43 protein-coding genes, 14 pseudogenes and 2 riboswitches (2 of these 59 running past the window's edge) are annotated in these 56,543 nt (G+C 67.3%); of the genes and pseudogenes, 31 read left to right on the top strand and 26 right to left on the bottom strand.

The features are described from left to right. From ACZK2V_RS21050 to ACZK2V_RS21030, 5 genes and pseudogenes are all read left to right on the top strand, one after another. Positions 1-1,296: the 3' portion of a bifunctional alpha/beta hydrolase/class I SAM-dependent methyltransferase gene (locus ACZK2V_RS21050; RefSeq protein ID WP_132810885.1), read on the top strand. It extends 456 nt beyond the left edge of the window; only the last 1,296 of its 1,752 coding nucleotides appear in the window; its start codon lies off the left edge, out of view; the stop codon is at positions 1,294-1,296. Between the two features lie 23 nt (positions 1,297-1,319). Further along, positions 1,320-2,622: pseudogene (locus ACZK2V_RS21045) on the top strand (phosphatase PAP2/dual specificity phosphatase family protein). Continuing rightward, positions 2,619-3,056 (top strand): hypothetical protein, encoded by a 438-nt coding sequence (locus ACZK2V_RS21040; protein ID WP_032129553.1) that lies wholly within the window; start codon positions 2,619-2,621, stop codon positions 3,054-3,056. Before ACZK2V_RS21045 ends, ACZK2V_RS21040 begins: the two are co-directional and overlap by 4 nt. 13 nt (positions 3,057-3,069) lie before the next feature. Then, entirely contained in the window at positions 3,070-3,699 is a 630-nt protein-coding gene (locus ACZK2V_RS21035) for a lysophospholipid acyltransferase family protein (protein WP_189720129.1), read from the top strand. Beyond that, on the top strand, positions 3,696-4,691 hold the full coding sequence (locus tag ACZK2V_RS21030) for a phosphatidate cytidylyltransferase (RefSeq protein ID WP_071229362.1): 996 nt from the start codon (positions 3,696-3,698) through the stop codon (positions 4,689-4,691). Before ACZK2V_RS21035 ends, ACZK2V_RS21030 begins: the two co-directional genes overlap by 4 nt. A 183-nt stretch (positions 4,692-4,874) precedes the next feature. Here the strand turns inward: ACZK2V_RS21030 and fis are convergent, their stop codons facing one another. The 3 genes and pseudogenes from fis to prmA all read right to left on the bottom strand — a co-directional run bounded on the left by fis (position 4,875) and on the right by prmA (position 6,992). Then, the gene (gene fis, locus ACZK2V_RS21025; RefSeq protein ID WP_005419706.1) at positions 4,875-5,150 is read right to left on the bottom strand and encodes a DNA-binding transcriptional regulator Fis; all 276 of its coding nucleotides are present in this window, start codon (positions 5,148-5,150) and stop codon (positions 4,875-4,877) included. A gap of 112 nt (positions 5,151-5,262) precedes the next feature. Then, positions 5,263-6,029, bottom strand: a pseudogene (locus ACZK2V_RS21020) (DUF3426 domain-containing protein). A gap of 42 nt (positions 6,030-6,071) precedes the next feature. After that, entirely contained in the window at positions 6,072-6,992 is a 921-nt protein-coding gene (gene prmA / locus ACZK2V_RS21015) for a 50S ribosomal protein L11 methyltransferase (RefSeq protein WP_049463300.1), read from the bottom strand. Between the two features lie 163 nt (positions 6,993-7,155). On the opposite strand from prmA, the gene ACZK2V_RS21010 reads away from it, so the two are divergent. Together ACZK2V_RS21010 and ACZK2V_RS21005 are read left to right on the top strand one after the other, a co-directional pair. After that, complete coding sequence (locus ACZK2V_RS21010; protein ID WP_032129558.1) at positions 7,156-8,121, top strand: hypothetical protein; 966 nt, start codon at positions 7,156-7,158, stop codon at positions 8,119-8,121. Continuing rightward, the gene (locus tag ACZK2V_RS21005; protein ID WP_010481078.1) at positions 8,118-8,492 is read left to right on the top strand and encodes a hypothetical protein; all 375 of its coding nucleotides are present in this window, start codon (positions 8,118-8,120) and stop codon (positions 8,490-8,492) included. The genes ACZK2V_RS21010 and ACZK2V_RS21005 overlap by 4 nt, the downstream gene beginning before the upstream one ends. A 129-nt stretch (positions 8,493-8,621) precedes the next feature. Here the strand turns inward: ACZK2V_RS21005 and accC are convergent, their stop codons facing one another. The 4 genes from accC to ACZK2V_RS20985 form a co-directional block, all read right to left on the bottom strand. Continuing rightward, positions 8,622-9,989, bottom strand: a complete 1,368-nt coding sequence (accC, locus tag ACZK2V_RS21000; protein ID WP_010481079.1) for an acetyl-CoA carboxylase biotin carboxylase subunit — start codon at positions 9,987-9,989, stop codon at positions 8,622-8,624. A gap of 10 nt (positions 9,990-9,999) precedes the next feature. Continuing rightward, a complete protein-coding gene (gene accB, locus ACZK2V_RS20995) occupies positions 10,000-10,479 on the bottom strand; it encodes an acetyl-CoA carboxylase biotin carboxyl carrier protein (RefSeq protein ID WP_049443248.1) in 480 nt (159 codons plus the stop codon). A 59-nt stretch (positions 10,480-10,538) separates the two neighbouring features. Then, a complete protein-coding gene (gene aroQ, locus ACZK2V_RS20990) occupies positions 10,539-10,982 on the bottom strand; it encodes a type II 3-dehydroquinate dehydratase (RefSeq protein ID WP_110713928.1) in 444 nt (147 codons plus the stop codon). Between the two features lie 350 nt (positions 10,983-11,332). After that, positions 11,333-12,061, bottom strand: coding sequence for a DOPA 4,5-dioxygenase family protein (locus ACZK2V_RS20985; protein WP_049401742.1), 729 nt, complete (start codon positions 12,059-12,061; stop codon positions 11,333-11,335). A 165-nt stretch (positions 12,062-12,226) separates the two neighbouring features. On the opposite strand from ACZK2V_RS20985, the gene ACZK2V_RS20980 reads away from it, so the two are divergent. Next, positions 12,227-13,054 carry an isocitrate lyase/PEP mutase family protein gene (locus tag ACZK2V_RS20980; RefSeq protein WP_486322764.1) on the top strand — a complete coding sequence of 276 codons (828 nt, stop codon included), beginning with the start codon at positions 12,227-12,229 and terminating at the stop codon, positions 13,052-13,054. Positions 13,055-13,127: 73 nt separating this feature from the next. Here the strand turns inward: ACZK2V_RS20980 and ACZK2V_RS20975 are convergent, their stop codons facing one another. Further along, positions 13,128-13,661 carry a hypothetical protein gene (locus tag ACZK2V_RS20975; protein WP_201117481.1) on the bottom strand — a complete coding sequence of 178 codons (534 nt, stop codon included), beginning with the start codon at positions 13,659-13,661 and terminating at the stop codon, positions 13,128-13,130. Positions 13,662-13,787: 126 nt separating this feature from the next. Here ACZK2V_RS20975 and ACZK2V_RS20970 point away from each other — a divergent pair. Then, positions 13,788-14,382, top strand: a pseudogene (locus ACZK2V_RS20970) (NAD(P)H-dependent oxidoreductase). 16 nt (positions 14,383-14,398) lie between these two features. After that, positions 14,399-14,992 carry a TetR/AcrR family transcriptional regulator gene (locus ACZK2V_RS20965; RefSeq protein WP_032129566.1) on the top strand — a complete coding sequence of 198 codons (594 nt, stop codon included), beginning with the start codon at positions 14,399-14,401 and terminating at the stop codon, positions 14,990-14,992. 5 nt (positions 14,993-14,997) lie between these two features. Here the strand turns inward: ACZK2V_RS20965 and ACZK2V_RS20960 are convergent. After that, positions 14,998-15,790, bottom strand: a pseudogene (locus ACZK2V_RS20960) (D-alanyl-D-alanine carboxypeptidase family protein). Positions 15,791-15,911: 121 nt separating this feature from the next. On the opposite strand from ACZK2V_RS20960, the gene ACZK2V_RS20955 reads away from it, so the two are divergent. Then, on the top strand, positions 15,912-17,459 hold the full coding sequence (locus tag ACZK2V_RS20955; protein ID WP_486322763.1) for an alkaline phosphatase: 1,548 nt from the start codon (positions 15,912-15,914) through the stop codon (positions 17,457-17,459). On the opposite strand, the gene ACZK2V_RS20950 is transcribed toward ACZK2V_RS20955, so the two are convergent. Continuing rightward, a complete protein-coding gene (locus ACZK2V_RS20950) occupies positions 17,456-17,635 on the bottom strand; it encodes a hypothetical protein (RefSeq protein WP_132810876.1) in 180 nt (59 codons plus the stop codon). The two genes, ACZK2V_RS20955 and ACZK2V_RS20950, sit on opposite strands and share 4 nt — an antisense overlap. Positions 17,636-17,733: 98 nt before the next feature. Between ACZK2V_RS20950 and ACZK2V_RS20945 the strand changes: the two genes are divergently transcribed. Further along, entirely contained in the window at positions 17,734-18,633 is a 900-nt protein-coding gene (locus ACZK2V_RS20945) for a LysR substrate-binding domain-containing protein (RefSeq protein ID WP_486322762.1), read from the top strand. A gap of 77 nt (positions 18,634-18,710) precedes the next feature. On the opposite strand, the pseudogene ACZK2V_RS20940 reads toward ACZK2V_RS20945, so the two are convergent. The 3 genes and pseudogenes from ACZK2V_RS20940 to ACZK2V_RS20930 all read right to left on the bottom strand — a co-directional run bounded on the left by ACZK2V_RS20940 (position 18,711) and on the right by ACZK2V_RS20930 (position 21,460). Next, a pseudogene (locus ACZK2V_RS20940) lies at positions 18,711-19,426 on the bottom strand (ABC transporter substrate-binding protein). A 62-nt stretch (positions 19,427-19,488) separates the two neighbouring features. After that, the gene (locus tag ACZK2V_RS20935; RefSeq protein WP_486322761.1) at positions 19,489-21,012 is read right to left on the bottom strand and encodes a carotenoid oxygenase family protein; all 1,524 of its coding nucleotides are present in this window, start codon (positions 21,010-21,012) and stop codon (positions 19,489-19,491) included. Between the two features lie 25 nt (positions 21,013-21,037). Then, positions 21,038-21,460 carry a DUF2141 domain-containing protein gene (locus ACZK2V_RS20930; protein ID WP_486322760.1) on the bottom strand — a complete coding sequence of 141 codons (423 nt, stop codon included), beginning with the start codon at positions 21,458-21,460 and terminating at the stop codon, positions 21,038-21,040. A gap of 156 nt (positions 21,461-21,616) precedes the next feature. Here ACZK2V_RS20930 and ACZK2V_RS20925 point away from each other — a divergent pair, with 156 nt between their 5' ends. The 3 genes and pseudogenes from ACZK2V_RS20925 to ACZK2V_RS20915 all read left to right on the top strand — a co-directional run bounded on the left by ACZK2V_RS20925 (position 21,617) and on the right by ACZK2V_RS20915 (position 23,744). After that, the gene (locus ACZK2V_RS20925; protein ID WP_486323349.1) at positions 21,617-22,717 is read left to right on the top strand and encodes a sensor histidine kinase; all 1,101 of its coding nucleotides are present in this window, start codon (positions 21,617-21,619) and stop codon (positions 22,715-22,717) included. Further along, the gene (locus ACZK2V_RS20920) at positions 22,714-23,352 is read left to right on the top strand and encodes a response regulator transcription factor (RefSeq protein ID WP_486322759.1); all 639 of its coding nucleotides are present in this window, start codon (positions 22,714-22,716) and stop codon (positions 23,350-23,352) included. Before ACZK2V_RS20925 ends, ACZK2V_RS20920 begins: the two co-directional genes overlap by 4 nt. Before the next feature lie 22 nt (positions 23,353-23,374). Then, positions 23,375-23,744: pseudogene (locus ACZK2V_RS20915) on the top strand (VOC family protein). A gap of 91 nt (positions 23,745-23,835) precedes the next feature. On the opposite strand, the pseudogene ACZK2V_RS20910 reads toward ACZK2V_RS20915, so the two are convergent. Next, positions 23,836-24,673: pseudogene (locus ACZK2V_RS20910) on the bottom strand (arylamine N-acetyltransferase family protein). A 202-nt stretch (positions 24,674-24,875) separates the two neighbouring features. On the opposite strand from ACZK2V_RS20910, the pseudogene ACZK2V_RS20905 reads away from it, so the two are divergent. Further along, positions 24,876-27,423: pseudogene (locus ACZK2V_RS20905) on the top strand (methyl-accepting chemotaxis protein). A 64-nt stretch (positions 27,424-27,487) separates the two neighbouring features. On the opposite strand, the pseudogene ACZK2V_RS20900 reads toward ACZK2V_RS20905, so the two are convergent. The 5 genes and pseudogenes from ACZK2V_RS20900 to ACZK2V_RS20880 all read right to left on the bottom strand — a co-directional run bounded on the left by ACZK2V_RS20900 (position 27,488) and on the right by ACZK2V_RS20880 (position 35,795). After that, positions 27,488-30,006: pseudogene (locus ACZK2V_RS20900) on the bottom strand (PepSY domain-containing protein). 653 nt (positions 30,007-30,659) lie between these two features. Further along, entirely contained in the window at positions 30,660-31,223 is a 564-nt protein-coding gene (locus ACZK2V_RS20895; RefSeq protein ID WP_107433205.1) for a TlpA family protein disulfide reductase, read from the bottom strand. Further along, entirely contained in the window at positions 31,220-33,601 is a 2,382-nt protein-coding gene (locus ACZK2V_RS20890; protein ID WP_189720115.1) for a protein-disulfide reductase DsbD family protein, read from the bottom strand. The genes ACZK2V_RS20895 and ACZK2V_RS20890 overlap by 4 nt, the downstream gene beginning before the upstream one ends. Beyond that, on the bottom strand, positions 33,598-33,936 hold the full coding sequence (gene cutA, locus ACZK2V_RS20885) for a divalent-cation tolerance protein CutA (RefSeq protein WP_189720114.1): 339 nt from the start codon (positions 33,934-33,936) through the stop codon (positions 33,598-33,600). Before cutA ends, ACZK2V_RS20890 begins: the two co-directional genes overlap by 4 nt. 68 nt (positions 33,937-34,004) lie before the next feature. Further along, a complete protein-coding gene (locus ACZK2V_RS20880; protein ID WP_486322758.1) occupies positions 34,005-35,795 on the bottom strand; it encodes an endonuclease in 1,791 nt (596 codons plus the stop codon). 357 nt (positions 35,796-36,152) lie between these two features. On the opposite strand from ACZK2V_RS20880, the pseudogene ACZK2V_RS20875 reads away from it, so the two are divergent. Continuing rightward, positions 36,153-36,438 (top strand): annotated as a pseudogene (locus tag ACZK2V_RS20875) (co-chaperone GroES). An 81-nt stretch (positions 36,439-36,519) separates the two neighbouring features. Beyond that, on the top strand, positions 36,520-38,169 hold the full coding sequence (gene groL, locus ACZK2V_RS20870) for a chaperonin GroEL (RefSeq protein ID WP_071227881.1): 1,650 nt from the start codon (positions 36,520-36,522) through the stop codon (positions 38,167-38,169). A 118-nt stretch (positions 38,170-38,287) separates the two neighbouring features. On the opposite strand, the gene ACZK2V_RS20865 is transcribed toward groL, so the two are convergent. Both ACZK2V_RS20865 and ACZK2V_RS20860 read right to left on the bottom strand, forming a co-directional pair. After that, a complete protein-coding gene (locus ACZK2V_RS20865) occupies positions 38,288-38,554 on the bottom strand; it encodes a hypothetical protein (RefSeq protein ID WP_071227880.1) in 267 nt (88 codons plus the stop codon). Further along, positions 38,551-39,474 carry a LysR substrate-binding domain-containing protein gene (locus ACZK2V_RS20860; protein WP_071227879.1) on the bottom strand — a complete coding sequence of 308 codons (924 nt, stop codon included), beginning with the start codon at positions 39,472-39,474 and terminating at the stop codon, positions 38,551-38,553. Before ACZK2V_RS20860 ends, ACZK2V_RS20865 begins: the two co-directional genes overlap by 4 nt. A 245-nt stretch (positions 39,475-39,719) precedes the next feature. Here ACZK2V_RS20860 and ACZK2V_RS20855 point away from each other — a divergent pair, with 245 nt between their 5' ends. The 10 genes from ACZK2V_RS20855 to ACZK2V_RS20810 all read left to right on the top strand — a co-directional run bounded on the left by ACZK2V_RS20855 (position 39,720) and on the right by ACZK2V_RS20810 (position 46,313). Then, entirely contained in the window at positions 39,720-40,355 is a 636-nt protein-coding gene (locus tag ACZK2V_RS20855; RefSeq protein ID WP_189720113.1) for a glutathione S-transferase family protein, read from the top strand. A 13-nt stretch (positions 40,356-40,368) separates the two neighbouring features. After that, complete coding sequence (locus ACZK2V_RS20850) at positions 40,369-40,770, top strand: hypothetical protein (protein WP_486322757.1); 402 nt, start codon at positions 40,369-40,371, stop codon at positions 40,768-40,770. After that, a complete protein-coding gene (locus tag ACZK2V_RS20845; protein ID WP_486322756.1) occupies positions 40,668-41,108 on the top strand; it encodes an LLM class flavin-dependent oxidoreductase in 441 nt (146 codons plus the stop codon). The genes ACZK2V_RS20850 and ACZK2V_RS20845 overlap by 103 nt, the downstream gene beginning before the upstream one ends. Positions 41,109-41,134: 26 nt before the next feature. Next, complete coding sequence (locus ACZK2V_RS20840; RefSeq protein WP_486322755.1) at positions 41,135-41,395, top strand: hypothetical protein; 261 nt, start codon at positions 41,135-41,137, stop codon at positions 41,393-41,395. A gap of 55 nt (positions 41,396-41,450) precedes the next feature. Then, positions 41,451-41,951: a MarR family winged helix-turn-helix transcriptional regulator gene (locus ACZK2V_RS20835; RefSeq protein ID WP_486322754.1), complete on the top strand. Its 501-nt coding sequence runs from the start codon at positions 41,451-41,453 to the stop codon at positions 41,949-41,951. Beyond that, complete coding sequence (locus tag ACZK2V_RS20830) at positions 41,948-42,688, top strand: DNA alkylation repair protein (protein ID WP_486322753.1); 741 nt, start codon at positions 41,948-41,950, stop codon at positions 42,686-42,688. Before ACZK2V_RS20835 ends, ACZK2V_RS20830 begins: the two co-directional genes overlap by 4 nt. A 55-nt stretch (positions 42,689-42,743) precedes the next feature. Then, the gene (locus tag ACZK2V_RS20825; protein WP_107433210.1) at positions 42,744-43,082 is read left to right on the top strand and encodes a DUF6616 family protein; all 339 of its coding nucleotides are present in this window, start codon (positions 42,744-42,746) and stop codon (positions 43,080-43,082) included. 112 nt (positions 43,083-43,194) lie between these two features. Further along, positions 43,195-43,452 (top strand): hypothetical protein, encoded by a 258-nt coding sequence (locus ACZK2V_RS20820; protein ID WP_005414620.1) that lies wholly within the window; start codon positions 43,195-43,197, stop codon positions 43,450-43,452. Between the two features lie 295 nt (positions 43,453-43,747). Further along, entirely contained in the window at positions 43,748-44,821 is a 1,074-nt protein-coding gene (locus tag ACZK2V_RS20815; RefSeq protein ID WP_107433212.1) for a 3-deoxy-7-phosphoheptulonate synthase, read from the top strand. Between the two features lie 955 nt (positions 44,822-45,776). Beyond that, positions 45,777-46,313, top strand: coding sequence for a type II TA system antitoxin MqsA family protein (locus ACZK2V_RS20810; protein ID WP_107433214.1), 537 nt, complete (start codon positions 45,777-45,779; stop codon positions 46,311-46,313). A gap of 203 nt (positions 46,314-46,516) precedes the next feature. Here the strand turns inward: ACZK2V_RS20810 and ACZK2V_RS20805 are convergent. The 4 genes and pseudogenes from ACZK2V_RS20805 to ACZK2V_RS20790 form a co-directional block, all read right to left on the bottom strand. Beyond that, positions 46,517-49,505: pseudogene (locus ACZK2V_RS20805) on the bottom strand (efflux RND transporter permease subunit). Positions 49,506-49,580: 75 nt separating this feature from the next. Further along, a pseudogene (locus tag ACZK2V_RS20800) lies at positions 49,581-52,650 on the bottom strand (multidrug efflux RND transporter permease subunit); the annotation flags it as partial. Then, complete coding sequence (locus tag ACZK2V_RS20795; RefSeq protein WP_486322752.1) at positions 52,647-53,813, bottom strand: MdtA/MuxA family multidrug efflux RND transporter periplasmic adaptor subunit; 1,167 nt, start codon at positions 53,811-53,813, stop codon at positions 52,647-52,649. The gene ACZK2V_RS20795 and the pseudogene ACZK2V_RS20800, both read right to left, overlap by 4 nt. A 285-nt stretch (positions 53,814-54,098) precedes the next feature. Then, a pseudogene (locus ACZK2V_RS20790) lies at positions 54,099-54,714 on the bottom strand (trimeric intracellular cation channel family protein). Positions 54,715-54,798: 84 nt separating this feature from the next. Continuing rightward, positions 54,799-54,902, bottom strand: a riboswitch (glycine riboswitch). A gap of 13 nt (positions 54,903-54,915) precedes the next feature. Further along, a riboswitch (glycine riboswitch) is annotated at positions 54,916-55,005 on the bottom strand. Positions 55,006-55,045: 40 nt separating this feature from the next. Here ACZK2V_RS20790 and ACZK2V_RS20785 point away from each other — a divergent pair. The 3 genes and pseudogenes from ACZK2V_RS20785 to ACZK2V_RS20775 all read left to right on the top strand — a co-directional run bounded on the left by ACZK2V_RS20785 (position 55,046) and on the right by ACZK2V_RS20775 (position 56,278). Further along, positions 55,046-55,319: pseudogene (locus ACZK2V_RS20785) on the top strand (GIY-YIG nuclease family protein). A 71-nt stretch (positions 55,320-55,390) separates the two neighbouring features. After that, entirely contained in the window at positions 55,391-55,822 is a 432-nt protein-coding gene (locus ACZK2V_RS20780) for a nuclear transport factor 2 family protein (RefSeq protein ID WP_486322751.1), read from the top strand. A gap of 3 nt (positions 55,823-55,825) precedes the next feature. Further along, complete coding sequence (locus ACZK2V_RS20775) at positions 55,826-56,278, top strand: hypothetical protein (RefSeq protein WP_486322750.1); 453 nt, start codon at positions 55,826-55,828, stop codon at positions 56,276-56,278. A gap of 91 nt (positions 56,279-56,369) precedes the next feature. On the opposite strand, the gene ACZK2V_RS20770 is transcribed toward ACZK2V_RS20775, so the two are convergent. Beyond that, positions 56,370-56,543, bottom strand: partial view of an NAD(P)/FAD-dependent oxidoreductase gene (locus tag ACZK2V_RS20770; protein WP_071227868.1) — the final stretch only. 1,107 nt of this gene lie beyond the right edge of the window; 174 of the gene's 1,281 nt are visible here — the last part of the coding sequence; its start codon lies beyond the right edge, outside the window — the gene reads right to left on this strand; its stop codon occupies positions 56,370-56,372.

Below are 56,543 nucleotides of genomic sequence, written 5' to 3'. Positions count from 1 at the left end.
CTGGCCTTGATGCAGAAGCTGCGCGGCAATTTCTTCGTCAACAGCTACGTCAAGCCGCAGTGGCTGACCCACGATCCGGCGCGGGTGGAAAGCTACCGCACCGATCCGCTGATCACCCGGCCGATCTCGGTGCGCGTGTTGCTGGGCCTGTACGAAGCGGCCGACCGCATCGTCGCCGATGCGCAGGCGATCAGCGTGCCGGTGCAGCTGCTGGTGTCCGGCTCGGATTTCGTGGTGCACCGTGGCCCGCAGGACCGCTTCTACGAGCGCCTGTCCAGCCCGATCAAGGAGCGCGTGCATCTGCCGGGCTTCTTCCACGACACGCTGGGCGAGCGCGATCGGGCGCCGGCGCTGGCGCGTATCCGCAGTTTCATCCAGGCACGTTTCGCCGAGCCGCTGCGCGAACTGTCGCGGCGCGATGCGCACCGCCATGGGCCGACTTTCGAAGAATCGGAGATCCTGGCCTGGCCACCGGAACGCAACAGCCTGGCCGACCTGCGCTGGCGCGTGGTACGTGGCGGCCTGCGCTTCGGCGGAACGTTGTCCGAAGGCATCGCGCTGGGTCTGCAGACCGGATTCGATTCGGGCAGCACGCTCGACTACATCTATCGCGATGAGGCGCGCGGCAAGGGCCCGTTGGGGCGCATGGTCGATCGCAACTATCTGGATGCGATCGGCTGGCGCGGCATCCGCATTCGCGGCCAGCACCTGCAGGAACTGCTGCGCGACGCTGCCCAGCGCCTGCGCGGGCAGGGCACGCCGGTGCGCGTGCTGGACGTGGCCGCCGGCCATGGCCGCTACGTGCTGGAAGCTCTGGGCCAGGGCGAACAGCGCGCCGAGCGCATCGTGCTGCGCGACTTCAGTGATCTGAACGTCACCCAGGGTCAGGCCTTGATCGAGCGCCTGGGGGCGGCCGACATCGCGCGCTTCGAGCAGGGTGATGCGTTCGACCCGGCACAGCTGGCCAAGGTCGATCCAGCACCGACGCTGGCCGTGGTATCGGGCCTGTACGAACTGTTCCCCGACAACGATGCGGTGCTGCGATCGCTGCAGGGGATTGCTGCAACGGTGCCGGTCGGTGGCTACCTGGCCTACACCGGCCAGCCGTGGCACCCGCAGCTGGAGTTCATCGCACGCGCACTGACCAGCCACCGCGGCGGCGCCGCGTGGGTGATGCGCCGCCGTACCCAGCAGGAAATGGACGAGCTGGTGCGCCTGGCCGGGTTCGAGAAGGTGGCGCAGCGTATCGACGACTTCGGCATCTTCACGGTGTCGCTGGCGCGCCGGACCGCGTGATGGCGACGCTCGCCGCAGCCCCGCTGGCCGCAGAGGGGCGCCCCTGGCGGCGCGCCCTGTTGTGGCTGGCCCTGCTGGGCCCATTCTTCTTCGCCAGCTATGGCTTCGCCAACTGGATGGCCGGCCGCCATGCCGAACTGCCGGTGATGGCGTTCGGATGGGAAACGCAGATTCCGTTCGTACCGTGGACGATCGTGCCGTACTGGTCGATCGATCTGTTCTATGCGGTTTCCTTCTTCCTGTGCCGGCAACGGTTGGAGCTGGACCGGCATGCGTTGCGGTTGTTCAGTGCACAGTTGATCGCGGTGACCTGCTTCCTGCTGTGGCCACTGCGCTTCAGTTTCGAGCGGCCGGAGATCGGCGGTGTGTTCGGTTGGTTGTTCGATGTGCTGCTGGGCTTCGACAAGCCGTTCAACCAGGCGCCATCACTGCACATCGTGTTGCTGATCGTGCTGTGGGTGAAATTCGCGCAGTACCTGCATGGGGTGTGGCGTTGGGTACTGCATGTGTGGGCGCTGCTGATCGGCGTCTCGGTGCTGACCACATTCCAGCATCATTTCATCGATATCCCGACCGGCCTGCTGGCCGGTTGGCTGTGCGTCTGGCTGTGGCCGGAGCAGGGCACGCCACCCTTGCGTGCCTGGCGCACCGCGCGTGACGCCAGACGTTGGCGCCTGGCAGCGCTGTACCTGCTGGTGGCCGCTGCATTGCTGGTGCCGGTGGTGCTTCTGCGTGGCGCGGCGTTGTGGCTGCTGTGGCCGGTGGTATCGCTGCTGCTGGTGGCGTTGGCGTATGCGGGGCTCGGTACGGCGGTGTTCCAGAAGCGTGCCGATGGTCGCCTGACCATGGCGGCACGCTGGTTGCTGGCGCCGTACCTGGGTGCGGCCTGGATCAATTCGCGGCTGTGGACGCGCCGCGCCGCAGCCGGTGCCGGTGATGGACGGTGTATGGCTGGGGCGTGTTCCCTGCGCTGCATTGCCGGCACCCTTGGTCGGCGTGGTCGATGCCTGTGCCGAACTGTCCTGTCGTGCACCGGGCGCGGCGTATGCCAGCGTGCCGATGCTGGACCTGGTGGTGCCCACGCCGCACCAGTTGCGCGAGGCGGCCGAGGTCATCGAGCGGCTGCGTGCGCATGGACCGTTGCTGGTGTGCTGTGCACTGGGCTATTCGCGCAGTGCTGCCAGTGTGGCGGCCTGGCTGTTGCGCAGCGGTCGTGCCACCGATACCGATGCCGCGGTTGCGATCGTGCGCACGGCACGTCCGGGCGTCGTGCTGGGCGCGGCGCATCTGCATGCCATCACTGCTGCAGCGGGAGTACGCACGTGAGTACGGTTCCCGATCTGGCGACCATGCAGCTGCTGCTGCGGCAGGGCCGTTGGCCGGCCGGCCTGTCGCTGGGCCTGCTGCTGGTGGCGCTGCTGCTGCTCGGCACCGAACCGGGCCTGGCGATGATTGCCGCCGGCGTGTTGCTGCTCAGTGTTGCCGCGGGCATCGCACAGATCTACCACGCGTGGCGGGTGGCGCTGGATGCCAGCCTGCTGCAGCTGCTGCGCGATGAAGGCCTGGAGGGTGACGCCGCCGCGCGCCGCACCGACCAGCTGCTGCACGCCAGTGGCCTGCGCCGCATGCAGCCCGACGCGCCGCTGCGCGGCTGGGATGCGCGCTGGGCGGGCATGCGTCGCCTGCTGCTGCGCCAGTACCTGCTGACCGCAGTGCAGTTCGCACTGCTGGTGCTGGCCGTGTTGTGGCCGCAGACGTGAACGGGAGGGACCGATGTTCGCTGAATTGATTGCGCGCGCCTGCAGTGGCGCGATCCATGTAGTGACCGGCGCCCGCGCGCTGTGGATCGGCTGTGCGCCGTCCAGCGAACGGCGCGTGTATTACGGCAACCACGCCAGCCATGGCGACTTCGTGCTGATCTGGTCGTCGATGCCACCGGCACTGCGGCGCCAGGTGCGCCCGGTGGCCGCGGCCGAATACTGGCAGCGCGATGGCCTGCGTCGCTACCTGATCGATGCGGTGTTCAACGGCGTGCTGGTCGAGCGCGAGGCCGGCCATCGCCAGCAGGATCCACTGCAGGCCCTGCGTGACGCGGTGGACGAAGACTGCTCGCTGATTCTGTTTCCGGAAGGTACCCGCAACGTGGGCGAAGAGCCGCTGCTGCCGTTCAAGAGCGGCATCTATCACCTGGCACGGCAACGCCCGGAGCTGGAATTCGTACCGGTGTGGATCGACAACCTGAAGCGGGTGATGCCCAAGGGCCGGTTCCTGCCGCTGCCGCTGCTGTGCACGGCCACCTTCGGTACGCCGCTGCGGCTGCAGGCCGACGAGGACAAGGCCGCCTTCCTGGTCCGCAGCCGGCAGGCGCTGCTGGACCTGGCGCCGAACGGGGGCAGGGCATGAGCTTCCTGATCGATGTGTCCGGCGACCTGGCAGCGCAGAGCGTGGGCCAGCAGACCGGCCTGCTGTTTGCTGGCGTGGGTGCGGTGCTGGTGCTGGCCACGCTGGTGGCCGAGACATTGCGCTGGCGCCAGCGTGGGCAGCCCAGCGCGGTGATCGCCAACCTGGTCTCGCGCATCCGCGCGTGGTGGGTGATGGCGATCGTGGTCGGGCTGGCGCTGTTCTTCGGTCGTGCCGGGGTGATCGTGCTGTTCGCGATCATCTCGCTGTTCGCACTGCGCGAGTTCATCACCCTGGCGCCGACCCGCTCGGGCGACTACTACGCGCTGCTGGCCGCGTTCTACATCGTGCTGCCGTGGCAGTACTACCTGGTCTGGATCGACTGGTACGGCATGTACACGCTGTTGATTCCGGTCTATGCGTTCCTGTTCCTGCCGATCCTGTCGACCATTGGCGGTGATACCACGCACTACCTGGAGCGGACCGCGAAGGTGCAGTGGGGGTTGATGATCTGCGTGTTCTGCATCTCGCATGTGCCGCTGCTGCTGAACCTGCACGTGCCCGGCCATGACCCGTCGCGCAACGTGCTGCTGTTCGCCTTCCTGGTGATCGTGGTGCAGTCCTCGGACGTGCTGCAGTACATCTGGGGCAAGTTGTTGGGCAAGCACCTGATCGCGCCGAAACTTTCGCCTTCAAAGACGGTGGAGGGCTTCGTGGGCGGCGTGCTCTGTGCCAGCGCGCTGGGTGCGGCGCTGTGGTGGATCACCCCGTTCACGCCGCTGCAGGCGTTCGGCCTGTCGCTGCTGATCAACCTGATGGGGTTCTGGGGCGGCCTGGTGATGTCGGCGATCAAGCGTGATCGTGGCATCAAGGACTGGGGCCACATGATCGAGGGCCATGGCGGCATGCTCGACCGGCTGGACTCGGTGTGCTTCGCCGCGCCGGTGTTCTTCCACGTGGTGCGGTACTACTGGAAGGCGGGCGGCGGCGGTTGATTCTGCCGGCTTCCATCCACGCATGGCGTGGATCTACTGGCGGGCGGTGGCGGTTGATTCTGCCGGGCTTCCATCCACGCATGGCGTGGATCTACCGGTAGTGCCGGCCGCTGGCCGGCAACTGCAACATCCTGCCATCGTTCGTGGGGTTGCCGGCCAGCGGCCGGCACTACCTGCGCGCGTTTACGCGCTGATGCCGTATTCCTTCAGCTTCTTGCGCAGGGTGGCACGGTGGATGCCCAGCATCGCGGCGGCGCGGCTCTGGTTGCCTTCGCAGTGGTTGAGCACTTCCACGAACAGCGGAATCTCCATCTCGCGCAGCACGATCTCGTAGACATCGTCCGCATCGCAGCCATCAAGGTCACGCAGGTAGCGGCGCACGGACTGGGCGACGTGTTCACGCAGCGGTGGCCGGGGAGCGCCACGACTGTTGTCAGGACGAGAAAGGACAGCGTTCAAGGGGGTTCCCGATTCGGTTGGCCCGTGCGCGCGGAGCGCGGCCGGACGAGGTGGTGGCGGCCAGTCTAGCGCGAGCGTGCCCGGCCTGCCACGGCTGGTCGCCTCTCCCCGGTCAGAGGAAGTCGAAGGTGAATGCGACGGTGGACGCAGCGGGCTCCTGCAACCGGAAGGCGACGCGCGCTCTGGCCCGGTTCCAGCAGGGCTGCACCGGGGTTCTCGCCCAGGTACTGCGCGGGCGTGAACACGCCGCTGCCGATCACCCGGCCATCGGCATCGGACAATGACAACCGCAGGTCCGGCCACGCCTGTGCCCAGCGCGCATCATTGCGGATGCTGGCCTGCACCTGCAGCACACCGGCCTGGCCCGGCAGGGGGCGGATCTCGCGGCTGGTCATGGTGAACGCAGTGGGCTCGTGCCAGGCAGGCAGGCTGCAGCGCAGCACGCCGCACAGCGTGCCCAGCCATGCGCGGTTGCCGGCGTCGGCGGCCAGCCGCGCGCGGTCGGCCAGCACGCTCTGCAGTACCAGCAGCAATGCCAGCCCGGCGACCAGCAGCCAGTGCCAGCGGGGTGTTGGCAGCGTGCGCGTGCGCGCTGCCGAGGAAGCTGGGGGCATCACTGGCGACCGCCGTTGCCTGCACCGCGACCGGCGCCGGCTCGATGGCCGCTGCTTCATCAACGATGACAACGTCATCGTCGTGTCGCATCTCTGTCGCCGGTGGGCGTGCCAGGTCGATGGGCTCGGCCTGCATCTGCTCCACGGGCGTTGCGTGCCCGGCTTCGTCCTGCATGCGCGCATCGGTCGCAGGCGCAGGCTCACCCTCCGGCGTCGTGCGCAGGAAGGTGGCCAGGGGACGGCGCGGTGGGTTCGGCTCGGACATGCTCAGGGCGCGGGCTCGGATCCAGCGGTCATTCAACCACGATCAGGCGCGGCGCACGCCGGTGATGCGCATCCAGTCGCCATCCTGGGTGGCCTGCAGATCGTCGAACCATGCTGCGTAGCGCTGCAGCAGTTCGCCTTCCTGGCCATGCAGGATGCCGGACAGGGCGATGCGGCCACCGGCAGCAACGCGCGCAGCCAGCAGTTCGGCCAGCGCATCCAGCGCCGAGGCGAGGATGTTGGCGACCACGATCGGATAGGTCGCGACCGGTTCGTCCTGCGGCAGGTACACATGCATGCGGGCCTGTTCGCCGTTGCGCTCGGCATTGTCGGCGGTGGCGACCAGGGCCTGCGGATCGTTGTCCACGCCGATGGCTTCGGCGGCGCCCAGCTTCAGCGCGGCCAGTGCGAGGATGCCCGAGCCGCAACCGAAGTCGAGCACGCGCTGGCCCTGCAGCAGGCCATCGACCGCCAACTGGTCCAGCCAGCGCAGGCACAGTGCGGTGGTCGGGTGGGTGCCCGAACCGAACGCCAGGCCCGGGTCCAACCGCACCACGGCGGCATCGGCGGCCTGTGCGGCATCGGGCAGTTCATGGTTCCACGGCACGATCCAGGTACGGCTGCCGAAGTCCATCGGCTGGAACTGGTCGAGCCAGGCACGTTCCCAGTCTTCATCCTCGACCGCGCGGAAGCTGCCGCTGCTCCAGTCCAGCTCCGGATCGAAGGATTCCAGTGCGGCCAGCAGCAACAGCGCGTTGCTGTCGGCGGGGAAGAGTGCGCTCAGCACCAGCGTGTCCCACAGCGGGGTCTCGCCCACGCCCGGTTCGAGAATGGCCTGTTCGTTGCTGGTATCGGCCTCGGCATCGAGCAGGGTCACGGCCAGTGCACCAACGTCCTCCAGCGCATTTTCATAGCGGGGCTGGGTGGCTTCGGTGCAGCGCAGGGTCAGTTCCAGGAACGGCATGGTGGTGGGGGCAATCGCGGGAAAGGGGGCCATGCTAGACCATCGGGGCGTCTCCGTATTGCCTGAGATGCCGCTCCGAGATGAACGAAGCCCGTTCAGACAGGCCCGTCGGGCCTTGCTAAACTTCGTGCTTTCCTATGCGCCGCATCGCCTACCGCCGCCGATGGCCTTCGCTCCGACCCTGAAAACCTGGTTGCTCGTACTGCCGGCTGTGGCCGTGCTGGGCGTGGCCGGTTATCGGGCCAGCGGCCATGCTGCGACGTCTTCGGTAGCGTCGGCGGATCTGGCAGGTGCGGTCGCGGCCGCTGACAGTGCGGCGCCGCTGCCGGTGATGCCGGAGGCGCTCGCGCGCCGCCTGGCACCCTTCGAGCGTGGCAACGCATTGCCGTCCGGGCTGCCCCTGGATCTCCGCGCCGATATCGAAGACGCCACCGACCTGTATGCCTATGCTCAGCGGTTGCGTGCCCAGGCGGACGAAGGCAACCACGAGGCGCGCTGGATGCTCAGCCGTGTCTATGACTACTGCGCGCAGTACGCGGTCGATCCGGGTGGCTACCGCTTGGACAACAACGTGCTGGCCGGGCTGGGCCTGACCGCCGCACCGGCGATGGTGCAGGCGCGCGAACGCGTCGCGCAGCGTTGTGGTGGTTTCGTGCCGGGCGACAAGCTGGGCACGGCCTTGGTGCTGTCCGAACGTCGCAAGGCGGCCGCACAAGGCAATCTGGCTGCTGAGGCTGCGTTGTTCGCCGAGGGCGAACCGCTGCAGGACAGCCCCGAGTACCGCCGTGACCTGGTTGAACGGGTGCGCACCTCGCGCGACCCGGAGGCCTTCATGGCGATCGCACCGGGCATGGGCGTGCGCGCCTCGGGTGACCGCGCGCTCAACGGCCTGGTGGCGGGCGAGCAGCTCAGTGAACTCGCATGGCGGCTTGCGGCCTGCGAACTCGGTCTACCGTGTGGGGCAGACAGTGTGCTGGTCAACAGTTTTTGTGCGAACGGAGGGATCTGTTCGCAGGATGGTACGCAGGATTTCCGGGATTTCGTGTATGACGCTGCGGTATCGCGGCAGGGCGCTGGGAAGATGAAGGAATGGATCAAGCGATTGGTTGGAAAGAGGAACGAGCAATGAACTACCGCCGATTCCTGCACGGGGCCAAGTTCTGGTTCTGGGTGGCCCTGTTCGTGGCCTACTCGGCCGGCGCGGTTGGCCTGTTGATGATCGATACCTATGAAGATCGCTACCGGCATCTGTCGAAGGTGGAACTGACCACGGTGAAGGCGCAGGAAGACGTGCGCCGTGCCGGTGCCAGCCAGGTGGCCGCGGTCTATCGCGCGCAGAGCGGCATGCCGTTCGCGTCGCTGCCGGCGGGCAGCACCTTCCAGGTGGTGTGGCCGGATGGTTCGACCGAGACCATGGTGATCGTCGACCCGACGTCGCCCAATGGCGTGCGTCCGCTGGCGAACTCGCAGATTCCGGCCGAAGCTGCCGACAAGCGCTGATGCGCCTGCTGTAGCGCCGAGCCCACGCTCGGCTGAGCTTTCCGGCAAGCCGAGCATGGGCGCGGCGCTGCAGCAACAGAAAAGGGCGGGGATATCCCCGCCCTTTTCATGTCCAGCACGTGGCGCCGATCAGGTCAGCGCGATCGGCTTGTTCTTGCGTTCGGCCAGGCGCTTTTCCAGGTAGTGGATGTTCTGGCCACCGGCCTGGAAGCCCTTGTCGCGCATGATCCGCTGCTGCAGGGCGACGTTGGTCTTGATGCCATCGACCACCATTTCGCTCAGTGCCACGCGCATGCGGGCAATGGCGGTTTCGCGGTCCGGGCCGTGCACGATCAGCTTGCCGATCATCGAGTCGTAGTTCGACGGCACGCGGTAGCCACTGTAGATGTGGGTATCCACGCGCACGCCAGGGCCACCCGGCGGATGGAAGCCGGTGATGGTGCCCGGGCTCGGCACGAAGGTCTCCGCATCTTCGGCGTTGATGCGGCATTCGATGGCATGGCCGGTCAGCACCACGTCACTCTGCTTGATCGACAGCTTCTGGCCGGCGGCGATCTTCAGCTGCTCGGCCACCAGGTCGATGCCGGTGACCATTTCGGTGACCGGGTGCTCCACCTGGATACGGGTGTTCATTTCGATGAAGTAGAAGCGGCCGTCCTCGTAGAGGAACTCGAACGTGCCGGCGCCGCGGTAGCCGATGCGGATGCAGGCTTCCACGCACACCTTGCCGATCTGCTCGCGCTGTTCGGCGGTGATGCCCGGTGCCGGTGCTTCTTCCACCACCTTCTGGTGGCGGCGCTGCATCGAGCAGTCGCGCTCACCCAGATGGATGGCGTTGCCCTGGCCGTCGGCCAGTACCTGGATTTCCACGTGGCGCGGGTTCTCCAGGAACTTCTCCATGTAGACCTCGCCATTGCCGAACGCGGCCTTGGCCTCGCTCTTGGTGGTTTCGATCGAGGTCTTCAGCGAGGCTTCGGCGTGCACCACGCGCATGCCACGGCCACCGCCGCCACCGGCCGCCTTGATGATGACCGGGTAGCCGATCTCACGGGCGATCTTGGTGTTGGCGACGATGTCTTCGCCCAGCGGGCCGCCCGAACCGGGTACGCACGGCACGCCGGCGGACTTCATCGCGCGGATGGCTTCGACCTTGTCGCCCATCATGCGGATGGTGTCGGCCTTGGGGCCGATGAAGATGAAGCCGGATTCCTCCACGCGTTCGGCGAAGTCGGCGTTCTCCGACAGGAAGCCGTAGCCCGGGTGGATGGCCTGGGCGTCAGTGACTTCAGCGGCGGCGATCAGTGCCGGAATGTTGAGGTAGCTCTGCGGCGACGGTGCCGGGCCGATGCAGACCGACTCGTCGGCCATGGCCACGTGCTTGAGGTTGCGGTCGACCGTGGAGTGCACGGCCACCGTGCGGATGCCGAGGGTGTGGCACGCGCGCAGGATGCGCAGCGCGATCTCCCCTCGGTTGGCAATGACGACTTTGTCGAGCATGGCGTGCCCCTCAGCCGATCACGAACAGCGGCTGGTCGAACTCCACCGGCTGGCCGTTCTCACCGAGGATGGCGACGATGGTGCCGGACTTGTCGGCTTCGATCGGGTTGAACATCTTCATCGCTTCGATGATGGCCAGGGTCTCGCCTTCCTTGACCTGCTGGCCAACGGTGACGAAGGCCGGCTTGTCCGGGGCGGACGAGGCGTAGAAGGTGCCGACCATCGGCGAGCGCAGCACGTGGCCTTCCGGCAGTGCCGGGCCCGGCTTGGCGGTGCCGCCGGTGGAGGCCTCGGTCGGCGACTGCATCGGCATCGCCTGCGGCGCCGGGGCGGCCGGAGCGGCGTACACCGGGGCCGCAATCGGGGCGGCATAGCCGGCCACCGGGGCACGCGACAGGCGCACCGACTCTTCGCCTTCCTTGATTTCGATTTCAGCCAGGTTCGACTCTTCCAGCAGGTCGATCAGCTTCTTGATTTTGCGCAGATCCATGAGGGCCTCTTTGGTTTCTATCTAGGTGAGGAGAGCGCCGTGGGCGCCCGGGTCGACAATCAGGTGGCGGATACCCGCAGCAGCGCCGCGTCCATCGCGTAGCGGTAGCTGTCGGCACCGAAGCCGCACACCACGCCCACCGCCTTGTCACTGAAGTAGCTGTGCTGGCGGAACGGTTCGCGGGTATGCGGGTTGGACAGGTGGATCTCGATGAACGGCACCGCCACCGCTGCCAGTGCATCGCGCAGGGCAACCGAGGTGTGGGTGAAGGCGGCGGGGTTGATCAGGATGAAAGCGGTTCCGTCGTTGCGTGCGGCCTGCACGCGGTCCACCAGCACATGCTCGGCATTGGACTGCAGGCTCTCCACCGCGTGCCCGGCGGCCGATGCCTGGCTGGCCAGGGCCTGGTCGATGTCGGCCAGCGTGGTGTGGCCGTAGACCTCCGGCTCGCGGGTGCCGAGCAGGTTGAGGTTGGGGCCGTGCAGGACCAGCAGCTTCGCCATGGGATCCGGAAGACGGGAAAGGGCGGCAGTCTGGCGGAACCGGTGGATGCTGTCCAGTTCGGCGAAGTTTGCAGCGTTTCAATCGATCGTTTGAAATCTGCCGGAGCGCTTGTGGCCGTATGGCGGGCGCTGGATCACGGCGCGCTGAACGCCTTGCAGGCCGGGGATGCATGCACGTAGGCCGACGATGGCGGCAGGCCGGGCGATGACCGATGCCGCAACGGGCTGTGATGCGGTAGATCCACGCCATGCGTGGATGAAGGAAGTTCGGTGCGCAGCAGGCTACGCACCCACCGAGGGGCGGCCCAAGGTGCGCTGCACGCCACCCACCGCCCCCGCCACGCACCCGCTCACGTCTCCAGCGGCACCGTCGGCACCACGTTCGGGAACACTTCCTCCAAGGGCTCCCGTTCCCCCGGCTTCGGTGCTGGCCAGTTGTAGGCGTTCACCGGCTGCGCGCGGTTCACCCACAACGCGTAATACAGATGGTCGGCGCGGCCATCACCGGTATTGGGGTGGATCAGGATGGTCAGGCCCAGGCTGTTGAGCTGCAGCCATGGCACCAGCACCGGCAGCAGGTCGTTGGTGAAGCCGAAATAGAACGACGGGGTGACGTGCGGTCCGCGTGGTTCCAGGTTCCAGTTGCCCAGCTCCACCGGGAAGCGCTCGGCCGCCCAGCGCCGCAGCAGCGCAGCTTTCTCGAAGCTGTCCTCGTCGAAGTAGATATGCGCGTGATAGCTCTTGATGTCGGTGTAGGCACGTGGGGTCGCGGGCAGGGTGGCCTCCCCGGGACGCACGCTGGCTGGACGCGGGGTCGGTTCGCTGGCGGTGACCTGGCCCCAGGGGCTGCTGCCCTTCACCGGCGGCGGGACGATGGCACGGAAGCCGGGGCGCCCGGGTTCGGTGGTGTTCACCGTGCTTTCGCCGCGCGGGGCTGCGGCGGCGGTCGACGCACTGGCCAGGCCGCCGGCGGCCAGACCGGCCGATGCGATCAGGCGGCGGCGTGTGGGCGAAAGCAGGTCGGCCCAGTGGGCGTCATCGTCGCCGGCGTCGATCAAGGTCAGCGGGTCCGGGTGCATGAAGGGCTCCGTGGCGGCATCGTGTGGGCAGGCAAGCACGCTCGGGCACCTGCATCCACAGCGTCCAATAAGCAGGTGGCATCAGCTCATGCAGGTTTGCGCCGTCGTCGTTGAGCCCGGCTGCAGGGCGGGCTAGGGTGCAGTTCTGCCGCCCCGGAGCCCGCCATGACCTCGCCCGATGCCGATACCCAACGCAAGCGCGCGGCCTTCCGCCAGCTGCATGCAGCAGGGTGCTTCGTACTGCCCAATCCATGGGACGTGGGCGGTGCGCGCTACCTGCAGCGGCAGGGCTTCCAGGCACTGGCCACGACCAGTGCCGGCTGTGCCTGGAGCGAAGGGCGGCCGGACGGAGCGGTTTCGCTGCAGGCCACGCTGGACCATCTGCGCCTGATGGCGGCAGCGACGCCGCTGCCGTTGAACGCCGATTTCGGCGATGGTTTCGGTGATACGCCGCAGAAGGTGCAGGAGGCGGTGGCCGCGGCGATCGAGACCGGCATCGCGGCGTTGTCGATCGAGGATGCCAGCGGCGTCGCCGATGCACCGCTGCGTCCGATCGATCAGGCGGTGGAGCGCCTGCGAGCTGCCCGTGCAGCCATCGACCGCGCGGGCGGCGACGTGCTGCTGGTTGGCCGTGCCGAGAACTTCTTCGTCGGCGTGCTGGATCTGCCGGACACCCTGCAACGCCTGCGCGCCTATGCCGAGGCCGGTGCAGACGTGCTGTATGCACCAGGCATCAGCACGCGCGAGCAGATCAGCGCGGTGGTTGCCGCCGCAGGGTCGAAGCCGGTGAACCTGCTGGTCGGTGGGCCGACACCGCTGAGCCTGCAGGACATCGCTGCACTCGGCGTCCGCCGCGTCAGCCTGGGCGGCGCATTGGCCCGTGCTGCATGGGGCGGACTGATGCAGGCGACACAGCCGATCGTGCAGGCCGGACGCTTCGACGGCCTGCAGCAGGCGGCTTCCGGGGCCGCGTTGAACGCGCTGTTCCGTTGAGCGAAATCCCGGTGCAGTCCCAGACCAGCAGGGATAGTAGATCCACGCCATGCGTGGATGGATGCGCCTGCGATTACAGCGCTTCCATCCCACCCTTGGGCAGCGTCACCCCAGGCTCCAACGCTGGCAGCAGTTGCCGCAGCAGCGCGGGATTGTCCAGCAACGCAGCACCGTCAATGAAACTCCATTGGGCTGTGCCGACGCGGCGCACGGCGAGCATGAACGAGGTGCTGCGCATCGGCGCCTCGCGCACGCGCAGCAGCGACTGGCGTGGCACGAAGCAGACTTCCTCATCACCGGCTGCATAGGTGTGGCCCGGCACGCCGGCCTCGTCGCTGATGATGGTGACCCCGGTCCTGCGCAGCTCTTTCAGGGTGTCGCGAGTCATACGCGCATAGGCCTCATCGCCCCCGGCCAGGCGCTTCAGGCTGGGATGGGTTCGGGCGATGATCAACTCGGCATCGCCGCGGGCGAATGCGCCCATCATCGCCTGCACGTCCTGGCGCAATGCGGCTGAGTCTTCCGGACTGAGCTCACCGGCCAGCGCTGGCGCAACGGCCATTGCCATCGGCAGGGCCAGCAGAAGGGCGAGCAGGTATCGGTGCATCGTCGGGTATCTCAGCGGGAACCGCCGCACTATACGGCGGATGCGGAAACAGCGTCCCACGCATGGCGCTGGTGTCCCGGGCGCCATTACCTACTATTGGTAGGTAATGAATTCCGGACATCCCCCATGCACACCCTCATCGTTACCGCCCATCCTGAATCCGCCGCGTTGACCCATGCCATCGCCAGGCGCATCGGCGAAGCCATCACCGCAACGGATGCCGCCAATACCGTGACCCATGCCGATCTGATGGCCGAAGGCTTCGATCCGCGCTTCAACACGCACGACCAGGCGCTGTTCCGTGGCACCGGCGCACCTCCAGCCGACGTCGCCGCCGAGCAGGCGCGGCTGGATGCTGCCGACACGCTGGTACTGGTCTACCCGCTGTACTGGTGGTCGTTCCCCGCGCTGCTGAAGGGCTGGATCGATCGCGTGTTCACCCAGGGCTGGGCCTACCAGGACGGTGCAGACGGCAAGGTGCAGAAGAAGCTGCAGCGGTTGCGCGTGCACCTGGTCGGCATCGGCGGAGCCGGCGCGGACATGATCGAACGGCGCGGTTACGGCGCGGCGATGAAGACGCAGATCGACATGGGCATCTTCGACTACTGCGGCGCGCGTGCTGACGTCAGACCTGCTGCTGGATGCCGATACCGGTGCGGCCGAAACGCATCTGCAGACCGCGCTGGCGATCGGCCGTAAAATCGGAACTCCGATGCACTGATCGCCGTGTTCCGCCGATGCCTGCCAACGCCGCTCCCACGCGACGCCGATTGACCCGCGAGCAACGCGCCCGCCAGTTGCTGGACGTGGCCTGGGCGCTGGTTGGCGAAGAAGGCACCGACGCGTTGACCCTGGGTCGGCTGGCCGAGGCCGCGGGCGTGACCAAGCCGGTGGCCTACGATCACTTCGTGACCCGCAACGGCCTGCTGGCCGCGCTCTACGATGACTACGACGGCCGCCAGACGGTGGTCTTCAACGAGCGCATCGGCCGCGCACGGGCGCAGTTGGCCGATCGTGCGGCGGCCATCGCCTCCGGCTACATCGACTGCATCCTCAGCCAGGGCAGTGAAGTGCAGGGCATCCTCGCCGCGCTGGTGGGCGCGCCGGAACTGCACGAGGTACGGCGGCGTTACCAGCAGGATTTCATCGACAACTGCGACGCCTGGCTGGGCCCGTTTGCTGCCGACGGCACGGTGCCACTGGCCGGGCGCTGGGCGATTCTCGGTGCGGCCGAAGCCCTGTCCGAAGCCGTGGCAGCAGGCGCGCTGGACAAGGCCGCAGCCGAAGCCGAGCTGCAGCGGCTGATCGTGGCAACGGTCAAGCGGCGCTGAGCCGCTCAGGCGTCGGCGGTGCTGTCGGCCAGCGCCGCGAACCCGGCGGCCAGCCGCTCGCGCACAAGGGCATCGCGTGCGTCGCGGCTTTCAGAACCCAGCACCACGGTGATCAGGCGTACCGGCTGATCCCGCCCGGGCACTGCCCGGCAGGCGGTGGCGGCCAGGCAGAAGCCTGCGGCCTGGGTGTAGCCGGTCTTCAAGCCATCCACGCCGTCATCGCCAAGCAGGGCGTTCTGGTTGCTGCGGCTGAAGCTGCCGTGCGCGAACACGCGCTGCGCGGTGATCGCCAATATCTGCGGATGATCGTTCAACAGGCAGGCGGCCAGCACCGCCATGTCGCGCGCTGGACGCATGGTGCGGCGTGGTGATGCCGGAGACGCTGGCGAACCAGCTGCTGCGCAGGCCGAGCTGGCGTGCGTGCCGGTTCATGCGCTCCAGGAACGCAGGCTGCGATCCGTCCACGTGGCGCGCGATGGCCAGCGCCGCGTCATTGCCGGAGACGATCATCAACCCTTCCAGCAGGCGCGCGAGAGTGACCGTCTCGCCGGGCACCAGGCCCATGCGCGTTTCATCGTCGGCGACCGCATGCACGTCGTCGGCGGCGATGGTGACTTCGTCGCCCCACGAGCGCCCGCGCTCCTCGACACATTCGTAAGCCGCGTAGGCGGTCATCAGCTTGGTCAGCGAGGCCGGCTGCCTGGCGATATCCGTGTTGTGCTGGTGCATCACCGCGAAAGTTGCCGCATCGAGGGTGATGGACGACAGCGGTGCACGCGCAGGAGCAGGAGACGGCATGGAAGCGACGATGGCAGTGGGGGCCCAGGAGGATAGTGTGCGGCGGCTGCACGAAGCTGAAATATTGCAACGATATAACGTATCGTCATTGTGGGCCGCCGATGGCCCGACGGGACACCCGATGACTGCACGCATTCCACGCCGCTGGCTTCATTCTTCGTTGCTGCTCGCGCTGGCCGCACTTGGCGGCTGCCAGCCCAATCTGCGCGCCGAGGCTGTTGCTTCCGGCCCAGCGCGCCCGCACAACGTGATCGTGATGATCAACGACGGCGCCGGTTGGGGCACCTGGGACGCCGCCGCCTACTGGCAATACGGCGGCCGCGAAGGGGCCCCGTATGCGGATTTCCCGCAGCGCCTGGCGGTAACCACCTTCCCGTTGAATGCCAGCAGCCAGCCGACCCGCGACAACGCACAGACCCTGGGTTACGACGCGGGCAAGGCCTGGGATGACACACCGGTTCCTGCGCAGGACCTGCCGTTTGCGGGCTACCAGTACCTGGCTGCGGTGGCTACCGACAGTGCGGCGGCGGGTACCGCGTTGTCCTCGGGCATCAAGACCTACAACAACGCCATCAACTTCAACAACGATGGCAATCCGGTCGAGTTCAATACGCTGCGCGCCAAGCGGCTGGGCATGGCCACCGGCGTGGTGACTTCGGTACCGTTCGCGCATGCCACGCCGGCCGCGTTCGCGGCGCAGAACGAATCGCGCAACAACTATCACGCCATCGCGCACCAGATGCTGGCGCAGGGCCACATGGACCTGGTGATGGGCACCGGCGGTCCCGGCTACAGCGTTGATGGTCGCGCCTGTGACGAGAGTGCCGGCGCGGCCAAGGCCGAGGGCTGCGCGAACCCGTGGGAATGGGTGTCGCAGCAGGATTGGCAGCAGCTGGAAGCGGGCAGCACCATTGCCGGCAATCCGTCGGGGCCGTGGCGCCTGATCCGCAGCAAGGAGGCGTTCGCCGCGCTGGCGCAGGGACGGCTGCCGGCCGACCGGCCGCTGATCGGCGTGCCGCGCGTGGCCAACACGCTGCAGCAGGCGCGCCAGCTGCAGGTGCTGGGCAAGGATGCGGCCACGCCTTCCGGTGTGAGGAAGATCGACAGCGTGCCGGATCTTGCGACCATGACGCGTGGCGCGCTGCAGTTCCTGCAGCAGCGTTCGACCAAGGGCCTGTTCCTGATGGTGGAAGGCGGCGCCACCGACTGGGCGGCGCATACCAGTGCCTGCGGCACCGAATGGCACTACGGCCAGTGCAGCGACCAGCCGCAGTACGGCCGGCTGATCGAGGAAACCGTGGAGTTCAACGACGCGGTGGCGGCGGTGGTCGACTGGATCGAGCGCAACGGTGGCTGGGAACGCAACCTGTTGATCGTCACCACCGACCACGACAACAGCATGCCGATGGGCCCGGATGCACAGAACGTCGCCTTCGAGCCGGTGCGCAACAACGGCCGTGGACGCATGCCGGGGATGAGCTTCCGCCCGACCGGCAACCATTCCAATGCGCTGGTGCCGTTGTGGGCCAAGGGCGCGGGCGCGGAGCTGCTGGGCCAGCGCGTGCGGGGCGTTGATGCCGGCTACCGTCAGCACGTGCGCTGGAACGACGGCAGTTACATCGACAACACCGACGTGGCTGCCGCGGTGCAGGAAGCGCTGCAGCGTTAGGGGTGTGCCGGCCGCTGGCTGGCAGCTGCAGGTTTCCCGGTCGACGAGGTTGCCGGCCAGCGGCCGGCACTACCGGGGGCGGTGCTGGGCGTCGGCGACGGGCTGGCCAGCTGGCGTGCCAGCTCGGCGCTGGCCACGTGGCCGTGCAGGAACAACAAGCCGCTGAAGATGTTCATGAGCGTGCCTCCACTTGAGTGGATTGCACGATACGGGCAGCATGGACGGGCAAAAAGCGACATTTCCACAAGCATGCCTTGAGAGGAATTCAAGCCTGATGTCCCGCCCTCCGCTCCATGCCCTGCAGGGCTTCGTGGCTGCTGCCCGGCTCGGCAACCTGTCGCGTGCCGCCGCGTCGATGAATGTGACCGTCAGTGCGCTCAGCCATCAGATGCGGCAGCTGGAAGAACGGCTCGGGCAGCCGCTGCTGATCCGCCAGCCGCGTGGTGTCACCCTCACCCTTGAGGGGCAGCGCCTGCTCGACCAGGTCGGACCGCATCTGGATGCGATCAACGAAGCCTTCCAGCCCTATGCCGCACGTGCCGAGCACGTGTTGACGATCAGCGCGGTGCCGTCGATGGCGTCGGCCTGGCTGGTACCGCGCCTGGGTCACTTCGTGGCCGAGCATCCACAGATCGAGATCAACCTGCAGTCGAGTGAACGCCTGATCGATTTCGAGCGGCAGCGCCAGTTCGACGCCGCGCTGCGTCTGGGCAGCGGGCAATGGCCGGGCCTGGTGGTGGAACCGCTGTTCGACGAGTGGCTGGTGCCGATGGCGAGCCCGGCGCTGATCGAACGCATGGGCGGCATTGACCGTGTGCCGTTGACCCGGTGGCCGCTGCTCGGCGATCCGGACGGCGCGTGGGGCGCCTGGTTCGCGTTGAGCGGGCAGAGCCCGCCGTCGCGTTTCGTGGCGGTGCTGGATGATTCGGAAGCGCACCATCGCGCCGCTCTGGATGGCGTGGGCGTAGCGCTCGGGCGGGTGACGCGGGCGCAGCTGCTGCTGGATTCGGGCCAGCTGGTCGCACTGTCCAGCCAGCGCCTGAAGACCGACTGGCCGCATTGGCTGGTGTACCCGCAGCGCTCGGCCAGCCATCGCGGTTTCCTTGCGTTCCGCGACTGGCTGCATGCGCAGGCCGCCGAGCATGTGCGGCACATGGCAGACGCACATCTATAGCGCCGAGCCATGCTCGACCATTGCATCTGGATCTGTAGAGTCGAGCCATGCTCGACTGCTGGTGCTCGACTCTACAGTCATCGCACCAGCGTGACCGCCTGCCCGGCACGGGCGAACGCTGCCTCAAGCAACGGGCCGGCCTTGATCGCCTCCACTTCCTCGAACAACGCCCGCAATGCATCGGCCGGGCGTGAGGCCGGCGCCGCCACTGCCTGCTGGATCGCGGTGAAACGGCCGGCCAGCACACGGTGGCCGGGATGCGCCTGCGCCCATGCTTCCAGCGGCTGGCGTACACCGGCGGCGGCATCCAGGCGCTGCTGATCGAACAGGGTGATGGCCGCCGCCGAGGTCTCCGCCCGCTCGATCGTGGCATGGCGCAGTTCGCGGCTCAGGAACAGGTCATAGGCCGCGCCACGCCCCACCGCGATGCGCAGCCCCTCGCGATCCAGGTCGGCCACCTGCTGCGCAGGGCTGTCCGCGCGAACCAGATAGGTACCTTCGATCTCCAGGTACGGGGCACTGAAGGCAATGCGGTCGGCGCGTGCCGGATCGATGGCCAGGAAGGCCAGATCCCAGCCGTCTTCGCCTGCTGCCTCGACCACCGAGGCTGCGGCATCGTGGCAGGTGAAGCGAGCCTGCACCCCCATCCGTTGCGCCAATGCGGTAGCCAGTTCCAGTGAGGGGCCGCGCGGTGAGGCGCATCGCCCTGTGCCAGCACCGGGTTGCCCAGGTTGATCGCCACGCGCAGGAAACCGTGTGGTGCCAGCGTACTTCGGTGGTCGGCCAGGGACATGCGGGACTCCACGGGGCAGGGGAGACCCAGCATGCCAATAACGGTGTCCGCGTGGCGTGGAATCAGCCGCGCGCGGCGAAGGTGCCGTGGAAGCCCAGTGGTACCGCATAGGGCAGCCAGGCCTGTGCCAGCGGACCGTCGTCCAGGTGGCGGGCATCGAGCACCGCCAGGCCGCTGCGCTTGTTCACCGGGTCAAGCAGGGTGCCGATCAGCCAGCCATCATCGGCGTTGCGGCTGCCCGGGCGCGGTACGAACACATGCTCTTCGGCCATGATGTCCGCCCCGTAGTTCCAGAGCTGGCGGCGTCCGTGCTCGATCTCGAACGCGGCCACCGCGTTGAAGTACGGCGCAGTGGCCGTGCCGTCGATGGTCGGCGCATACAGCCGTGCGCCACGTGTGTTCGCCGAGCGCGGGTCGAACAACGGGAACTCCATCGCGCTGATGCCCAACGTCTGCCAGTGGGCCTGTCCACGACGCAGGTCCAGATGCAGCTCGACCAGGCTGGCGCCACTGTTGGCCGCGTGTGCGCCATCACCGGCCATCGCTTCCTTCATCGGCGAGCGCGCCTCATTGATGTCGTCGTGGCGCACTGCGCGCAGCACGATGCCGCCATCGCGGGTGAACGCGTCGCCGAAGTGGTAGATCGCCGCGAACGGGGCCTCGAACCATTGCGCCTTGTCCGGCGCATCCTTGGCGACCACCGCGATGCGCACCGGACGCTGCGGTGCGAACTGCATGCGCTCGAAGAAGCTGCCACCTGCGCCGGTGAAATCGAACGGCATCATCACGAACACCAGGTGCTGGTCGGTCATCGCGAAGGCATGCAGGTAGCCATGCTCGGGTGTTTCGATCACATTGGCGCTGCGCAGCTGGCCGTCCGCACCGATGTGCCAGACCAGCAGGCCATGGCCCCCCATCAGGCTGATCGAGCCGAAGTTCCAGAGGCTGCCGTCGCGGTCGCGCAGCGGGTGCGCCGAAAACGGCAGTGCAGCGAGGTCCGGACGCCAGGTCACCGGACCCAGTGTCTGCAGCGAATCGGGATCCACTTCGAACGCCGAGCCGGACTCGCACAGCGCGAACAGGCGGCCATTGATCATGGTTACCGAGGTGTTTGCCACGTTGGCATCGTCGTTGTTTCGAACTGCCAGCGCACCGGGAACGCTGGTGCCGGCAGCCGGATACTGGAAGCGGCCGGCCTTCTGTTCACGGGTGAATTTCGGCGTGGCGACCATACGCCCGTGATGGGTCAGGCTGCCGTCACCATTGAAGCGCCAGCCATGCACCATGCCGTCGCCGTCGAACCAGTGGTCATAGCGGAAGCCATCGCGCTCGGTCCACGCCGGGCCGTTGCGGTACAGCGTACCGGCCAGGCCTGACGGCAGCTTTCCCTGCAACTGCACGGTGGCCGGGCCGAGGCTTTCGCTGCCGACGCTGCGCCAGCCAAGCAGCCACGGGTGTTCCTGCATGCCCTGCGCGAACCGCGCCGGGTCGCCGGCGAAGGCGGGAGCGCCGCGCAGCGCGGTAGCGCCCAGGGCCAGACAGGCACTGCTGCTGAGCAGGGTACGAAGGAAGCGGCGACGGTCCATGGTGGCCTCGGGTATGGATGCGGAATCAGCGGAGGGTGATGTCGATGGCGGTGCCGGCGGCCGGCACCTCGACGCTCGCCTCGTCGAAGGTCGGCTTGCGCATCACCTGCGGGTTGTTGCTGAAGCCGTAGCCTTCCACCGGCATCCCGACCAGGTTGGTGTCGAGCTTGCCGTTGTCGTTCTCGTCGTGGGTGAGCAGCACGGCATAGCTGCCGGCCGGCACGCCCTTGAACGTGAAGTGGGCACTGTCGCCGCTGGGCGCCGCCTGCTGGGCCTGCACGGGCTTGGCCTTGCCGTCCCAGGCGGCGGCGTTGTCGACCAGCGCAACGCGCAGGGTGCCGGTCTGCGCGCGGACGTCGTGCACGGTCACGGCCAGGTCGGCGGCGTGGGCACTGCCGACCAGGGCCAGGGCAGTCAAGGCAGTGCTGAGCAGGGCGGTGCGGATCATGGCAGTGGCTCCGGAAGTGTGTGTGGCGGTGTGGAGCCAGTCTGCGTGGGGCGCTGCACCGGGTTCAGGGCCAGTGGTCATCGATTCGACGTGCCAGAAGTCACTTTCTGCGCCGGACTCATTGCCGCCGGCGTGCGCGGCCGTCAGCATCTGGCCATGCCCAGCCTGTTCCGCCATCTGTTGCGTCCGCTCAGCCTTGCCGGCCTGATCACCGTGCTGGTGGTCGGCCTGTCGTTCGCAGTGCAGCGCAGTGGCGCCGGGCTGAGCCTGCTGTTGCTTGCTGTGTTCCTGCTGCTGTTCGTGGTGCACGGCTGGGCGTCGATGCCATCCCGCGTGCGCGCCGCCGCTGCGGTGTTGCAGGCGCTGCTGGCGGTTGTGCTGGTTGCGCTGCAGCCGCGTACCGGTACCGCCCCGGTGCTGCTGGTGGTGCTGGTTGCACAGCTGGCCGAACACTGGCCGCCGCGCTTCGTGCTGGGCGTTGCGCTGCTGGCCAACCTGGCGGTGTACGCCGTGCTGCGCCACAGCGGCTTCAACCAGCCGCTGCTGGTGGTGCTGCTGTATGGCGGTTTCCAGGCCTTCGCCGCGCTGACCGCGCACTATGCGCGCAGCACGGCGCTGGCCCGCGATGACCTGGCCCGGGTCAACGCCGACCTGCTGGCCACCCGCGCGCTGCTGGCCGACAGCGCACGCGATGCCGAGCGCCTTCGCCTGGCGCGCGAGCTGCACGATGTGGCCGGGCACAAGCTCACCGCGATGCGGCTCAACCTGCGCGCCCTGGCCGCTGACCCTGCGCTGGCCGGCCGCGAAGGGCTGGTGCTGGCCGAACAGTTGTCCGGCGAGTTGCTGGCCGACATCCGCCAGGTGGTGCAGTCGATGCGCGATGATCGCGGCCTCGATCTGGCCACCGCGCTGCATGCGCTGGCCGCACCCTTCCCACGACCGAAGCTGCAGCTGCAGATCGGCGACGGGGTGCGCGTGGCTGACCCATTGATGGCCGAGACCGTGCTGCGGCTGGTACAGGAAGCCCTGACCAACGCCGCCCGGCACGGCAATGCGGACACCGTGTGGCTGACGATCAGTGAAGAGGATTCCCAGTTGCGTATCGATATCCGCGATGACGGCCAGCGCGCCGAACGCATCCGCGAGGGCAATGGCATCGCCGGCATGCGCGAGCGTCTGGCGGCCGTACAGGGGCGGCTGGAGTTGGCCCGAACGGCGCAGGGCGGCATGCATCTGACCGCGCGGTTGCCGGCATGAGTGCCGCCATGATCAGGGTGGCGCTGGCCGATGACCAGGCGCTGGTCCGCGCCGGCCTGCGCGCCCTGTTACAGGGGCTGGGCGTGGACGTGGTGCTGGAGGCCGAGGATGGCCAGGCCCTGCTGGATGCGCTGGATACGCAGCGCGTGGACGTGGTGCTCAGTGACATCCGCATGCCCGGGCTGGATGGGATCGAGGCACTGCGCCAGCTGCGGGCGCGCGGCGATGCCACGCCGTGGCTGCTGCTGACCACCTTCGATGAAAGTGATCTGCTGCTGCGCGCCAGCGAGGCCGGCGCACAGGGCTTCCTGCTCAAGGATGCCGCGCCGGCCGACCTGCGCGAGGGCATCGAACGCGTTGCCGCTGGCGAGACCCTGCTGCTGCCGGTCAGTACCGATCCGGTGCGCGCGCGTTACCGCTTCCACGACGAAGCGCCGCCCACCGATACCTTCGGCGAACGTGAAGTGGCAATCCTGCGCCTGCTGGCCGGGGGCTACAGCAACAAGGAGATCGCGCGCAGCCTGTTCCTGGCCGAGGGCACGGTGAAGAACTACGTGTCCGCCATACTCGACAAGCTGGGCACCCGCGATCGCACCCGTGCAGTGCTGAAGGCGATTACCCTGCGCATCATCTGAGTGGACGTGGCAAGGAATGTCAGTGAACCCGATCCTGCATGTGGAAATCCCGGCCAGTGACCTGGACCGGGCCATCACGTTCTACCAGCGATGGCTGCAGGTTGCGGTGGACGAACCCATCGTGCTGCACGACTGCCGGATGGCCTATCTACCGTTTTCCGATGAGGCCGCCGGTGCCAGCATTGCGCTGGTGCACGGCGCGGACTATCTGCCTTCCGAGCAGGGCGCGCATCTACATCGGCGTCGATGATCTGGATGCCAGCCTCGAGCGTGCGCTGCAGGCCGGAGCCGAGCTGCGCTTCGGCCCGGCCGATGCCGGCGATTGGCGCGTGGCCGAGATCCGCGACAGCGAAGGCAACCGTATCGCATTGCAGGCGCGCACAGCGCCGTAACGTCAACGCTGCGGTGCGCGACGCTGTAGAGTCGAGCTTGCTCGACTGATTTTGACGTCGCCGTAGATGCATCAGTCGAGCAAGCTCGACTCTACAGCGTCGCGGCGCGTGAGCGCTGCAGCCAGTCGTTGATCGCGGGATCCAGCCGCGGGTCGTCCGGAAGCTGGATGCCGAAGCGCTGCTCCAGCACGTCGCGCACGTCACCCACATCATGCAGCGGGCGCTTGTCCGGTGCCTGCCCGGGGCGGTACTCGGTGTAGTTGCCGCTGCCGATGGTGCGTCGCCAGTCCGGCCCGGTCAGTGACGCGCGCAGCTGGCCGGGGAAACTGGAATCGGGATGGGTGCACACGTACCAGTTGCCCACCACGTTGTCGATCGGCGCCGGCGCCTGCAGATCGAAGCGGTACATCGCCCGCCAGCCCTCGCTGGATTCGGCCGACAGCATGAAATCACCGCCGTCTTCCAACCGCTGCAACAGATAGCGTTCGTGCGGGGTGGCCTGCGGCTGCGGGTCATGCAGGCGCAGCGGTACGGTCGGGGTCAGGCTGCCAAAACCGGCATCCACCAGCCAGTCATCGCCGTCCACCTGCACGCGCAGCAGCAGATGGGTACGCGCGGTCAGTTCGCCGTCCTGGGCGGCCAGCAGTACGCGCGCTCAATGGCTGGGCATCGAAGCCCAAGGCCTGCAGCAGCGCCAGCAACCCGCCATTGAGTTCGAAGCAGTAACCACCGCGGCGCTCGTCAAGCAGCTTGCGCTGCACGCTGTCCAGGTCGATCGGCACCGCATCGCGCAGCAGGCAGCTGAGGGTTTCGAAGGGCAGCAGTGCGTTGTGGCGCTGCTGCAGCAGGGTCAGGCCGGCCAGGGTCCGCGGTGGCGGCGCATCCAGCTGCAGGCGCTGCAGGTAGCGGGGGACATCGAGCGTCGTCATGGGGGCACCGGGCGGGGAAGGGGGGTCCACTGTGCTCCCCCAACCGGGGTTGAGGTCAAGCACGGCGGCCGTGTCATGCCCCCGTCGCCTGCACCCGGTACAAAGACCGCGTCCGCCAGTGACGGGGGACGCAGACGAAGAAGGGCCTAAAGTTGCCTTGAATCCGGCCGATACAGGTGCGTCCTTCCGCCTGGAGTCTGTCATGTCGGCCGTTGTCCCCCACCTCCGGTCCCTGCGCACGCGTCTTGCCACGTTGCGCTCGGCGTCCCCCGGCCTGCTGCTGTGGCTGCAGCCGCATCGGCTCAGCGTGGCCAACAAGCTCAAGGCGACCCTGTGGGTCTGTGGTCTGGGCCTGGTGGCGATCGCCGCTGTCTACGCCTGGACTGGCCATGCCAACGCCCTGGCCGCGCGCAGCCAGGCCAGCTACCAGCGCGGCAGCGATCTGGCTGCCAGCCTGTCCACGCGGGTGGCCGAAGCGCGCCGCCTGCAGACCCAGTATGCACGCAGTTTCGATGATGCTGACCGCAGCCAGTTGCTGGCAGCACAGAAGGCCCTGCAGGCTGACCTGCAGGCGCTTCGCGCGATGCCGATGGACGCCGGCCGGCGCATGGCGCTGCAGGTGCTGACCGAATCGGCCGACGCGTTCTCGCAGGGTGTCGCCGCCCTGTTCGAACGGGTCGACGAGATGGGCCGCGGTGAGGCCGGCCTCGCTGCACAGCTGCAGCAGGCCGCCGAAACCCTGCAGGCACAGGTGGATGCGCTGCAGCGGCCGTCGCTGGCGCTGTCCCTGCAGAAGATGCGAAGGCAGGAGGCCCTGCTGCTGCTCGACGGTGATTCCACCCACGCCGACCGCGCCAGCGAGGAAAAGCTGCCGTTCGACCTCGCGCTGGCGGGCTTGCCCGCGGATGCGCAGGACGCCCTGCGCACCGGGATGGATGGCTATCAAGGCGCCCTGCTGGGGTATACCGCTGCCCGCGTCGGCCTGGATGTGGAAGCGCAGTCGCTGCTGGATACCGCCGCGGGCGTAGCGCCGGCGCTTGCCGCTTTCCAGCAGGCGCAGGTGGTAGCGCTGGCCAAGGCGCAGGCGCGCCAGCAGGTCGGCGCGCACGATGAGCGTGCTGTTCGCACTGACCCTGCTGCTGGTGGCCGGCGTGCTGATCACCAGCCTGGTGCTGGTGCTGCGTGCGGTGCGCCAGCCGATCCAGGACACCCTGCGTTTCGCCAGCGACATCGCCGACGACCGCCTCGACACCACCCTGCGCGTCTACAACGCCAACGATGAGATCGGCCAGCTGGCCCGACGCCTGGTCGACATGCAGCAGCGCCTGCGCGCGCGCATCGAGACCGAACGTGCTGTGGCGCGCGGCAACACCCGGGTGCGCCAGGCGCTGGACAGTGCGCAGACCGGGCTGATGGTGGTCGATGCCGAAGGCCTGGTGGCGTACGCCAATCCGGCGCTGCTGGAGCAGCTGGAACGTCAGGGCGATGAGCTGGTGGGGAGCGATGCGGTACGCCTGCATCCGGCGCTGGCCAGCCTGGCTGGCGTGCGACAACGCGAAGAACGCGAGATCGGCCATTGCGGTGTGCGCTATCAGCTGGTCGCCAATCCCATTGTCGACGAGGGGCATTTCCTCGGCGTGGCGGTGGAATGGCGCAGTCGCGCGCTGGAAACCCTGCTGGAAACCGAAGTGGCAGCCCTGGTCGACGCGGCCGCGCACGGTGACCTGCACGGTCGCATCGCGCTGGAGGGGAAGCAGGGCTTTGTGCGTACGTTGTCGACCAGCATCAATCGTCTGTTGACCACCTTCGAGACCAATCTTGGCGATCTGCAGGCGCTTCTGGCCGCGCTGGCCCGCGGTGACCTCAGCGTGCGCATGGAAGGTGAACTGCAGGGCGTGTTCGCGCGCATGCGCGATGATGCCAACGCCACCGTCGCGCAACTGGGCCGCATCGTCACCCGCATCCAGCAGGCCACGTCCAGCCTCGACACCGGTGTTGGTGAGATCGTCGCCGGTCACCATGATCTGTCGCAGCGTACCGAACAGCAGGCGGCCAACCTGGAAGAGACGGCAGCGTCGATGCACGAGCTGACCGACACTGTTGGCCGCAATGCCGATGCCGCGGGCCGTGCGGATGCGCTGGTCAAGGGCGCGGCGGCAGTGGCCCAGCGCGGCGGCGAGGCGGTCGGCCAGGTGGTGGCAACCATGCATGGCATCAGCGAAGCCTCACGGCGGATCGGTGACATCACCCAGCTGATTGATGGCATCGCCTTCCAGACCAACATCCTCGCGCTCAACGCGGCGGTGGAAGCGGCGCGTGCCGGAGAGCAGGGCCGCAGCTTCGCCGTCGTGGCTGCCGAAGTGCGCCTGCTGGCACAGCGCAGTGCGGAGGCGGCCAAGCAGATCAAGGGATTGATCGAGGATTCGGTGACGCGTGTCGGGCAGGGCAACCAGCAGGCCGAGCAGGCTGGCACCACGATGGGCGAGATTGTCGGCAGCGTGCAGCAGCTGGCGGATCTGCTGGCCGGGATCCGCAGCGCGTCGCAGGACCAGCATGCCGGCATCGCCCAGGTGAACCAGACCATCGTGCAGATGGAGGCCAGTACACAGCGCAACGCCAGTCTGGTGGAAGAGGCGGGGGCCTCGACCGCGCAGATGCAGGCGCAGGTGCATGCCCTGGCAGAAGCCGTGGGCGCGTTCCGTCTGCAGTCGATGCCACAGGCGCGCGGTGGCCTGATCCCGCTCCGGTAGTGCCGGCCGCTGGCCGGCACCGTCGATGATCCTGCCGGCCAGCGGCCGGCACTACCCTTGTGGCTCAGTACACGTCGCGCCGGTAGCGCCCGGTCTCCAGCAGCGTTTCCACAACCTCATCGCCCAGCGCAGCGTGCAGCACCTGGTCCACGCCTTCGGCCATGCCCTGCAGCGAGCCGCAGACATGAATCACCGCACCACGCTGCATCCATTCGCGCAGCGCATCGGTGGCGGCATGCAGGCAATCCTGCACGTAACCACCTTCCCCATCGCGCGAGAACGCCAGGTCCACCCGCGCGAGATGGCCATCGGCCTGCCACGCTTCGATCTCGTCGGCGAACAGGAAGTCGTGCGCGCTGGCGCTCACCGAACAGCAGCCAGTGCCCGTGCTCGCCTGCATGGGCAGCTTCGCGCAACAAGCTGCGCAGACCCGCGATGCCGGTGCCATTGCCGATCAGCACCATCGGCACACCGCCAATGCGATGGAAACCGGGGTTGCGATGCACACGGGCCACGATGCTGGCACCGACCGGGGCATGCAGCGCCAGCCAGCCCGAGCCCAGCCCGGCTCGACCCGACAGGTCATGCACCAGGCGCACCACCAGTTCCACCACTTCATCACTCGTGGAGGAGGCGATGGAGTATTCGCGTCCGGGCAGCGTTGGCAATCCGGACAGCCACAGGCAGGCATCCTGCACCGCCAGCGCGGCGTCGGCCTCGGGCAGCTCGCGTTCACTGGCCAGCGCCAGCAGGGTGCGTGGGTGGCCGTCCACCAGCAGCGGCTGCAGCGGATCCAACCCCTGTGCCTTCAACACGGCGCTGGCGTGCCGTGCGTTGTGCCGGGGCGCGATATGCAGGATGTCGCCCGCCTGCCACTGCACGTCGGCCGGTGGCGCAAGACGGATGCGCCAGATGGCACCACCGATGCTGCCCGGATTGAGCCGGTCGCGGCCGAGCAGCCGCCACTCATGCATCTGCGTGGCCGCCGGCAGTACGCTGTCATCGGTGACGATGCCGGTCAGCGCGCCCAGCTGCAGCTGCCATTGGCGCAAGGCCGCTACCGAGGCGGCATCGACTTCGACGCGGTCGAACAACGGGCGCGCCGTTGCCGAGCAGCCAGCCATCAACCTGGCGACCGAAGCCGCAGTAGTGCGGGTACTGTCGGTCACCCAGCGCCAGCAGTCCAAACTGCAGGCCTGACAGGTCGAGTGTCTGTGCCATCAGCCGTCGTGCAGCGCCTCGCGCCGCATCCGGTGGCTCGCCGTCGCCGAAGGTGCTCAGTACCCACAGCACCTGCGCGGTGCGTGCCAGCTGCGCGGCATCGACGCGAGCCAGTGGCAGCACCTGCACCGCATGACCGGACGCCTGCAGCTGCGCGGCGGCGCGCCATGCCAGTTGTTCTCCCAGTCCACTCTGGCTGGCATGCACCACCAGCCACGGCGTACCACCGCCATCGGCAGGCGTTGCTGGCAGCGACTGGCGCAGGTCACGCGCGGCGCGCTGGCTGCGGCGGCGGTCCAGGTAGAGCATCCAGCCGGTGATGAAGAACAGGCTCATGCCCAGGCTGCTGAGCATCACCACGACACGCCCGGGCACGCCGAAGTAGCTGCCCGAGTGCAGCGCGAACACGCTGGTGGCCAGCTGCGCGCCGGCGCCCTGGCGCGCATAGGGGCGGGCATCGAGCGTGGCCCCCGTGCCTGGGTCCAGCTGCAGCAGATCATGCGCGCGGTCATGCTGGCCGCCGCGCTGCGACGGATCACCGGCCATCACCCGCACGTTCAGTGCCTGCCCCGGCTTCTCCGGCAGGCGCAGGTCGATGTAGCCGGTGCGCACGCCGGGCAGTGCGTACAGCGTGGCTTCGATGCGTTCCAGGTTCAGGGCGGCGTCGGTGGCGACCTTGTGCTTGGCGGCCGGTGCGACGCCCAGCAGGGTGTTGGCGGCACTGCGATACCAGTCGAACGACCACCACAGGCCGGTCAGCGCACTCATCAGGTAGATCAGCAGCACCCAGGTGCCGACCACCGAGTGCAGGCTCCACAGGAAGCCACGGCCGCTGCGTTTCCATTCCACCGCCAGCCAGCTGCGCCAGTGCCACCAGCGCCGCGGCCAGCGCAGGTAGAGCCCGGACAGGGTGAAGAACAGCAGCGCGATGGCACAACTGCCGGTGATCCATTTGCCGCGCTCGCCGGCGGCGAGGTGGCGATGCAGATCCTCGACGAAATCGAAGAACGCCTGCCCGCGCAGGGCGCTGAAGCGCTCGCCGGTGTACGGATCGAAGTAGACCCAGTGTTCCTTGCCGCCAGCGAAGCGCGCCACCGAGGGCCGTTGCCCGGTGGCATCCACGCGCAGGCGTTGCAGGGGGCGATCACTGCCGGCCTGCAGCAGCGGCACCAGTTCGCTGAGTTCAAGCGGAAGCTGGCCGTCGGCATGGTGCTCGGCGATCTCGGCGAAGCCGGGATTGGCCGCCCGCAGCAGTTCATCCTCGAAGGACAGCACGGCGCCGCTGAGGCCCATCACGGCCAGCACGGCACCGGCGGTGATGCCCAGCAGCCAGTGCAGTTGGAACAGGACGTTCTTGAACATCGAAGGAGGAGGGCCTGGAAGGCTGCCGCCCGCATCCTGCGCAACAGCAAATGAGAATTAGTCGCGGAATTCTCCGTGGCGCCCCGGCTGCGGTCAAGCAGGGGATATCGGCCGGGCGGCGCCCGGCACCCGCGGTAGTGCCGGCCGCTGGCCGGCAACCTCAGAAGCAACAGCCGAAGCAACAGCCGAAGCAACAGCGGGTTTCCTGTGAGGAGGCGGGGTGGGTCCGGTTGCGGGGGACGGCGTGAATACGTCCATGTAGCCTCGGTCGCGCCATCCATGGCGCTCACGCCCCCTCAACCGGACCCACCCCGCCTACGACAGTTTCCTGCGATCTGTCGGAAATACTTTTGGGGTCAGATCCGTTTTCCGCAGGAAAACGGATCTGACCCCGGAATTTCATTCGATATCTGACAGATGTGTCGACCAAGGTCGACACCTACCAACAGCCGCGAAGATCTGTCAGAGGTGGGGCGGTGTCGGAGTGCGGGGTGTCAGCCGCATGGATGCGGCTGCCAAGCTTACAGGGATGTACTTGCAGCGTCCCCGCACTCCGATACCGTCCCGCCATCCCACGGAATGCCCGCTTTGGCTTTGGCTGTTGCCGTTGCATTGAGCAGGGTGCAGGGCTGCAAGCCCTGCAAAAAACACCCTCACTTCACCCAGCTGTCGATCTCGCCGTGGGCGAACGGCCCCAGCTTCGCCTTCACCAGCCGGCCCTGTGCATCGAACAGCACGCTGTAGGGCAGCAGGCCCTGCGTATTGCCCAGCTGCACGCTGGCATCGCGTGGCCCGGGTGTCTCGATCACGATCGGGTAATCCACCGGTACCCGCTGCAGGAAACCGCGCACGTCTTCCGGCGTATCCAGCGCCAGGCCAAGAACCTGCACACCGTTATCGCCCTGGGTGTGGGCAAAGCGCGCCAGTTCAGGCATTTCTTCAACGCAGGGCGCGCACCAGCTGGCCCAGACATTGATCAACAGCGGGCGGCCGGTAGCGTGCTGGCGCAGGTCCAGCGGTCGGCCTTCAAGATCGGGCAGCGACAGCGCGGGCAGGCTGTCGCCGACCTGCAGGGCGGGTGCCACCGCCGCCACCGCAGGCGCCGCTGGCATGGCCTCAGGCGCAGCCGGCGCGGGAGCCAATCGATGCCCGGCCCACAGGCCGAGGCCGGCGGCCAGCACCGCTGTCCACAGCAGCGCTGGCCGTTGCCATTTCATCGTGCGGTGCGCAGCAGCGCTTCCTCGACCACCGCCTGGGTCAGCAGGGTCGGCAGCACGGTCGGCGGTGCGCCGGGGCCGTACACCACGTACAGCGGCACGCCCACGGCCTTGTGCTCTTCCAGGAACGTGGTGATCTGCGGATCGACGTTGGTGTAGTCACCGCGCATGTACACCGCGTTGGTGCGCTTGAGCAGTTCCTTGAACTCTGGGCGCGACAGCACGGCGCGCTCGTTGGCCTTGCAGCTCACGCACCAGTCGGCGGTCATGTTCACGAACACCACGCGGTTGTCGGCGCGCAGGCGATCCAGCAGCTGCGGCGAGTATTCGACCACGTTGTCAGTGGCCGCCTGTGCGGCACGCGCCGGCGCTGCCAGCTGGGTCACGCCCCAGGCCGGAACCAGTGCACCGATCGCCAGCAGCACGCCGAGCAGGGTGACGGCGCGCGAGCCGGTCCAGCGGTTGCGTTCAAACAGCCACAGACCGAAGGCCAGCAGCAGCAGGCCACCCAGCACCAGCGCCATGCCGTCCACGCCGCGCTGCTTGCCCAGCACCCACAGCAGCCACAGCACGGTGGCATACATCGGGAAGGCCAGCACGTGCTTGAGCGTTTCCATCCACGGGCCCGGCTTGGGCAGGCGGCGCGCCAGCGCCGGCACGAAGCCGATCAGCAGGAACGGCAGGGCCAGGCCCAGGCCGAGGAACAGGAACACGGTCATCGCCTTCAGCGGCGGGGCAATGAACGCGTAGGCAATCGCGCCGCCCATGAACGGGCCGACGCAGGCACTGCCGACCACGCAGGCCAGAGCACCGGTGAAGAAATCACCGGCCGGGCCACTGCGGCTGGCCAGCGACTGGCCGAGGTTGCCGATGCCGCCGCCCAGTGTGAACACGCCGGACAGGCTCAGGCCCACCGCGAACATGATGTAGGCCAGCGCCGCCACCACGCCCGGGTGCTGCAGCTGGAAGCCGATGCCGACGGCGTTGCCGATCGCGCGCAGGCCAACCATCAACGCACCGATCACCGCGAACGCGACCAAGACGCCCAGCGTGTACCAGAGGGCATGGCTGCGCGCGCGCTGCGGGCTTTCGCCACTCTGCGCCAGGCTCAGGACCTTCAGCGACAGGATCGGCAGCACGCAGGGCATCAGGTTCAGTACCAGGCCACCGGCCAGCGCCAGCAGCAGGACCCATACGAACGAACGGTCCGGATTCGGCGTGGTCACCGGCGGTCGCGTGCGCAGCGCGTTGTCACCCTGTGCATCGGCGGCGAACTCACTGCTGGCGGTGCCGTCACCTGCAGCAGGGGCCGTTGCATCCGTATTGGGCACGGTTGGCAGCAGGCGCAGCGGCGCGCCGTTGGCGGCTTCGCGTGGCGCGCCGTTGGCAGCGGGCAGCGGGCTGATCACCTCATTGCGCGGTGGCGCCTGGTCGGCACTGCTGCTGACCTTGCCGGCCGGAATGGACAGCTTCACCCGGCGGGTCATCGGCGGGTAGCAGATGCCATCGGTCTGGCAACCCTGGAAGGTCACCACCAGAGTGCTGTCGACCGCATCGGCGATGGAGCGGCGCAGCGGCAGCGGCACTTCCACCTGGTTGAAGTACACCGAGACATCGCCGAAGTGTTCGTCGCGATGCGACTGTGCGGCAGGCCAGCGCAGCTTGTCGGCCAGCACACCGGTACTGCCGTCCAGCTTCACCGAAGTGCGGTCGCGATACAGGTAGTAGCCCGGCGCCGGGCTGAAGCGCAGCAGCAGGGTATTGCCGTCGCTGGCGATGGCGTCGAAGCCGAACGCCTGCTCCGACGGCAGCGGCAGCGCCTGGCTGTTGCTGGCCGCGCCCGGCAGGCGCAGGCCACCGCTGTTGCCGGCACCGGCCAGCGGGTTGTTGAACGGGCTTGCGGCACCGGTACGCGCGGCAGGCACCGTGGCCGCCGCACCGGCGCCCGGCAGGGTGACCTGCACCACGCGCTTCTGCGGCGGGTAGCAGACACCGGCATCGGCGCAGCCCTGGTAACGCACTTCCAGGCTGATGGTGCCGGCGGCGTCGGTCGGCGTGCCGGGCAGGGTGGCCTGCAGGCGTTCGCGATAGGTTTCGACTTCGCCGAAGAAATCGTCGTGGTGCTTGTCGCCCTTGGGCATCTGCAGCGCGCCGGCATTGAAGGCCGGATCCGCCTTGACGCTGGTGCGGTGGCGATACAGGTAATAGCCCGGTGCGATCTTGAACTGCAGCTGCACCTGGCCCCGTTCGGGGGCGCTGGCGGTCAGCGCGAACGCCTGGTCCACCGGCAGCAGGTCCTTCTCATCCAGCGCGAAGGCCGGCAGCGAGAGCCACAACAGGGCGCACAAGGCGGCGCCACGCGCAAACAGAGTCTTCAATCAGTGTCCTCCCGGGTCTGTGCCCGGATCCAGTCCAGATACGCCGGCAGGCCGGCCCGGGTTTCGACCGCAATGCACTCCGGGAGTTCATACGGATGCAGTTCGACGATCCGGGCAATCGCGTCATCGACGCGACTCGCGGTGGTTTTCACCAGCAGCTGCAGCTCGGCGTCGGTGGTCACCTCGCCCTGCCAGCGGTAGGTCGACTGCGCGCCATCGAGGCGGGTCACGCACGCGGCCAAGCGCTCGCCGACCAGCGCGTGCGCGATGCGCTCGGCACTGGCCCGGTCCGGGCAGGTGGTCAACAGCAGCAGGACGGAATCGACGGTCGACATGACCGTCGAGTATAGGGCCGCCGCCGGGTCAGGGCCCGGCGGCGGCAGTGGACCGCTGCGTTGCGCGGTCAGTTGGCCAGCTGGCAGGAGGCCGGCTTGGCCGAGGTGAACAGGCCCGGGGTCGCCCACTCGGGGTGGTCGATGAACGGGTTGCGGTTGCCCTGGAAGCTGTAGATCACGTCGTTGCGGGCACGCTCGGCATCATCCGGCGGATCGGACAGGTGCCAGTCGATCAGCGTCGAGAGCAGGCCCATGTAGGCCGGCGAACTGCTGGTCTTGACGATCCTGCTGCGGTCGTCGGTCAGCTCCAGGTCCGGCTCGGACTGGCCGGTGGCCGCATCCTTGCCGCCCTCGTAGCGGATCGCCATGTACATCACCGCACGCGCCATGTCGCCCTTGCGCTTGCCCCACACCTCGAAGGTGCCGGTGTTGCCGTCCGGCGTGCGCACCCAGTTGGAGTTGCCCGGGTAGCCGCCGCTGCCGCCGCGCTGGCCGTTGTTGGCCTCGGTGGCACGTTCGCCGCAGTTGGCGTCGCACTTGCCGAACGGCTTGTTGCCACGGTCGGCGTTCCACTGCGCGTCGGTCAGGTACAGCATGTGGGTGTCGGTGTACGGCGCGTACGGCAGGCCCTTGTCGCCGGTGGTGCTGGCAAAGCCCAGCGAGTTCGGCCAGGTGTGCTCGCGGTTGTACTTCAGGCCGCCGCCGCTGCCGGCGCGGTCGGTCACCTTGGCGTAGCTGCGGTTGCGGTACGCATCCAGGATCCTGCCGCTGTTGTTCGGATCCTCGTCGGCGATTTCCAGGATGGTCCAGGTGCTGGTGCCCGAGCCGCTGTACGGGTAGACGGTGTGGCCCTTGATGGTGGCGTGCAGCGAGCAGCGCAGCTGGCTGGGGCTGCTGGTATTGACCTTGGAGTAGTAACCGGCCGGCACGCCCGGGTTGCCCGGGTCCGGATTGCCGCCGGTGCTGGCCACGGTGAAGGCGATGCGGCTGTCGGCGGCGGGGTGCGCCCCCTGCAGGTCGGTGATGCGCGCGGCGCGGATGTCGAAGCGGCAGGCTTCCCCGGCCACCAGCGCGGTGTTGGTGGACAGCTTCACGCTGCGGCCGCTGGCCGGGTAGGTCAGCGGCACGCTGCCGGAGGTGCCGCAGCTCAGGGCGAAGGCGCCGCTGGCCAGGTTCACCGTCTCGCTGAACACCACTTCCAGGTCGGCGGCGGCCGGGAAGGTGCTGCTGCCCTGCGCCGGGGTGGTGGTGGAGACCGACGGCGGCGTGTTCGGGCCCGGGGTGCCACCCCCGCTGAAGGTCTGGCCGTTGTTGCAGCTGCCAAACGTCTGCCTGGCCGATTCGGCCCAGGTGAAGTGGGCGTACTGGCTGCCGCTGCCGGTCAGCTGAAGCGAGGTGCCCGGGGCCGTGCTGTTGGTCTCGGCCACCGGAATGTTCTGGCTGGTCATGCCGGCGGCAGGGCCACCGGAGGCGGTGATGGCGCCCTCGTAGCTGAGGAACTGGACCACCTTGCCGCTGGCATCGACCAGGGCGATGCCGTCGTTCGGACCGTTCTGCAGGCCGTTGGTCGGGTAGCTGACCACGGCCAGGGTGGCGCTGCCGCAACCCGCGGCGGTGCCGGCCGGGACCGGATTGTTGGCGTAGACCGTGGCGGCTGAAGGATTGCTGCCGTTGTAGAGATAGAGGCGGTAGCCGGACAGGTCCTCGCCCGCGGTAGCGACCACTTCGATGGCTTCGCCGACGTCACCGGCGGCGGTGCTGTCGTCGTAGTGCAGTTCGTTGATGAAGACCTCGGCCTGGGCCGGCGCGGCGGCCAGCGCCAGCAGGCAGGCGGCGGCAAGCGGGGACAGCAATCGCATCGACTACTCCTTGTGATTGGGAATGCGCGGCCGAGCCTAAGGCCGATCCAGTGACACTTTGTCGTAAATGAACGTCAGATATCTGACAGTGCGACGCGAGTCACCAAAAGTCGAGGATTCCAGAGACAGGGTTGCCGCGTTGCACCGGCATCCAGGCCTTCACATGGGCGCAGATCGAGTGGGCCCGGGGCAGTGAAATTTTTTCCGCGAGCGGCCTTGAAAGGTCCGGGGCCAGCTCCATCTCTGTCCTGCTCCCGATTCATCGGGCTTTTTCGCGAGCAATGCTGGCAGTCACCTGGGGTGAGTGCTAACATCGCCAGACTTTTTCAGACCAATCAATAACTTAAGAGGTCTCTCATGAGCATCAAGCCGCTGCACGACCGCGTTGTGGTCAAGCCGATCGAAGCCGACGAAATCTCCGCCGGTGGCATCGTCATTCCGGATTCGGCCAAGGAAAAGTCCACCAAGGGTGAAGTCGTGGCCGTCGGCCCGGGCAAGCCGCTGGACAACGGCAGCGTGCGCGCCGTCGCTGAAGGTCGGCGACAAGGTCATCTACGGCCAGTACGCCGGCAGCTCGTACAAGAGCGAAGGCGTCGAGTACAAGGTCCTGCGCGAAGACGACGTGCTCGCCGTCATCGGCTGAGCCTCGGCGCGACCTGTTTCAACCTGATTCCCAAATCCCAGCCGCCGGGCATCGTCCGGCGCTACCAATGAGGTAATTGCAATGGCTGCCAAGGATATTCGTTTCGGTGAAGACGCCCGTTCGCGCATGGTGCGCGGCGTCAACGTTCTCGCCAATGCCGTCAAGGCCACCCTGGGCCCGAAGGGCCGCAACGTCGTGCTGGAAAAGAGCTTCGGCGCACCGACCATCACCAAGGACGGCGTCTCCGTCGCCAAGGAAATCGAACTGGCTGACAAGTTCGAGAACATGGGTGCGCAGATGGTGAAGGAAGTTGCTTCCCGCACCAACGACGACGCTGGCGACGGCACCACCACCGCCACCGTGCTGGCCCAGGCCCTGATCCGCGAAGGCGCCAAGGCCGTGGCCGCCGGCATGAACCCGATGGACCTCAAGCGTGGTATCGACAAGGCCGTCGTGGCCGCCGTTGCCGAGCTGAAGACCATCTCCAAGCCGACCGCCGACGACAAGGCGATTGCCCAGGTCGGTACCATCTCGGCCAACTCGGACGAGTCGATCGGCCAGATCATCGCTGACGCGATGAAGGAAGTCGGCAAGGAAGGCGTGATCACCGTTGAAGAAGGCTCGGGCCTGGACAACGAGCTGGACGTGGTCAAGGGCATGCAGTTCGACCGCGGCTACCTGTCCCCGTACTTCATCAACAACCAGCAGTCGCAGACCGCTGACCTGGATGACCCGTTCATCCTGCTGCACGACAAGAAGATCTCCAACGTCCGTGACCTGCTGCCGGTGCTGGAAGGCGTCGCCAAGGCCGGCAAGCCGCTGCTGATCGTTGCCGAAGAAGTTGAAGGCGAAGCGCTGGCCACCCTGGTCGTCAACACCATCCGTGGCATCGTCAAGGTCGTGGCCGTCAAGGCGCCGGGCTTCGGCGACCGTCGCAAGGCGATGCTGGAAGACATGGCCGTGCTGACCGGCGGCACCGTGATCTCCGAAGAAGTGGGCCTGTCGCTGGAAAAGGCCACCATCAAGGACCTGGGCCGCGCCAAGAAGGTGCAGGTCTCCAAGGAAAACACCACCATCATCGATGGCGTGGGTGACAAGGCTGCCGTCGACGCACGCGTCGGCCAGATCAAGACCCAGATCCAGGACACCTCCTCGGATTACGACCGCGAGAAGCTGCAGGAACGCGTGGCCAAGCTGGCCGGTGGCGTTGCCGTGATCAAGGTCGGCGCTTCGACCGAAATCGAAATGAAGGAAAAGAAGGATCGCGTCGACGACGCCCTGCACGCCACCCGTGCAGCCGTTGAAGAAGGCGTGGTCCCGGGCGGCGGCGTTGCCCTGGTCCGTGCGGTCACCGCGCTGGCCGGCCTGAAGGGCGCCAACGAAGACCAGAACCACGGCATCCAGATCGCCCTGCGCGCGATGGAAGCCCCGCTGCGCGAAATCGTGGCCAACGCCGGCGACGAGCCGTCGGTCATCATCAACAAGGTCAAGGAAGGCACCGGCAGCTTCGGCTACAACGCCGCCACCGGCGAGTTCGGCGACATGCTGCAGTTCGGCATCCTGGACCCGACCAAGGTGACCCGTTCGGCGCTGCAGAACGCGGCCTCGATCGCTGGCCTGATGATCACCACCGAAGCCATGGTTGCCGAAGCTCCGAAGAAGGACGAGCCGGCCATGGGCGGCGCCGGTGGCATGGGCGGCATGGGTGGCATGGGCGGCATGGACTTCTAAGTCCCCCGCGTTCACCCCGCAATGAAAAACCCCGCCGCAAGGCGGGGTTTTTTTGTGGCCGGTTGGAATCGAAATAGTAGATCCACGCCATGCATGGATGCCGCTGCCAGGTGCAAATCTACCCGCGGCCCTCGCGCCGCTGCAGCCACAGGTGGGCCACCAGCAGGGCCAGCGCGCCGCCAGCGATCATGCCCTGTACCCACGGCAGACCCGTGATCGGCGCAAGCAGCAGGCCCGCCACCATGCCGATCAGACTGGCGCCGACGGCCACCCGCTGACGTCGCTGCCGATGTGCGGCCTGGCGATGGCGTGCAGCGATGCGCAGACGCCGTGCATCCGGCCGCATTACGGCCTCGGCAATGGCATCGATCTCTGGGCGATTCATCCTGCGTCCTGCTTGGGGAGTGTGCCTGCATCCTGGGTCATCATCAGTGCCGCGCGCAACCAGGCCATGAATGCGGGTACTGCCGCGTTGGATTCGCCGTCCGAATGGGTCACCGCGTAGTAGGCGAAGGCCTGGGGCCAGGGCTGGTCGATCACCACCTGTAGCCGGCCACTGGCCAGCTCTTCGGCGGCATGGATGTCGCGCACCAGGGCGACGCCTTGCCCGGCCACCGCCGCGCGGATCAACAACAGGTCGTCATCGAAGGCAGGGCCGCGCTCCAGTCGTTCATCGACGGGCAGATCCAGTGCCTGGAACCACAGCCGCCAGTCGCTGCGGTCGGCGTCCTGCAACAGGGGCAGCTGCAGGCAATCCTGCACCGAGCTCACCGTCGGTGCGCCGGCCAACAATGCCGGACTGGCCACCGGCAGCAGCACCGGTGCCATCAGGTGCTCAGCATGCAGCCCCGGGTAACGCCCGAGACCGTGGCGGATGGCGATGTCCACCCCCTTGCGGCGCAGGTCGACCAGCGCCGCGCTCGAGTCCAGCTGCACGTCCACCTGCGGATGCAACGCACTGAACGCACCCAATCGCGGTGCCAACCACTGTGCGGCGAAGCTCGGTGCCGCACTGATGCGCAGCGTGCGTCGCGTTTCCCAGCGCTCCAGGGTCTGCAGGCTGTGCGAGATCTGCTCGAAGGCCTGCAGCAGTTCCGGGTATACGCGAGCGCCTGCGACGCTGAGCACCACGCCATGCCGGGTGCGGTCGAACAGGTTCACACCCAGCCGTTCCTGCAGCTGCCGCAATTGCTGGCTGATCGCACCAGGTGTCACCCCCATCGCTTCGGCGGCAGCGGTCAGGCTGCCATGGCGGCCGGTTTCAACGAAGGCCCGCAGGCCCAGCAGCGGCAGCACCGCACCCATGTCCATTCTCCTGTAGCCGCGTCGGCACGCGCCGCGCTGCGACAGCATATCGAGCGTGCCGCAGGCTGTCGCGCGCCTGCCGCTCACGTTGAGCTGCGCTCAACTTCCCATGCAGGAGACATCGTTTCCTTCCCGCGCCAGCGCTTCCTAGACTGGTTGCACGGCTGCTGCAGCGCCCGTTCCCGCATCGCCCGGCCACCTTCAACGGCCGGTGCATGCCGTCGCTCCCTGCGTCCAGGATTCCCATGAACGAACCTTCGCTGCACCTGTACTCCGACAGTTCTCCCAATGGCTTCAAGGCCACCATCGCACTGGAAGAACTGGGTCTTCCCTATCGCCTTCACCACGTCCACATCGCCGATGGTGAACATCGCCATCCCGACTTCCTGCGGCTCAACCCGCATGGTCGCATTCCCGTGCTGGAAGATCGCGCGCGCGGCATCGTTGTCTTCGAGTCGGCGGCGATCCTGATGTATTTGGCCGAACAGGGCAATGCGTTGCTGCCTTCCGAACCGGTTGCGCGCTGGGAGACGCTGACCTGGCTGATGTTCCATGCCGCCAGCGTCGGCCCGATCCTCGGCCAGCGCGTGCACTTCGAGCATTTCGCACAACAGCCCGATTCCGCGGCAATCGAACGCTACCGCCGCCTGAGCGACGAGCTGTTCGGCGTACTCGACCAGCGCCTGCAGGGACGCGAGTGGTTGGCTGGCGATCACTACTCGATTGCCGACATCGCCCACTTCGGCTGGCTGCACATCGCCCGCATCATCGACATCGATTTGTCGCGGCATCGCCATCTGGATGCGTGGTACGCACGGGTTGCCGCACGCCCTGCGGTACAGCGCGGCGTGCAGCTGCCCGAGCCGGCCACCGGACCGTAAGGAGGCGACGCATATGAACGATTCCATTGCAGTGCCGGGCGCGTCGGCGCCGGTCTTTGCCACGCACCCGGGCTACCAGCGCATGTTCCGCGCCGACGCGCTGACCCTGGGCATCTACCTGCCGCTGCGCTTCTACCAGGGCGACATGGCCGTGCTGCAGGGCCAGGCGCGGCTGGTGGAGGAGATCGACCGCCATGGCTTCGCTGCGGTATGGGTGCGTGACGTACCGCTGTTCGATCCGTTGTTCGGCGATGCGGGGCAGCTGTTCGATCCATTCACCTACCTTGCGTGGCTGGCAGGCGCACACAGCGCGTGGCCCTGGCCACCGGCAGCGTGGTGCTGCCACTGCGCCATCCGATCGATCTGGCCAAGGTCGCGGCGTCGCTCGATCAGCTGTCCGGTGGGCGGCTGGTGATGGGTGTGGCGTCCGGTGATCGACCGCTGGAGTTCCCGGCCTATGGACTGGAGCACGCGGCGCGCGGAGAGCGTTTCGCCGCCGCAATGAACGAGATGCGCCGTTGGCTGCAGCCGGGCACGGATGGACGGATGACACATGCCGGTGCCGAGCAGGGCGTGCAGTTGCTGCCGCCCACGGTCAGTGGCCGCGTTCCGCTGATCGTCACCGGTGGCGCACGCCAGCCACTGGAATGGATCGGCCAGCATGCCGATGGCTGGCTGACCTACCCAGAGGCCACCCATGACAACGCTGGTCCGCAGCGGCTGGCCGCGAAGATCGGCGCCTGGGCGCGCTGATTCCGGACGGCGGCTTCCGTCCGCACATGACCAACGAATGGATCGACCTGGTGGACGATCCGGATCATCCACGCATGCCGCTGCGGGGTGGCTTCACCCTGCGCACCGGCCGCAAGGGCCTGATCGATCTGCTGCAGGCCTGGCAGCGGGCCGGCGTCAACCATGCCGCGCTGGGCATCCAGTTCGCCGAGCGGCCTGCCGGCGAGGTGCTGCAGGAGCTGGCCGAGGAGGTACTGCCGTTGTTCCCGTCGCATCCCGGGCCGGCGGCGAAGGTGATGGACTGGTAGCCACGCCGAAGGGGATGGCATATGATTAGGCGCCTAATCATATGCTCATCACGAGATGATCGAAGCCAAGCACCATGCCCTGATGGATGAGGCGCAGCGACGCGGCCACGCCAACGTCGCGCAGCTGCGCCTGTGCTTCCAGCTGCTCTCGTTGTCGTCGTCCATCGACCACGATTGCGCCACCCGGCTGGCGCCACACGGGCTCAGTGAGGGTCGCTTCGTCGTGCTGTTCCTGCTGCATGGGGCCGGTGGCACGCTACCGCCCCACGAGCTGGCCGAACGCGCAGGCGTCACCCGCGCCACCATCAGCGGCCTGCTCGATGGCCTGCAGCGCGAAGAACTGCTGCAGCGTCGCAGCGATGCTGAGGATGGCCGTCGCCTGCAGATCGTATTGACCGCACGGGGAAAACGCTTGGCCGAGACACTGTTTGACCAGCACACGCAGTGGATCGGTGGCCTGTTCAATGGTCTGGACACCGATGAACAGCAGCAGCTGTCGCGGTTGCTGCACAAGGTCTGGCAGCACACCGATGCTGGACGAGAGTCTGCAGCATGAGTCCGGCGATTGCGGCGCAACGCCTGCATGAACTCAACACCGGCCGCGTTGCCACCACCCATCTGGCCGAATGCCTGGCGGTGGATTTCGCCGCACTGCTGCAGGTTGTGGCGCCCGCGCTTGCACCGGAAGCGCTGCAACGCATGCAGGATGCCTCAGGCAAGGGCATCACGCTGCGCATGGCCCTGGCCGCGCAACTGCTGCGTGAGGCGGGGCAGGGTGCGCCTGAGTTCTGGCAGGATCACAGCTCCGATACCGTGCGTGGCTGGGCCTGCTATCTGATCGGCAGCGATGCCCGCGCAACGTTGGCAGAGAAGCTGCAGCAGATGCGCACGCTGGCCGATGACCCACACTTCGGTGTGCGCGAATGGGCGTGGCTGGCGCTACGCACGGACATCGTTGCCGCGCCGATGCAGGCGCTTGAGTACCTGCAACCGTGGACACAGGAAACATCGCCGTACCTGCGCCGCTTCGCCTGTGAAGCGCTGCGCCCACGCGGTGTCTGGGCCACGCATATCGCACTGTTCAAGCAGCATCCGGAACTTGCGTTACCCATGTTGGAAGCACTGGCTGACGACCCGGAACGCTATGTGCAGGATTCGGTCGGCAACTGGCTCAATGACGCCGGCAAGACTCAGCCGCAGTGGCTGCGCGAGCTGTGCACGCGTTGGCAGCACGAGCGCCACAGCGACGCCAACGCCTACATCCACAAACGCGCACTGCGCTCGCTCCGGTAGTGCCGGCCGCTGGCCGGCAACCCCGCAACCTCGTAAACCTCAAGGACGAACCACCATGTCGCACACCTTCATCGAGCTCTACACCGCCACACCAGCCTGGACCGCACTCCCGCCCGAGCAGCGGAATGCCTTCTTCGCCCGTATTGGCGCCGGCATGCAGCAGTTCGATCCAGCCCGCATCACGCCGCTGGCGATGGGCCGCATTGCCATGGGCGTACCGCACGGCAGCGATGAGCAGTTCTATGCGGTCTGGCGCTGTGCAAGCCGCGAGGAGGTCGATGCGCTGGTCGCCGGCATTGCCGCGACCGGCTGGCATGCGTACTTCACCACCACCCATGCGATAGGCGCGACGGACAGCATGGCCCAGCACCTGGCCGACCTGGCCGCCCTGTAGCGGGGCGGCAGACGCCGGCAGATCCCGGGCCTCGGCATGGGGGGCACATGCGCCTGTCACCCAGACACGGTAAACAGTGCATTGCCCATGTCCATCCGCAGGGAAGTCGATCATGCAGAGCACGCTCCAGGTCACGCTGTTCGGCCCTCTTGGCGACAGCCCGGCGTTGCAGTTGCCGGGCCTGGAGGGGCCGTCGGTGGCCATCCCGGAATCGGCCCTGCGGCGGTTGGTTTCCGACCTCTACACCGCGCGTTCCCTGCTCAACCCTGAGCAGCTGGACGAAGCCCGGCAGGAGCTGGATCGCGTGCTGGAGCGCTGGGCCGACATCCATGAGGGCCTGCTGCTGGATGTGGAAGTGCATGGTAAATGAGCAACTTCGCGTGGCTGCCGCCGCGTAGGCATGGCTGGTGCGCACCTCGCTGAACCGCGTCCCCAGTTGCGGATGAAACATTTTGCACTGCGCAAAAGCTGTGCTATCAATAGATCCCATGAACGCAGCCGCCACCCGCTTTTACTGGTATTACTTTCCGAAGCCACTGGCGGAGGAAGGACTGCGCTCACCCTGAAGAAAGCTTCAGACGCATTCCCGAAAGCCGCCAGCGAACCTGGCGGCTTTTTTCATGCCGCCACGCTGGGGACCCCCAACGTTCCGGAGATCTCCCGCAATGCCCCCGCACACCGACGACCTGCGTATCCGTACCATCGAACCGCTGACACCGCCTGCCCAGCTGCTGGCGATGCTGCCTTGTGACGATGAAGCTTCCGACACCGTCAGCGCCTCGCGCGCGGCCCTGCACCAGATCCTGCACGGCCGTGACGACCGCCTGGCGGTGGTGGTGGGCCCGTGCTCGATCCACGACCCGAACGCTGCCATTGAATACGCCCAGCGCCTGAAGCCGCTGCGCGACGCACTGGCCGGCGAACTGGAAATCGTCATGCGCGTGTACTTCGAGAAGCCGCGCACCACGGTGGGCTGGAAGGGCCTGATCAACGATCCGGACCTGGACGGCAGCTTCAAGATCGACAAGGGCCTGCGCATCGCCCGCGGCCTGCTGCGCGACATCAACAAGCTGGGCCTGCCGGCCGGTGTCGAGTTCCTCGACGTGATCTCGCCGCAGTACATCGCCGACCTGGTGGCATGGGGTGCGATCGGCGCACGCACCACCGAAAGCCAGGTGCATCGCGAGCTGGCCTCGGGGCTGTCGTGCCCGGTCGGCTTCAAGAACGGCACCGATGGCAACGTGAAGATCGCCGCCGACGCGGTAGGTGCCGCGTCCAATCCGCATCACTTCCTGTCGGTCACCAAGCAGGGCGGTACCGCCATCGTGTCGACCACCGGCAACCCGGACTGCCATGTGATCCTGCGCGGCGGCAAGCAGCCGAACTACGACGCAGGCAGTGTTGCCGAGGCCTGCCAGGTGCTGGCCAAGGCCAAGTTGCCGACGCGCCTGATGATCGACGCAAGCCATGCCAACAGCCTGAAGAACCCGGAGAACCAGCCGAAGGTGATCGACGACATCGCCGTTCAGCTGGAAGACGGCGAACAGCGCATCGTTGGCGTGATGATCGAGAGCCATCTGGTCGGCGGCCGCCAGGAACTGGTGGAAGGCCAGCCGCTGGTCTATGGGCAGAGCATCACCGATGGCTGCATCGACTGGGACACCACCGTCACGGTGCTGGAGCGACTGGCTGCGGCCGTGCGCGCCCGTCGCGACGTGAAGGTATCCGAAGCAGCTTGATGGAAGCCGCCTGAGTGCGGCACGTGTGTGGATGGCGGCCAGCGCCTGCGGGGGTGCGGCCGCGATCAGGGCCGGTCGGAGTTGGAGACCGGCCCATCTGCACCGGCGATGCGCCTGGCGCTGCGCATGAGCGACAGCGCCAGGTACATCGCCGGGGTGGCAGTAGATCCACGCCATGCGTGGACGATTCGCCGTCCCTGGCAATGACGGCTACGACCCGCTGGAGGCCACATCAGCGCCGCCAGCGCGCTTCAGGCTACTGATGAGCCTGCTTCTGGCAGATATCCATCAGAACCATACTTCACTGATTTCGCTGAAAAATTTCCGCGCAGCAGGCGGGCCTTGCGTTTGTCACGCCTGGCCTGCCGCAAACGCCCATTCCGACCGTTCCGCCTATGGCTCACGGTTGTCCTTCCGGGAGTCGCCAACCCACGGCGGCAGGAGCGGAAGGCAAGTCATGGACTTGACGAAATTTATCACGGTGATAAATTGAGGCCCGAGCTGTGGAGGGTCGATCCGGCGCAGTTGCCACAGCCAAGGGAATGCGGCAGGTCGCGCCGAACGATCAATGTTCGCGGATCTCCCTTGATTGATCTGTTGGCTTTGCAGGAATGCGTGCGCACAGGCGGGTTGCAGCCTGACGATGTCTGGGTGGCTACCCGCAAAGCACAGAGAGATCTGGAAAACCTTCGCTGGACGCTGGGCGACCTCCTGGACTGTCTGCTGTGCCTGCAAGCGGAGGACCATAGGGGATCAGAGTGGTGCAGGGACCAGTTGGGCACCTGGCATCCATGTGACGCCTACGCAGTTCGCTATGACGATGTGCAGAAGTGCCGGATGAACCGATCCGACATCAACTATTACCTGAAATTTTCTGTTGGCCGGTGTGGAACGTTGCGGCTCGTATTTCTCAGCTGCCATCTGTAGAGCATCATGCGTTTCATTGGAGCGCGCCATGAACAAAGCCACGTCCCGACTCTGTCCCGCCTGCGAGCAGGCACCGCTGGTGGCATCCACACGCGAACGGCACTTCACTCCGCGCGGCAATCCTGTGGTCGTCGAACTGCTGGCGATGGAGTGCCCCGCATGCGGCGCTATGGCAACCAGCGCCGCACAGCAGATCGAGAACCTGAGACGACTTGCCGCACGGCGCGCCCACTACGGCGGGCTGCTGCTGGGCGAGGATGTGTTGGCGTTCCGGCGCCGCTACGGCTTGACCCAGCGCGCAGCGGCCAGGCTGTTTGGAAAAGGCGCGATCGCGTTTTCCCGCTACGAGAACGAGACGACCTATCCCGACGATGCCACAACCATGCTGCTGTCGTTGGCTATGGAGAAGCCCGAGGTCGTGCGCTGGCTTGCCGAGCGCACCGGCACGGCGGTCCCGCTGCTGGACAGGCTGCAGGACGTTGCAACCAAGCCTCCCCGGCGTGTGTCGCGGGCCCATCGGGTCGCACCCGGCACGCCAAGTGGTCCAGTCCGCGCAGTGCGTTGATCCGACTTGGATACGTAGAGTCGAGCTTGCTCGACTGCGGAAAAACGTGCACCAACGGCAGTCGAGCAAGCTCGACTCTACTCAATGTCCGCCGTAGATCCACGCCACGCGTGGATACCGCTCTTCTGTAGCGTCGAGCCATGATCGACTTGCGCGAGAAGCGCGTTGGTTCCCTGTAAAGAGCAGTCGAGCATGGCTCGACGCTACATGGCCTTCTTCGCGCGCAACCTCGCCAAGGCCAGATACATCGCCGGGGTCGTGTACAGCGTCAACCACTGGCTGACCAGCAAGCCGCCGACAATCGCAATGCCCAGCGGTTGCCGCAGCTCCCAGCCTTCGCCATTGGCCAGCATCAGCGGCAGCGTGCCCAGCAGCGCTGCCAGCGAGGTCATCAGGATCGGCCGCAGGCGCAACCGTGCGGCTTCCATCACTGAATCCTGCGCGCTCAGCCCGCGCCGCTCGCCGGCCAGTGCGAAATCCACCAGCAGGATGGTGTTCTTCATCACCACGCCCACCAGCAGGAACAGGCCGAGCAGGGCGATCAGGTTCAGTTCGTTGCCGAACAGCCACAGCGCCAGCAGCGCACCGACACCGGCCGAAGGCAGGGTGGACAGGATCACCAGCGGCTGCAGGAAGCTCTCGTAGAGGATGCCCAGCACCAGGTAGACCGCCAGCGTGGCGCCCAGCACCAGCCATAGCTGGCGCGCGCGCAGCTGATCCAGCCCGCCGGCTTCACCGGACAGTTTTCCCTGGACCGAACGCGGCAGCATCAGTTTCGACATCGCACCATCGATCGCCTGTGTGGCCTGTTCCAATCCTACGCCCGGTGCCAGTGCGAACTCGATCCAGATCGAGGCGAACTGCTCGCTGTGGTACACCCGGTCCGGTGCCATGCCATAGCGCCAGCTGGCGATGCTCGACAGCGGAATGCGCTGGCCGTTGCCATCGATCACCTGCAGGCGTGACAGCGTGCCCGGGTCCTGGGTGTGCTTCGGGTCCAGCTCCATCACCACGCGGTACTGGTTGAGGCTGTCGTACAGCGTGGCGACCTGACGCTGGCTGAAGGAGTTGTTGAGCATGTTGGCCACCGTGCGCAGGTCGACGCCGTGGCGCGCGGCTGCTTCGCGGTCGATATCCAGCACCACCTGGCGCATGCCCGCTTCACCCTGTGCTTCCACGTCCACCAGTTCGGGCAGGCCACGCAGGGCGGCAGCCACCTTCGGTGCCCATTCGCGCAGGGGCGCTGTATCGGCCGACAGCAGCTGGAACTCGTACTTGCCGCTGCTGCCGGCGCCCTCCAGGCGGATGTCCTGGTCCACCCACAGATAGAGATTGCCGCCGGGCAGCTTGGGCAGCCGCGCGCAGGCGGTCGATCACCTGTTGGCTGGACACCTTGCGCTCGGCCAGCGGCTTCATCTTGATCATGATGAAGGCGTTGTTGACCCCGTTGCTGCCACCGATGTAGCCGATGATGTCCTCGATGGCCGGATCGGACAGCAACAGCTTCCTGTACGCATCGATCTTCGGTTGCATGGCCTGGAAGGACAGGCCGTCATCGCCGCGCGCGAAGCCGCGCAGCTGCGCGGTGTCCTGCTTGGGCACGATGCCCTTGGGCACCTGCTGGAACAGCCACGTGTTGAGCGCGATGACTGCAACGAAAGCCAGCAACGGCCAGCGCAGCCGGCGCAGGCTGGCCTGTAGCGTGCGCAGGTAGGCGCCGCGCACGCGCTCGAACAGTGCATTGCTGCCGCGCTGCCAACGCGAGGGTTGCTGCGCGGCATCCACGAACAATCGTGCACACAGCATCGGCACCAGGCTCAGCGCGACCAGCACGGAGACCGTCATGGCCGCCACCAGGGTCAACGAGAATTCGCGGAACAGGCGTTCGACGAAGTCGTCCAGGAACAGGATGGAGACGAACACCACGGCCAGTGCAACGTTCATCGACAGCAGCGTGGCACCGACTTCCGATGCACCCCGTACTGCCGCCTGCCAGCGGTCGGCGCCCAGTTCGCGATGGCGGGCGATGTTCTCCAGCGCCACGATGGCATCGTCCACCACCAGCACGGCGGCGACGATCAGCGCCATCAATGAAAGCGTATTGAGCGAGAAGCCCATCAGCGCGATCAGCGCCAGCGTGCCGAACAGCACCACCGGAATCGCCACGCTGGGGACCAGCGCTGCACGCCAGTGGCCGAGGAAGCCGAGCACCACCAGCACCACCAGCACGATCGCCAGCACCAGCGTGAGCTCTGCTTCGTGCAGGGTGGCGCGGATCACCGGCGAGCGGTCCATCACCAGCCGCATGTCCACGCCGGAGGGCAACAGCGCATGCAGTTGCGGCAGCTGCGCCTGGATGGCATCAACGGTGGCGATGATGTTGGCGCCGGGTTGGCGGCTGACGATCAGCAGCACGGCGGGGCGTTCGTTGTGGAAGCCGCTGGCGTAACGGTCTTCCACGCCATCGGCAACGGCGGCGACATCGCCCAGCCGCAGCGTGCGGTCGTCGCTGACCTTCAATGCCAGTTCGCGGTACTGCGCGGCCTGGCGCAGCTGCAGCGGCGCTTCCAGCTGCCACTGCTGGCGGTCATCGCCCACGGCACCCAGCGGGCGCATGGCGTTGGCGCGGCCGATGGCCTGGGCCACGTCCTCCAGTGCCAGGCCTGCATGGTTCAGTGCATTCGGGTCCAGCGATACACGCACGGCGGGCAAGGCGCTGCCGCCCACCTGCACTTCGCCCACGCCAGGCACCTGCGACAGCTTCTGCGCCAGCACGGTGGAGGCCAGGTCATACAGCTGGCCTGGCGAACGCGTGTCCGAGGTCAGTGCCAGCGCCAGGATCGGTGCCTGTGAGGGATTGACCTTGCGGTACTGCGGCATGCCGGGCATGCCACTGGGCAACTGCCCGCGTGCAAGATTGATGGCGGCCTGCACTTCACGCGCTGCCTCATCGATGTCGCGGCCGAGTACGAACTTCAGTTCGATCTGGGTCTGGCCCTGGGTGCTGGCCGAGTCGATGCGTGAGATGCCGGGCAGGCTGCCCAGTGCGCGCTCCAGCGGCGTGGCCACGGTGGCTGCCATCGACTCGGGCGAGGCGCCGGGCAGGCTGGCACTGACTTCAATGGCGGGATAATCGACCTGTGGCAGTGGCGCCACAGGCAACAGGCGCAATGCCAGCAGGCCAGCCAGCACCAGCGCCACCGCCAGCAGGATCGTCGCAACCGGGCGCTGCACGCAGGCCTGCGCCAGGCGCGCGATGGGGCTCACGCGCGCCTCGTCAACGGCCACCGGGGACGTCGCACGGCCACGCTGCAGGCGATCAAAGGCCAGGTAGATCACCGGCGTGGTGAACAGGGTCAGTACCTGGCTGACCAGCAGCCCCCCCACCATCACCCAGCCCAGTGGCTGCCGCAGCTCGGCGCCGGAACCGCTGGCCAGCATCAGCGGCACTGCGCCGAACAGCGCGGCCAGCGTGGTCATCAGGATCGGCCGGAAACGCAGCAGCGCGGCCTGATGGATCGCCTCGCGCGGTGACATGCCGCGTGTGCGCTGCGCGTCCAGCGCGAAGTCGATCATCATGATCGCGTTCTTCTTCACCAGGCCGATCAGCAGCACGATGCCGATCACCGCGATCAGGTCCAGGCTGCGTCCGCTTACCCACAGTGCCGCCAGCGCACCCACGGTGGCCGAGGGCAGGGTGGAGAGGATGGTGATGGGGTGGATGAAGCTCTCGTAGAGCACGCCCAGCACGATGTACATCACCACCACCGCGGCCAGGATCAGCCACAGTGTGGACGACAGCGAGCTGCTGAAGGCCGCTGCGGCACCCTGCAGGCGAAGTTCGATGCTCTGCGGCAGGTTCACCTGTGCGCGCGGCGTGCACAGCCTCCACCGCTTCGCCCAGTGATGCGCCCGGGGCAAGGTTGAACGACAGCGTGGCCGCCGGGAACTGGCCGACATGGTTGCGCAGCAGAGCGGTCGGGCCCAGATCCACGCGTGCCACCGCACCCAGCGGCACGGTCTGCCCACTGCTGCTGCGCACACGCAGGCCCGTGATCGCCTCCGGCCCGGGCTGTCGTGAAGGATCGGCCTCCAGCACCACCCGGTACTGGCTGGCCTGGGTGAAGATGGTCGAAATCTGGCGCTGCCCATAGGCGTCGTACAGCGCATCGGCTACTGCTTCCACGCTTACGCCCAGGCGCGCCGCCGCATCGCGGTCGATCGCCACGCGCGCCTGCCGGCCCTGCATCTGCAGATCGCTGGCGACATCGCGCAGTGCAGGTTGCTGGCGTAGCGCCTGCAGCAGCTTCGGGGTCCAGCGTTCCAGTGTTTCAAGATCCGGCGTGGTCAGGGTGAACTGGTACTGGGTGCGGCTGATGCGGTCTTCGATGCCCAGCTCCTGTACCGGCTGCAGGTACAGGGTGATGCCGGGGATCTTCGACACGCGCTGTTGCAGGCGCGCCATCACCACGGCGGCGCCATCGCGGTCGCCGTGCGGTTTCAGCTCGATCAGCAGGCGGCCGGTATTGAGCGTGGCATTGTTGCCGTCCACGCCGATGTAGGACGACACGCTGGCCACCGCTTCGTCGGCTTCGATGGCCGCCGCCAGCGCCTGCTGGCGCTCGCGCATGGCCTGGAATGAGATCGCCTGCGGCGCTTCGCTGATGCCCTGCACCAGGCCGGCATCCTGCACCGGGAAGAAACCCTTGGGCACGGCGAAGTACAGCGCCACGGTCAGTGCGAGGGTGGCAACGGTGGCCAGCAACATCAGCGGCTGGCGCTGCAGCACCCAGCGCAGCTGGCGGTCGTAGAGGCCGATGACGCGGTCGAAGACATCGGGCGCGTGTGCAGTCTTCGCGTGCGGCTTCAGGAACCGCGCGCACAGCATCGGCGTCAGCGTCAGCGAGACCACCAGCGAAATGCCGATGGCTACAGCCAGTGTCACTGCGAACTCATGGAACAGTGCACCCACCAGGTCGGCCATGAACAGCAGCGGGATCAGCACCGCGATCAGCGAAACAGTCAGCGACACCAGGGTGAAGCCGATCTCGGCTGCGCCTTTCAGCGCTGCATCGCGGGGGCTTTCGCCTTCCTCCAGATGGCGGGCGATGTTCTCCAGCATCACGATGGCATCGTCCACCACGAAGCCGGTGGCGATGGTCAGCGCCATCAGCGTGAGGTTGTTGAGCGAATAGCCGGCCAGCAGCATCACCGCGAAGGTGCCGATGAGCGACAGCGGCACCGCGACGCTGGGAATGAGCGTGGCCGGCAGATTGCGCAGGAACACCCAGGTGACCAGCACCACCAGGCCGATGGCCAGTACCAGTTCTTTCTGCACGCCGCGCACCGACGCGCGGATCGATTCGGTGCGGTCGCTCAGTACATTCATCTGCACGCCGGCGGGCAGCGTGGCCTGCAGCTGCGGCAGCAGCGTACGCACCTGCTCGACCACGGCGATCACGTTGGCGCCGGGCTGGCGCTGGATGTTCACCAGCACTGCCGGCGTGGTACCGCTCCACGCAGCCAACTGGCGGTTCTCGGCGCCATCGGTAATGGTGGCTACATCGCCCAGCCGCAGCGGCGCGCCGTCGCGCCAGGCCAGTACCAGGGCGCGGTACTCATCCACGCTGCGCATCTGATCGTTGGCATCGAGCATCACCGCGCGGATCGGGCCATCGAAACTGCCCTTGGGCAGGTTGACGTTGGCGGCGGCGATGGCGGTGCGGATGTGGTCCATGCCCAGGTTGTTGGCGGCCAGCGCCGCTGGATTGACCTGGATGCGCACCGCCGGGCGCTGGCCACCGGCCAGGCTGACCAGGCCGACGCCGGGCAACTGCGCCAGGCGCTGGGCGATGCGCGTATCCACCAGATCGTGCACCTGCGGCAGCGACAGGCCTTGCGAGGTCACCGCCAGTGTCAGGATGGGGGTGTCGGCCGGGTTGACCTTGCGGTACACCGGCGGCACCGGCAGGTCCCCGGGCAGGAAGCTGCCCGCCGCGTTGATGGCGGCCTGCACGTCCTGCTCGGCCACACCCAGCGACACCTCCAGCCCGAACTGCAGGGTAATGACCGAGGCGCCACCGGAACTGGTCGACGACAGTTGTTTCAGGCCGGGAATCTGGCCGAGCTGGCGCTCCAGCGGTGCGGTGATGGTGCGTGTGGTCAGTTCGGGGCTGGCCCCCGGATACAGCGTGGTGATCTGGATGATCGGGTAATCGACCTGCGGCAGCGCCGCCACCGGCAGCAGGCGATAGGCCAGCACGCCGGACAGCAGCAGCGCCACCATCAGGAGAGTCGTTGCGACCGGGCGCAGGATGAACGGGCGCGAGAGGTTCATGCGCCGGCCTTGGTCGCGGCCTCCTCGGTGATGATCTCCACCGCCGTGCCGTCTTCCAGCCCGTCGATGCCTTCGATCACCACCTTGTCCCCTGCGGCCAGCCCGGAGCGCACGGCCACGCGCCCATCATCGGCCGGACCGAGCACCACGGTGCGGCGCTGTGCCTTGCTGTCCTTGTCGACGATATGCACGTAGTTGCCCTGGCTGCCGAACTGCACGGCGGCATCGGGAATCAGCAGCGCGGGCTGCTCGCCCAGCTGCAGGCGGACGTTGACGAACTGGTTGGGGAACAGCGCCAGATCGTGGTTGTCGAAGTGCGCACGCAGTTTCAACGTGCCGGTGGTGGTATCGATGCGGTTGTCGACGCTGGACAGCGAGCCGCGGGCCAGCTGCCGGCGTTCTTCGCGGTCCCAGGTTTCCACCGCCAGTGCCGGTTGCGCCTGCACGGCATCGAGCAGCGCAGGCAGCTCGGGTTCGGGCACGGTGAACAGCACGCTGATCGGCGCGGTCTGCGCCAGCGTCACCAGGCCTTCGGCATCGCTGGCGCGCACCAGGTTGCCCACGTCCAACCGGCGCAGCCCGACGCGGCCACTGACCGGCGCGGTGATGCGGGTGTACTGCAGCTGCAGGCGCGCTTCATCAACAGACGCCTGATCGCCGAGGCGGCGGCCCTGCAGCTGGCGCACCTTGCTCTGCTGGTCGCTCAGTTCCTGCCCGGACACGTAGTTCTGCTTCTGCAGTTCGCGGTAGCGCTGCAGCTGGCGCTCGGCGTTTTCCAGCTCGGCCAGATTCTGCTGCTGGGTACCCTGCGCCTGTGCCAGCTTCACTTCATACGGGCGCGGGTCGATCTGCGCCAGCAGATCGCCGGCCTTCACCTGCTGGCCTTCCTGGAAATGCAGCCGTAGCAGTTCGCCATCCACGCGGCTGCGTACCACCACGCTGTGCAGCGGGGTGACCGTACCGACCGCCTTCAGGCGCAGCACCAGCGGCTCGGCGCTGGCGCGTGCCACGCGTACCGGCACCGTCTTGCCCGGCGCATCGTCGCTGCTGCCGGCGCCATTCCGGGGCCACAGCCACCACGCCAGAACGGCGACGAGGGCGATGGCCAGCACCGCCCACAACAGGCGGGCACGACGGAAGCGGGAATTTTCGGCGACAGACATGGGGCATCCTGCGCCCTGCGCGCGCAGGGACATGCGGGCCCGTCGGCGCGTTCACGGCACCACGGGCAGCGGGGAGGGAGTTGTCTGGCGGGGCCGCGGGCGCGGCGTGGCTGGATGCCGTCGCGGCAGCGACGGGGTGACAATGGTAGCCAATCACCCCGGCCAATGCCGCATGACCATGGTCATGCAACGCATTCGGTAGTGCCGGCCGCTGGCCGGCAACCTGCCGGAATCTGCGGGCGCGTGCCGTGTTGCCGGCCAGCGGCCGGCACTACCGTCAAACAATCAATGCACTTCGTCGTGGTACACGAACTTCGGCATTTCCCAGCGGTAGTGGATCGCCAGCAGGCGCAGCGCGAAGCCGCCGCCGAGGCAGCACAGGATCGCGGTGGCGTCGGCCACGCCCCAGTGCAGCAGCAACAGGTAGGCCGCGCCGGTCAGCAGCGCGATGATCGCGTACAGCTCCTTCTGGAAGATCAGCGGCACCTCGTTGCAGAGAATGTCGCGCAGCACGCCACCGAAGGCACCGGTCAGCATGCCGGCGATCAGCACGATCGGCATGGCATGGCCGGCCTCGCGCGATCGAACAGCCGATCAGGGTGAAGGCGATCAGGCCCAGGCCATCGAGCACCAGGAAGGTGCGGCGGAAGTGGTGCATCCAGCGCGCCACCCAGGTGGCGATCAGCGCCGCGCACACGGTGAAGCCCAGGTACTCGGGATGCTTCACCCAGCCGAGCGGGTAGTGGCCGAGCAGGATGTCGCGCAGCGAACCGCCCCCGAGGGCGGTGACGCAGGCGATCATGACCACCCCGAACAGGTCCATGCGGCGACGGCCGGCGGACAGCGCGCCGGTCATGGCTTCGGCGGAAATGGCGATCAGGTAGATGATGGACAGCAGCATGGGACAGGCTCCGGGCGCGGTGGGGCCGGCCATGCGCGACTACCGCCACTGCCTGCGCAATGACGGGATGACGATGACCGGTGCCGCTCCCGCTGTCCTTTTGCCTGAGAGTTCAGCGGCGTTGGCCGCGTGCCCCTTCGGCGGATCGTCCCGGGCATGCCCGGTGACCTCTCTCCAGCTCGGCGAGTCGAATGCATGGTTGGTGGGATTCCAGCCCACCGGCCTGAGCGATCATGGGAGCCTGCGCCTTCGGCGGGCGCCAGCGCGGCGCCTCTCTCCTGCATTCGGGCGCCAGTATATCCGCTGCAGTGCAGCACGGCATAATCCGGGCATGGCCCCGTCCCTCCGCCCGTGGTTCCTGTACCTGCTCGAATGCCGCGATGGCAGCTACTACGCCGGCATCAGCACCGATGTGGAGGCGCGTTTCGCCGCCCACCAGGCCGGCAAGGGCGCGCTACACCCGGGCACGGCCGCCGCTGCGCGTGCTGGCCGTGCGCGAGTACCCGGACCGGGCCGCCGCCTCGCGGGCCGAGTGGCAACTCAAGCAGCAGCCGCGCGAACGCAAGCTGGCCTGGCTGCAGGAACCGGCCGAGACGCTTCTGTAGATCCACGCCATGCGTGGATGGGCCACTTGGCCCATGCCATGATCACCCCGCGCCCAGAGCTGGAGACCCGGATGTCCACGATTGCCCTGCTGTTCGCTCTTTCCGCAGCAACGAGCCCCACTGCCGATCCGGCCACCCTCGAGGCCATTGAAGCCACCTGCCATGATTACGTCGACGGCCAGCTGGAAGCCGACCCGCAGCGTGTCGCCCGTTCCCTGCACCCGGACCTGGCCAAGCGCGCGGTGCTCGGCGATACGCCCGACGAACGCCTGGGCCTGCGCCGAATGTCGAAGGAAGAACTGGTGGCGCTGACGAAGCAGGGCGCGTTGAAGACCCCGAAGGATCAATGGGACCGCCGCTGCACGGTGCTGGACGTGACCGGCAACGCCGCCTCGGTGCGGCTGGAAACCCTGTGGTTCGTCGATTACTTCCACATGGGGCGCTTCGACCAGCGCTGGGTCATCGTCAACGCACTGTGGTATCCAAAACCAAAGGCGAAGTGAGCGATGGGTGCTGCCGGCAAAGCATGGATCTCCGTCGTCATGCTGGCCGCGGGCATCGCACTGCTGCCTGGCCTGCTGTACCGGCTCGGGCTGGCGCTGGTGGAAGGCCGGCCGAAGCCGGCGGACCGCGCACCCAGTGGTATGGCTGCGTGCAGCAGTGAGCAGCGCACGGGATTCCAGCCGATGAATCCATGGAGCTTCACGACGCGGTTCTTCGATCCTGAAGCGTTGAAGAAGGCGACTGACGTCGAGCGCGAAGCGTTCTGGGTTGCACGCCGCCACCTGATGCGGCAGCCAAGGCACGACATGCTGCGCTGGCATCTCAGCAGTACCGCACTGACAGTCTGGATCACCCGGTATTGGAGTAGCACGCAGATTGCCGATGCCGCGAGGAAGGAGGATTTCTGCCGCACCTGGTCGAAACGGCGGGTGCCGGGCGGCCCGATGAACCGGTAGATCCACGCCATGCGTGGATGGTGTTGACGGGGTCAGAGCCCTTTCCTGCGGAAAGGGATCCGACCGCGCAGCAGCCGGCCAGCGGCCGGCACTACCGTCGGGGTCGCCGGTCTTCCTGGTCATCACCAAAAATGATGCGCGCGCTGCGCTGGTAGCTCCAGTACGCCACGGCCCAGTTCAGCAGCACCACGATGCGGTTGCGGAAGCCGATCAGGAAGAACACGTGTGCGGCCAGCCAGAACCACCAGGCGAGGACGCCCGAGAG

This window comes from Stenotrophomonas sp. 93052_Sma (assembly GCF_056481145.1).
The sequence above is the reverse complement of the archived record's forward strand: the minus strand, read 5'-3'. Positions and strand labels throughout refer to the sequence as shown.

Bases quoted from the DNA above. Each gene is read 5' to 3' on its own strand.
- ACZK2V_RS20795 (WP_486322752.1), bottom strand. From the start codon at position 53,813: ATGTCTGTCGCCGAAAATTCCCGCTTCCGTCGTGCCCGCCTGTTGTGG.
- accC (WP_010481079.1), bottom strand. From the start codon at position 9,989: ATGCTCGACAAAGTCGTCATTGCCAACCGAGGGGAGATCGCGCTGCGC.
- ACZK2V_RS20855 (WP_189720113.1), top strand. From the start codon at position 39,720: ATGAACGAACCTTCGCTGCACCTGTACTCCGACAGTTCTCCCAATGGC.
- ACZK2V_RS20925 (WP_486323349.1), top strand. From the start codon at position 21,617: ATGCCCAGCCTGTTCCGCCATCTGTTGCGTCCGCTCAGCCTTGCCGGC.
- ACZK2V_RS21010 (WP_032129558.1), top strand. From the start codon at position 7,156: ATGGCCTTCGCTCCGACCCTGAAAACCTGGTTGCTCGTACTGCCGGCT.
- ACZK2V_RS21005 (WP_010481078.1), top strand. From the start codon at position 8,118: ATGAACTACCGCCGATTCCTGCACGGGGCCAAGTTCTGGTTCTGGGTG.
- ACZK2V_RS20835 (WP_486322754.1), top strand. From the start codon at position 41,451: ATGATCGAAGCCAAGCACCATGCCCTGATGGATGAGGCGCAGCGACGC.
- groL (WP_071227881.1), top strand. From the start codon at position 36,520: ATGGCTGCCAAGGATATTCGTTTCGGTGAAGACGCCCGTTCGCGCATG.
- ACZK2V_RS21035 (WP_189720129.1), top strand. From the start codon at position 3,070: ATGTTCGCTGAATTGATTGCGCGCGCCTGCAGTGGCGCGATCCATGTA.
- aroQ (WP_110713928.1), bottom strand. From the start codon at position 10,982: ATGGCGAAGCTGCTGGTCCTGCACGGCCCCAACCTCAACCTGCTCGGC.
- ACZK2V_RS20810 (WP_107433214.1), top strand. From the start codon at position 45,777: ATGAACAAAGCCACGTCCCGACTCTGTCCCGCCTGCGAGCAGGCACCG.
- ACZK2V_RS20975 (WP_201117481.1), bottom strand. From the start codon at position 13,661: ATGCACCGATACCTGCTCGCCCTTCTGCTGGCCCTGCCGATGGCAATG.
- ACZK2V_RS20840 (WP_486322755.1), top strand. From the start codon at position 41,135: ATGACCAACGAATGGATCGACCTGGTGGACGATCCGGATCATCCACGC.
- ACZK2V_RS20955 (WP_486322763.1), top strand. From the start codon at position 15,912: ATGACTGCACGCATTCCACGCCGCTGGCTTCATTCTTCGTTGCTGCTC.
- ACZK2V_RS21030 (WP_071229362.1), top strand. From the start codon at position 3,696: ATGAGCTTCCTGATCGATGTGTCCGGCGACCTGGCAGCGCAGAGCGTG.
- ACZK2V_RS20920 (WP_486322759.1), top strand. From the start codon at position 22,714: ATGAGTGCCGCCATGATCAGGGTGGCGCTGGCCGATGACCAGGCGCTG.
- ACZK2V_RS20945 (WP_486322762.1), top strand. From the start codon at position 17,734: ATGTCCCGCCCTCCGCTCCATGCCCTGCAGGGCTTCGTGGCTGCTGCC.
- ACZK2V_RS20860 (WP_071227879.1), bottom strand. From the start codon at position 39,474: ATGGGTGCGGTGCTGCCGCTGCTGGGCCTGCGGGCCTTCGTTGAAACC.
- ACZK2V_RS20820 (WP_005414620.1), top strand. From the start codon at position 43,195: ATGCAGAGCACGCTCCAGGTCACGCTGTTCGGCCCTCTTGGCGACAGC.
- ACZK2V_RS20880 (WP_486322758.1), bottom strand. From the start codon at position 35,795: ATGCGATTGCTGTCCCCGCTTGCCGCCGCCTGCCTGCTGGCGCTGGCC.
- ACZK2V_RS20775 (WP_486322750.1), top strand. From the start codon at position 55,826: ATGGGTGCTGCCGGCAAAGCATGGATCTCCGTCGTCATGCTGGCCGCG.
- cutA (WP_189720114.1), bottom strand. From the start codon at position 33,936: ATGTCGACCGTCGATTCCGTCCTGCTGCTGTTGACCACCTGCCCGGAC.
- ACZK2V_RS20815 (WP_107433212.1), top strand. From the start codon at position 43,748: ATGCCCCCGCACACCGACGACCTGCGTATCCGTACCATCGAACCGCTG.
- ACZK2V_RS20980 (WP_486322764.1), top strand. From the start codon at position 12,227: ATGACCTCGCCCGATGCCGATACCCAACGCAAGCGCGCGGCCTTCCGC.
- ACZK2V_RS20950 (WP_132810876.1), bottom strand. From the start codon at position 17,635: ATGAACATCTTCAGCGGCTTGTTGTTCCTGCACGGCCACGTGGCCAGC.
- ACZK2V_RS20850 (WP_486322757.1), top strand. From the start codon at position 40,369: ATGAACGATTCCATTGCAGTGCCGGGCGCGTCGGCGCCGGTCTTTGCC.
- ACZK2V_RS20965 (WP_032129566.1), top strand. From the start codon at position 14,399: ATGCCTGCCAACGCCGCTCCCACGCGACGCCGATTGACCCGCGAGCAA.
- prmA (WP_049463300.1), bottom strand. From the start codon at position 6,992: ATGCCGTTCCTGGAACTGACCCTGCGCTGCACCGAAGCCACCCAGCCC.
- ACZK2V_RS20935 (WP_486322761.1), bottom strand. From the start codon at position 21,012: ATGGACCGTCGCCGCTTCCTTCGTACCCTGCTCAGCAGCAGTGCCTGT.
- ACZK2V_RS20895 (WP_107433205.1), bottom strand. From the start codon at position 31,223: ATGAAATGGCAACGGCCAGCGCTGCTGTGGACAGCGGTGCTGGCCGCC.
- ACZK2V_RS20930 (WP_486322760.1), bottom strand. From the start codon at position 21,460: ATGATCCGCACCGCCCTGCTCAGCACTGCCTTGACTGCCCTGGCCCTG.
- ACZK2V_RS20985 (WP_049401742.1), bottom strand. From the start codon at position 12,061: ATGCACCCGGACCCGCTGACCTTGATCGACGCCGGCGACGATGACGCC.
- accB (WP_049443248.1), bottom strand. From the start codon at position 10,479: ATGGATCTGCGCAAAATCAAGAAGCTGATCGACCTGCTGGAAGAGTCG.
- ACZK2V_RS20825 (WP_107433210.1), top strand. From the start codon at position 42,744: ATGTCGCACACCTTCATCGAGCTCTACACCGCCACACCAGCCTGGACC.
- ACZK2V_RS20780 (WP_486322751.1), top strand. From the start codon at position 55,391: ATGTCCACGATTGCCCTGCTGTTCGCTCTTTCCGCAGCAACGAGCCCC.
- ACZK2V_RS20830 (WP_486322753.1), top strand. From the start codon at position 41,948: ATGAGTCCGGCGATTGCGGCGCAACGCCTGCATGAACTCAACACCGGC.
- ACZK2V_RS20865 (WP_071227880.1), bottom strand. From the start codon at position 38,554: ATGAATCGCCCAGAGATCGATGCCATTGCCGAGGCCGTAATGCGGCCG.